We start from the raw sequence: 57,671 nt of genomic DNA on the forward strand, positions 1-57,671 counted from the left end.
TCTACTAGCGACTTCACTTGCTTTTCATTAGGGATACCTGCCCACATAGGCAAGAAGCTGGACCAAGATTGAACTTTTATCGGAACGGTCCTCCAGAATACGCCAAGTCCCATATGATAACCTGAGACCCTGGGGTTTGCTCGATGAGTTTTACAATTCACATCCACGGAATAATAAATCTCTTCTCTTGTATCCCAACATTCCTCTTGAATCAGGTCGGATAGCGCAGCAGCTTCTGCTTCGTAGTACGCAGCATCCTCATTATAACCAAATTCAGTCGAAAGAATAGCCAATGACCTTAATTCTCTCACCATAAATGAATTTAGATAGAGATTCGCTGAGCTGTAGGGCGGTCTGCCGAAGGTAGAAGGATCATTATCAACACCAATCATAACATCATCTGCCCACACGAACAAACCAGATTCAGAGCGATACACCGATTTATAACACTCATAGTATCGTTTGAAATTCTCGTATTTAGACTCTAACCAGTTAAAATCCTGCATAAATCTGCTGATCATCACCGCATTGAGCGCCAAGCAGGGTTTATGCATATTGACGGGACAGCCATTTCGATATAAAACTCTGCTATCAGCATCCGAATCTGCGAACAACATAATTGGAATATAGCCATCCTCCAATTGTGCATCTATAAAATTAAGAACATTTCCTTGAGCATGCTTCAGGTACAATTCCCGTTCGCCCATTTCCAGTGTACCTTCACGTTGCTTCACCTCAATCACTTGAAGCAGTGCCATTACAGCAAAGAAACAGTCCCAATCCCACAAATGGTGAGCATAAACCGATCCCGGTACAATAAATGGATGCTTTATATAGGCGGTTGGCTCATGAAGCATGTCTTTTCCTGCTTTTAATACAAAATCCTTAACTCGCTTTTTTTGTTCAAACAAATCTTCCATGACTATGCACTCCTTATTAGCCTTTTACGCTACCTAGTACAATCCCTTTAACAAAGTATCGCTGTAAGAATGGATATACGATCAGAATGGGTAAAGACCCCAAAAAGATTTGTGCCGATTTAACAGTTCTATTCGATATTTCTTGCATTCCTGTCAGAGCAGATTGTGCCATTACACTAAAGTCCTGTTGCATCACTACAGTTTGCAAATAGGTTTGCAAAGGATAATTCTCAGTCCTATTCATCAGTATGAGCCCATCAAACCATGAATTCCAATGATTAACCATTGTAAATAAACAGACAGTAGCGATAGCTGGCATTGAGATGGGGATGAAGATACGGATCATAATAACCAGGTGTCCGGCGCCGTCAAGAAATGCCGACTCCTCCAGCTCCTTAGGTAAATTCCGAAAGAAATTCAAAAGCAGGATGACATTGAATACAGTGACGGCTCCCGGAAGCACTAATGCCCAAATCGTATCCAGCATTCCGTAGAAGCGAATGGTCATATACCAAGGTATTAATCCCCCACTAATAAAGATAGTTAATACAAAGAACCAGGCATATAGACTTCTGCTTTTAAACCGATTTGATTCTTTAGATAGCGGATAAGCCGTCAAAATCGTTAAAGCCATGGATAGTACAGTTCCCAATATCAAACGTTTTACGGATATACCAAATGCATTTATAAACTCTGCTTTATTCAGGATATAGCTATAGGCTTTGAAATTGAAATCTACCGGCACTAAACTAACGCTGCCAGCTGCCGCTACTGATGGAGAACTAAGTGATAATGCCAAAATATGAATGATGGGCAATATACATATAATCGCAAGGGCGATTAGAAAAGTATAATTACAAGCGATAAACAGTTTCCTAGAAAACGAAGGATATTCCATACCTTGTTTGCCTCCTCAGTTTAGAATATACGATAATTTGCAAATCGATAGGCTGACCAATAGGATATTCCCACCAAGATCAGGCTTACGAATGATTTAAACAAGCCAACGGCTGTAGCAAGGCCATATTGCACATCGACCAAGCCAATTCGATATACTCGTGTATCAATGATATCTCCCGATTCATAAACTTGAGGACTATATAAATTGAACACCTGTTCAAAACCGGCATTTAGAACATTTCCAAGCGATAATGTCGCAACCAGGATAATAATTGGAGCCATGCCGGTGAGTGTCACATGAATCGCTTGCTTAAACTTCCCTGCACCATCGACATATGCCGCTTCATACAAAGCGGGATCGATAGACGTTATGGCTGCCAAATAGATAATGGTAGAGAATCCGAATTCCTTCCACACGTCAGAAAAAACCAGGACAAAAGGAAACCAATCGTTGCTTCCCAAAAAAAAGATTGGATCAATGCCAAATATTCCGAGGAATTGATTAACCAAACCACCGTCTGTTGACAATATATCAATCAGAATTCCGCCAAGCAGTACCCAGGACAAAAAGTGAGGCAAATAAATCAGTGTCTGCACACCCTTCTTCACAAGGGCGTTTTTAATCTCATTTAATAAAATGGCAATAACGATCGGAATAATTTGTCCGATTACGATTTTCATGCTTGAAATATAGAGCGTGTTACGCACGATTCTACCTATGTCCGGCAACTCCAACATATATCTAAAATTCTGCCATCCGATCCATTCCGAACCGAACCAGCCTTTATTGGGCATGAATTTCTGAAACGCCATTACGACTCCCGCAAGCGGAACATAACTAAAGAAAAACACCAAAATAATTCCCGGAATCAGCATCAAGTGTAGCGGCCAATTTCTTAAAAGCTTATGAAATTCCATCCTTGCTCCCTCATCTCTAATTATCTTTCTCTAATCATAGAACAGAGCAATTATCAGTACTACGGTACTTTGTTGCAGTCATTATACTCTCTTGTTCAATATTCGCTCTCTTAAAAGAAGCCCACGGATTGGCGTCAAAATCGGGCGAATCGGGGGCGACTTCTCTGTTCCGCGGCGGTTTTTATACAATAAAAAGCCGCATGAACAGTATGCCTGTTGATGCGGCTCATTTCTAGCACTATTACATGTGATTACCTGACTCCTATTGCTGGTTCAGCTTTACAATCTGGCAGCCTGTAACATGGAATAAAATTGATGATGAAAATCCACTTCATTCCTATATATTTTTGTTATTAAACGAATGCACTTGTCTATGATTTCCCCAGTGAACGTGTTGGACATGATGGCTTTATTCGAATAGATTCTTACGGTCTTCCAGTCATTAATAATTTGATCCAATAACGAGTCCATCGTATGTTTTGCATGGATATGATCAATGTTGTACTGATAGAGAATAGTTAACCTGTATTTCTCAGAGCATTTTCTATAAATCGTACTGCTTAGTGTTTCTATAATCGTTTCATTTGTTATAAGGAGCTCGAAATGTTCTGCCAGCAACAATATATTATTCAAGCTTTCCGTTATTTCATTTTGATACCTGAACATATTCTCTACAAATTTATTGATGTTTGTTTGTGCTAGCTCCTCATGGTTCAAGATATCCTGATCAGAGGGAGACACGAGCGCATATTCCCAAAAGTAGTCTGGCATTTTCACGTGCTCCGAGCTCAAGCATGACAATTTAAATTCTGAAAATGGTACAGAATATTGTCGATATTCTTTAATATCATCCACCGTATATATTTCCTCGGTAGTCAGATTAAAGCCATAGACAAAAACAGGATGCAGTCCATGTTTTTTGTTATAGTAAAAGTCTCTCCCCCGTTGATAAAATAAATCAATAAAAATCGAGATCGGATGACCACTCGAAATAGAGTTGAGTATCTCGTCTTGTAACGTATCTAATGCAGGAGCTTTTCTACGAATCGAGATCCCCATTTCCTCCAGTATCTTATCTCCATCCTCAAGATCCAACACCTCTAACTTGAAATAGCCTCTTGTATTTATTTTTTGTTTATCAAATCTATATATACTTATGACATTATTCAAAATCGGCAGCTCATCTTTTTTGAAATAATTTGCAAGTGTTAATAGCAAATTGTAGTCGCAATTGAAATAAGGAAAGTTATGATGAGGAAACATTTTTATCATTCCGTCGAATGGTTGAAAGGTATCCAGAGAAACAATTTTCTCCATAAAATAGTTCTCCTAAACTAAATTTATTGTCGATATCCGAGCTATGTTACCTCTTAACAAGGTTCATCATACGGTATTGCCGCGTTCCCGCCTTCATCTCTTCATATTTCTTCGAGCCGGGCAATGCAATGAAATCATTGATATCTCCAATATTCGTGCTCGCGTTGGCGTTGTTCGCAATCCCCTGTGTTCCAGTACGTTGCTTTGCATTCTCATCGCACGATAGAAGGACATTCAAGGTCACATCCTGATTGCGGGTTACAGAGAGGCCTGCTTCCTCTAATAGCCTCACGTTCTGCGTTACCTGATCTGCCAGCATCAGCTCCGTATACAGAAATACGCCGCCAACTCTCATGATCCGGTACACCTCTTCATAGAAGCGTGATCGATTCGGATAGGCATGCGCGGATTCCATATTCAATACCACATCGAAGCTCTCGTCTGCAAACGGTATATTCTCCGCATCGCCGACGAGATAGAAGGCTTCAACCATTCGGGATTTGGCACTGCAATACGCAATATTCGCCGGGCAGATATCGAGACCGACAATCGACAGAGGCTTGAAATATTTATACAATGCTGCTATATTCCCTCCCCTGCCGCATCCGATGTCGATAACCTGCCGCTCCCGAATCGCCGTCCTGCCCACGGCCTCGAGCAGCAGCTTGACTGAATTTCTATTCCATACATCGTCGGGCTCAATCACCGCATGTTGCTCATTCCCCTGCGAGACGTAGCCATAGTTTAAGAAGGTTGCGAATCGGCCTATGCCGGTAAGCGCAAGGGAGTTCGAAATCTCGCTATAATCTCGAATTTCGTCCTCTTTACGTTTCCAATCGGAAGGGTGGACAAGCTGCTCACGCCGGTCGAGCATCGATACATAACGATGATCGATCGTATATGCCGCATCGCAGCCGCGACATTGCAGCAGTGCTCCCGACCGGGTCAGCTCGCCCTTGCAGGTGGAGCATACCAACCTTGCATGCAGATGCTGTAACATAGCGATCACCCAGCCGACGTATCCATTTTATTGAACGCGTACACATTATAGTAATTGGGGATATTCAAATCTTCGTAGTAATCGATCATGGCATCGAAGCCGTTGGTTTGGAAGATGTTCTCAAGCCTGCTGATCTGCTCCCCGTCCAGTCCGTGAACCTCCATTACAATTTGCCTGATTTTGCCCCAATCCTTCCGGTCGATGCCTTCCAGCACCTCGAACTCGCTTTTTTCCACGTCGATTTTGAGCAGGTCAATCTGGTCCAGATCGTAATAGCGGATCATGTCGGAGATCGTCGTTAGCTTGCATGGATAGATCTGTTCATTCAGCAGCTTCGGCGACATCAGATGATCGACAAATCGGTTCAGCATTCGCGGATCGGCGAAATCATCCTCGTAATGATTGATTAACCCGTATCGGAGATCTTGATCGTGGTTCTCCCGGTATTTGATCTGAACAGAATCCGTGGACATCGTAGGAAAATAGGCAAACTCCGCTTCCTTGATCTCATTGGACAGCCCGACGTTAACCGTCGTTACGCGAGGCAGTGAGCTCGTATTCATCTTCAAAAGTTTATACGTCGGAGGCAATGGCTCAAAGGCATATACCCTGCAATTGCTCTTGCTGCTGACATATAGGGTGAACATGCCGATATTCGCCCCGACATCCATGACCGTGCCATTATCCGGGAGTGTAATCCCATGCTTGAAGTACATCTCCTTGTGGAAAATCTCGTTGTAGAGGAACTCGGTCTCGCCTTCGTTGTTTTGATAGATTTCGATCCCGTTGGGCAGCCGTTTCTTTGCGACGGCCTCTGTCTGCGACGGATGGGGCTCATGCTCTGTCCTGCTCATTCGATTCACCTTCTCCACAATTTGTATTGGGCATTGCTCTAACTGCTGGCGCTCTCATAGCGCCTGATGGCCAGCTTCCAGAACAGCCTGACCACTAGAAGCGATAGAACAGGGGCCACAAAAATCCATATCCCAAGGAACAAGTCCAATCGCTCGATTAGATAAACCGACGGCATGTTGGTGATAAACAGGATCGGCACGACATACAGCCCTATTCTCTGTAGCCATTTAGGGTATATGTACATCGGCATATTGTTTAAATCCCAGCATTTGTCGAGAATGTCGAAGATCGAACCAGACTTGATCGTCCAGAAGGCAAGTATCTGCGGAAGCAGCAGCACCGAATAGGTCACGATCGTGCTACTCAAGATCACACCGATATATCCGGCCACGTTGAGCAAGCTTGGATCGATGTCAAGACGCCGCCAGGCCAGTACGATCATCGTGATTCCGGCGATCAGGTTCGGGATCGGAAACGCGAAGTTAACGTGCCGGAATGAAATCATGAACTGTAGCGATAGCGGCTTCGTCATATACAAGTCCAGCGTCCCGTTGCGGATATGGCCGGCGAATCTATAGAAGTTATCCATAAACAGTCCTGTATAGATTGCGATCATAATTGTATAGGTCCCGGTGAAGATCATCATCTGGTCAGGAGAAATTCCATTGATCTCGATCCCGAGCTGGTACACGAAGATGATATAGATCAGCTTGGAAAACAGAAATACGGTCTCCATGATCAAACCGGAGTAGAAATTCGCTTTGTATTCCATGTAACCGACCAGGCTGTTCTTTGCAAAAATGAAGAACATACGTACATGCTTCCGAATCTCCGTCAAGCTGATACTCACAGATTTAACCTCCAACGGCTACATATTTCCTCATCCCGGAATCCCAAGACAGCTTGGAAATGATCATAAGCACAATGACCCAAACCGCCTGTAAGAGGAGCCCGCGCACGATTTCGTGCATCGTCATGCTCCCATTGATGATGTTAACCGGGAAGAATACGACATATTGAAACGGTAAATAGCTGGAGATTCTAGCAAACGTATCTCCGAAAATATTAAGCGGAAAGATGGCGCCACTGAGCAGATAGACGCCTTGGTTGAATGCGATATAAACGCCCCAAACCTCAGTAATGATGAACGCCAGAGCACTAATCGAATAAAAAAGCAGGAAGTTGATGAGCAGTCCGAACAGAATGCTGACCAAGAACATAACGATCTGCATCCCTGTAAGCTGAAACTCCCAAATCCGAGTAAAAATGATCATCAGGATGACGAATAGGATAAGGACAACCCCGGTCTGAACCGTTTTTCCACCGAAAAAATTGCATAACCGATAGCTGAAATAATGAATGGGCTGAGCGATAAATTTGCTCAGTCCACCCGTCTTGATATCATTCGCGATTTCCCCTTCGAAGCCGGCAGAAACCAGCTTGGAGACGACGCCGGACAACACGGAATAAATGATGATCTGCGAATAAGTATAGCCGTTAATGATCTCATGCGGCGAACTGCGAAACACAGCCGTCCAGAGGAAGCATTGGACGAGAATGATGAAGCCGCCGCTGATGATACTCATCAGGAAATCGGTCCGATACTCCATCGCACTCTGAAGCGCAAGGATGTACGTCCTTTTATACTTCTGCAAGGCTTTCATGTGTGACACCATCTTTCTGATACAAGCTTTCGATGCCTCGCTCGACAGGTATATCTTCAACTGTGAAATCGAGGATCGGGAATCGGTCCAGCATCATCTTGGAAAGCCGCTGTAGATCATGCTTATCGATCTCCATGACGGCATTCATGCCGTCATGGTGAGTAATATCGCCATAGTCGCTTAACGCTTGCCTCGGCACCTCGTCCGTAAATTGCAGCTTGATGATCTTTTTTGCATGAAACAGCTCGTTCACACGCCGAAGATCGCCGTCGTATACGATCTTCCCTTGATTGATGATGATGGTTCGTTTGCATAGATCCTCAATATCCGCCATGTAGTGGCTTGTCAGAATGACCGTTGCTTTCGTCTGCTGGTTATAAACCTTCAGGAACTCCCGAATGCGCTTCTGCGAAACCAGATCGAGTCCGATTGTAGGCTCATCCAGGAAAATCACCTTGGGCCTGTGGATGAGCGACGCAATGAGCTCCATCTTCATCCGTTCCCCGAGCGAAAGCCTCCGCACCTGAATGTTGAGCAGGTCTTTTACGTCAAGCATCTCCGTAAGCTCACCCAGGACAAGGTTGTAGGGCTTATCCTCGATCTCATAGATGCATTTGTTCAGGTACAACGATTCGTTCGCCGGTAAATCCCACCACATCTGCGATTTCTGCCCCATCACGATCGAGAACTGCATCTTGAATTCTTTCTTTCGTTCCCAAGGAACATAGCCTAATACATTCGCATGCCCGCTTGTCGGATACAAGATGCCGGACAGCATCTTGAGCGTAGTCGTTTTGCCGGAACCGTTCGGGCCTAGGAATCCGACCATCTCGCCTTGCTCGATTACAAGTGATATTTCGCTAACCGCCTCTTTGATCAGTGATTTGCGCCTCACTAAATTTTTCAGCGATTTTTTGAACCCCAATTCTTTTTCGTAGTAATTGAAGCTTTTGGATAAGCGTTCCACTTGGATAATGCTCACTGATGCACCCCATTTATGTTCATTTAGAATAGTTAGACACCGTGCAAATGCAGGACACTGCACTTGGAGCATGCCGGTGTCAGTCGTTCGTCCATCATTTCCCTTATTCGTCTGTAGGTCATGTTATGCCATAACTCCTGTACGGACGCTTCATTTAATTTGCCGATCTCGAACTCCTTGAAAAATTTGCACGCGATAATCGTTCCATCGGGCGTAATGTCCATCCGGTTCGAGAGAGCCAGGCACTTCTTGTTCATCGTGCCTTTGCCCTCCACCTCTTTGCCGAGCACGAAATCCTCGATCTGGTCATGATCCAGATTCGGCTGGTAGCGCAGACGCATCTTCCAGACCCGATGATTAACCCGGTCCAACTCGCTCATCAAAGCGGGAATACGCTCTGGATCGAGCTTGTAGTTAAAGGCGTGCCAGCTTCGTTCGCCCTTGTGCTCGCTCGCCGGGAGGAAGTCGAACTTCTGGTCGAAGTAATCGTCCATACCCTGCGAGCATTCGTCCGAGATGTACCACGGAAAGCAGACGATGACCAGATCTACGCCGACGCCCTCCAGAAAGTCCAGCAGCTCGTAAAGCTTGTCGCTCATCGCATCGTTAACGACGGTGTGGATCGAAATTTTGCCCCTGAATCGGTTTTCCTTGCGCAGCTCGACTAGCATTCGGATCGCATCTATCGCCTTGTTGAATACCCCTTTGCCCCGAAGCGCATCATTCTCTTGCTCGAATCCATCAAGCGCAATGAGCAGCTCCAGGTTGTCGGAGATTCTCTGCAAGGCGTCCAGCTTTCGCTCGATCAGCATCGCATTCGTGCAGATCGTCGTCTCGCGAGGATGAGCTTCAAGCAGATCGGCCAGACGGTCGAAATGGCTGTATACGAGCGGCTCGCCGCCCCAGATATAGAGTCTCGACTTGGCTGGCTCCGTCTCGAGGATCAGCTTCTCCAGCAGCCCGTAGTCGAGCTGTTCCCGCTGCTGCTCCGGTGTCATGAAGTGGTGGTAGCCAGTGTCGTTCCATTGATAGCAATGCTTGCAGCGCAAGTTGCATTGGTTCGTCAGTTTAATTCCGACCGACTCTGGCAACGGTGTTGCGTATCCCGCTATTTTCGCCATGTTCCGCTTTGTTTCCACCGTATTCTTGATGGTACGCTTCAATATTTGCAAATCCTTTGGGGAATGCTTAATCTCTGATTTCGGATTCATATAACACACCCTTCTTAAACGTAGTAGGTCATTCACATGGATCAGTAGATATAATACCTTGAACAAGCCGTACAAATCGGAAGCATATTTTTTTTCATATACGCGCGATAATCTTTGTACTTGTCACTACTCCAGATATCCAGCAAATTCTCTTCGTTCACGTTGCCGAAGGTCAAATCATAGAAGGCATGGCAGGGCGAAACGTCGCCCCTTGCTGTAATCTCCGCATAAACCCATGGAAGGGAGCAGCGATTTCGTTTATCAGCCATCTGATGGAATTGCCCCGAGAAATAGTTGTGCAAATTTTGTTCATCTATCGTCTTCGGATAGGTGATCACATGAATGCTGTTTTTCAAGCAATACTCTTTCACATTATTGAGCTGTCTCGTCAATTCCGGAATATCGATCTGGCTGAACGAACTGATGTCCCCCCACACCATCCCCTTGGCATAAGGAGCCTGATGCACGTCGAATCTTTCACTAAGAACCTCCACATATTGGGCATACTGCTCTTCCGTTGCATAGAGCTGCACTTCCATGCTGATATGGTCCAGCATCGACAGATCGATATGCTTAAAGAAAAATTCCTCGACATACATATAATTCAAGGGCGTAATAATAAAGGATACACCCATCTTCGGAAATTGCTTGCCTTTGCTCTCCCGAAGCTCATAGAGCTTCTCAATCCCCTTGATTACTTTCTTGAATACGCCCTTGCCCCGCTGCCTGTCGTTGATCTCCTCAGGCCCGTCGAGCGACATCCAGATCTTATTGGGAGGCGTCTCGACAAGCATCTCGGCATGCTTCTCGAGCAATGTTCCGTTCGTGGGGAAGTCTGCTATGCTTCCATAATGATTGATCATGGCGAGAATGTCGCTCAACCAAGGGTACATCAGCGGCTCGCCACCGAAGAAATCGTAATACGGCTTGCCGGGGCTGCACTGGACGATGATCTTTTTGATCAGCTCCGGGTCCAACTGCGCTAACGTTTTTTTGCTTTTATAGGGTCCTTCGAGTCCCCACTCGTAGCACATCTTGCATCGTAGATTGCACTGCTCCAACAGTTGCAAGACGATCCATCTCGGGTAGCTTGTCGTATCTTGGGCGACACTCAATTTGTTTACACTCATCGCATAACCCCCTTATGCCATTGATAGCTTACCCCTTCGTTAACGCGACTCTCGCACAATAATGATCCACGTAATTTGTCCGTTCTCCGGGTCTGTTCATGATCGCTTGATGCATCTCCTGAAGGACCTTGACAGAAAAGTCCATCTCCCGCCACTTCTCGTAGCGTATTCCGAACCCAAGCGATTCCCATAATTTCAAATTGCTAAGCTCATGACTTCCGAATGGCTCCAGCAGAATAAGAGGGGTTTCGGATGCAAGCGAGTCGATCAATGTGCCCGCTCCCGGCTTGGCCACGATAGCCATCGCCTCCGAAGCAACGTCGAACAACCAATGATGATCAACCTGAGCGGCGTATGAATTCGTAGCTTCTCCCGTTATTTCAATGTATGGCGGAAACTCGTGCAGGCCGTTCGCGCTCTTCACCCATGCGCACCACGACGGATCGTTCATCCAATATCGGTGATCGGGATCAGGCTTCGCTTCCTTCCAATCGTAAGCTACGATATCAAGCCCATAGTTATGACCGACAAGCTCTGGAACTTTACTCTGATACGTGCCCATCCCCCAGCCGCCGCCATGAACAACGAGCCGCCGCTTCCTGGAGTCGAAGGGCAGTGGCGTACCAGGAAGAACCGGGATTTCGCATCGAATCTCCATCTTGTCGGTGTCATAGAGACAAGCATTGTAATAATGCTCGTCATAGCGAGGATGAAACTTCTTCAGGCTCTTCCAAGACGGGGCCAGATCTGAATCGACGTAGAGCAGGTCTACATGAATTGGACTGGGCAGCATCTTCTCCCTATACAAATCCAGAATATAGACCCAGTGTCCAGATAGCGATATGAATTCGTGCCGCTCTTCCGCTTTCCACGCCTCCAGCAATCGCTCAACCTGGGCATAGTCTATGCTGCTGCGGATATCCATCGGCATTCGAGCCGATAAGTTGGCAAGTGCGAAGTTATTGTGGTAAGCCTTCCTGCTGTCTGCAATATGATCCATCTTGTCTTGCTCCAGATAGCTTTCGAACACGAGCACTTCCGTTGCGATATCCCTTTTCCTGAAATCGCTTGCAATTAACAGACCAGGAATATAGAAGCCCAGACCGAAACCCGAGCATAGAATCGTTACTTTCCGCTTACCCATAAACCTTCTTCCTCCATTCATGGTCTCAAGCGCTTCGGACTGCATCAGCGGGCGATCTTGAAGGATAACGACGACAGTACCTCCCTTACCTTGGCCGACACTCGTTCGTTACCCCATTCCCCCTCGATCAACGAATAATACAATCTGCCCTTCACCCGCTTATTCTGGCTCCCCTTGCACTCGCTGATGACTTTGTTAATGAGGAGCGTATTCGCGCTTAACGGTAAAATGCCGAACCCTCGATCAGGCTTATATAGAACACCCTCGCGGTCCAGCGATTCCAGCAATTGATCGAATCGTACATCGCATGCAAACTGTAAGGTCGCATGCGTCATGCTCCCGGCTGTATCGTGCTTCTCCAGGTATCGGTCAACATAATGCTTGATCAGACTCATCGATCTTCTTGCATTCACCTCAACGATCGGAACGATGCGGCCGTCGGTCAACAGCATAGAGTCGACGCATACGTCGCCGTGATAACCCGACTGATAAAGCTCGCGAGCCGCCCGTTTCATGACATCAAAATACTCCGCTTGCTGCAGCAGATGAAGCAGCCTATCGTCGGCTGTATAGGAGCCTTGGTAAGCGAAATCGCGATTGACCAATTGCTGCACTGAGATATGTCGGTAAGTACCGTCCGAATCGATGTGGAATTGGCAAGAAAAGTCCAGCTCCTTGCGGAGGAACGGCTCAATAATAAACCGAACGGCTCTTCCCTTGCGGCACTGATCGGCGAGATAGGATGTGACTCGCTGCAATATCGCTTCCGACTCGATCAGCAAATTCCCCTTCCCGGATACCCCGAACTCATCCTTGATCAGGAAGGGGCCTTGATTCAGCAATGTCAACCCGCTTGCCAGCAGCTCTTCATGAGAATAGACCGTCTGGCTGTCACACGGAAGACCAAGGCGACGGTTCAATTCGGTTGAATACAGCTTCGAATTGACAGCCTGAACCGTTTCGACAGTTGGAAAATCCTGCTCCAGCCCGTAACGCGCTGCAATACGATCCACCCCCGGAATGACGGCAAAGGGCGACAGCCGGGCGCCGTCCAGCCCGTGCAGATCGATGTCACTCATTCGATCGGCTGATGTGAGCAGGTCGAATATATTGGCGGTTCTGCCTGCGCTTCCTCCATCAGGACTCTCGAGATCAGTTGAATTGGACAGAAATCTAAATCCGATCTCATGCAAATACTCTTTATGGCAAACGTTCATTCGATAGCGAGTAATGAGCCTATCCTGCGCCTCGCAAAATGGGAAGAGCAGCTCATCCATAGCCATCACGACATTCTCCATCTCAGGATCGGGAAATGACGGCAATTTGGCTAGACTAGGGTCGCGCCAGAAGCGTTCCGCGTCAAACGTCCCCATAATGAGCGCGAACTGGCGTCTAGCGTTCATACAGGTGCCGTCTTCTGCAGCTCCGAGATATAATCGCAGAAGGTCGTGACCGACTCCATAAGATTGAAGTCGAATTCTTCAAAATCGATTTCAATACCGAAGCGCTCTTCCACCTTCAATACGAAAGTAATGAGCTGTAAAGAGTCCAAGCCCCCGTCTTCCATAATGTTGGAATGCTCGTTCAAGCTGGTTGCCAGTTGGGCGTCGTCCTTGATTTCGCTTATCATCGCTATGATCTGTTCTTTCATAGGTACCTCCCGTTTAATGGATATAGTGACCCTGGTAATAATGGATCGTTCTAGCGAGTGCATCATGCAAACTGATCGCCGGTTCCCAGTCCATAATCGTCTTTGATATGGTAATATCGGGATTCCTTCTCCTAGGATCGTCTTCCGGCAGCGGGAGAAACTCGATCTGCGCGTCGGACTTCATGAGCTCCTTCACGATTTGAGCCACCTCAAGTATGGTGACCTCCTCCGGGTTCCCCAAATTGACTGGCTGTTCATACGTGGTGCTCATCAGTCTCACAATCCCTTCCAGCAAATCGTCGATATACTGAAAGCTTCTCGTCTGTCTGCCGTCGCCATAAATCGTAAGGTTTTGCTTGGACATAATTTGATTAATGAAATTGGTAATGACGCGTCCATCATTTAAATCCATCTTCGGGCCAAATGTATTGAAGATCCGAATGACTCTTACCGGTATGCCGTATTTCCTGTTCATCCAGTAGGTGATCGCCTCTGCATACCGCTTCGCTTCGTTGTAGCAGCTTCTTGCTCCAACCGAATTCACGTTGCCATAGTAGCTCTCCGGCTGAGGGTGAACGGCTGGATTACCGTAGATCTCGCTTGTTGAAGCCAAGAAGAAAGCCGCCTGCTTTTCTTTGGCCAGATGCAGCAGATGCATCGTTCCTTCGCTGTTGACCCTCATCGTTTCGATCGGATAGGACAAATATTTGGGCGGGCTGGCAGGACTTGCGAAATGCATCACCCAATCGACAGGGCCTTCAATTGCGAGCGGATCAATGACGTCATGCTCGATAAACTTGAAATTGGGCGACCGTAAGAGATTGTCTATGTTGATGGTGGACCCGGTCAGAAAATTATCGACACCGATAACGGTATGGCCTTCCCGCAGCAGCCTCTCGGCAAGGTTGGAACCGATGAAGCCTGCGACTCCTGTTAGGACAATGAATATGATGATCATCCCCATTGCATAAGGTTTGTGAAACCACTATTCATTTCTTTAAATTCTTAACCATATATTACAGTAAAAGACTTTCGTTCAGCACCCAATAAATTCATATATATTACCATAAAAATTATAGTATCAGGCTGACATCATCTATTCCCTCGACTTACTGAATGCCTACCTGCTTCAGCCATCGTTCAAGGAATATGGATTCTTCATTTTCTATATTCGTTATCTGTGTATGTAAGCTATCTAAAATACTCCTATCCCTTGTCAAATTATATTTAAACGCTGCATTCACAAGGATTCTCGCCTTAACTTCAATTGATATGAATTCGTCGATATGCTCTTGATTTAAATGAAGCAGATGCCGATTATCGTACAAATACTTGAGTCTTAACGTCATGATCTTCTTATGATCATACAGTAAATGAAAGGGCCTTATATCAAGCTGGGACTTGTTGTCCGATATCTCCTTCACATAATTGAATAGAGTCGTGTATATTCCCATGCCGAAATCAAGCCGATCCCTGTCGCCCTCATAGTTGAACATCTCCCAATATTCCGGCGGTTTCTTAGTGAAATAGTTTCTTATAGAATGTACTTGGCTATCTGCACTGAAACTGAATTGATCCTGATATTGATCATTGAATGTATACAGATAAACCATTCCTCTTAGATAATCATGATTTGTTGTTAAATGATTCGTGTTGAAAGCAAGATCGAAATCTGCAAATGATATTTCAGCTTGACTATACACTCCGTTCTTGAAAAAATCGGAAACATACAATATCTCTCTATTTAGATCATAACCATAAACAAATATGTCATGATGCAACTGGAGTTTGTTATAGCGGTCGCTTAGTGGCACGTAGAAATAATTCACCATTGTGTGGACATACTGATTTGAATTAATGTTTTCTATAATAAAATGAATAACAGAGTCCCATTTAGCTGTGACCGTATCTCTATGTATCTTTTGAGTCGTAATCCATTTGCATGCATCTGAAGGCCGCAGCTCATAGGCCAGAGGGAAATAAAAATCTCCCCAATTATGTTTATAATCTTTGTTAATAAATAATTGAATATAATTACTAAATATCCATGGGTGTGCGCACTCGTAATGGGTAAGTATGGACAAGAGATGAGCATGCTGCGTATAGGTTGTAATCATCGGATAGCTTATTGGCAATACTTCCTTACCCAAGGCTTGAGTTGTATTCTTCAATTTTTTCATTCACCCCTAGCAATAAGCGCTTCGTACTTGCCCTGTCCAGTTTTCCTGTTGTTGTTTTTGGAATTTCATCGATAATCCTCCATTGCCTAGGCACTTTATACGACGACAGATGCAAGCGGCAATGTTTTGTCAGCGCATTCATATCAACCAGACCGTCTTCAAAAACCTTCAGAAATGCGATGGGTACTTCGCCTAATAGATCATCGTGCACACCAACAACTAGGACTTCCTCAACTTCCTTCAAGCCATATAAAAACTCTTCGATTTCTTCCGGATAGATATTGATCCCGCCGGATATAATGATATTCTTCTTTCTGCCTGTAATGATGAGACACCTTGATTCATTCCAATATCCCAAATCTCCTGTCTTTAACCAGCCATCAACAATGGTATCGTTCGTTAACTCCGGGTTTTTGTAATAACCGAGCATCACATTTGGGCCCTTGACCCAAATTTCTCCGATAGCTGCTCCTTCAACCTCCTTCCCTTCTTCGTCAACTAGTCGAATAGAAACGTCACTGATGGGTGACCCACAGGATAAGCAGCTATCTCCCCGTTCCATCATGCTCACCCGCGGAGAAGCTTCTGTTAATCCATAGGTTTGAATAATGTCTGCTTTGGGAAATACAGTCCGAAGCTTGTCTACTAATTTCGCGGGAATCGCCGCACCGCTAATAACAATATATTCAATGGAATCAAAGGCACTCCAGCTTGTTGTCTGATGAAAATCAGAAACAAAGTGCATCAATTGCGTAGGCACCGCTGAGAATGCCGTGACCGCCTTATTCTGAAACAGTCTGAACGCTGTGCGTGACAGCAAGGGCAAGCTGATAAGCTGAATTCGGGTTCCATAGAGCATGCAAGAAATCAATTGCGTGACAATCGTAGAACTGAAATGAACGGGCATCGTTACAAGAAACGAATCTTGATCCGTATAACCCACCTTTGCGCCATGTGCCAACGCATTCGTCAATACATTCCAATGGGATAACATCACGATCTTAGACTTTCCGGTTGTGCCGGATGTAGGAAGGAGAATCGCACATTGATTGGGATCGGGCTGATTCGTTAACGAGATCGATTCAAACGAAGGCATCGGTTCTTGTGATACATCCTGAGCGGTCACCCAAGGAATGTCGCAATTTAAATGCGCAGGCTGTGCATATTTGCTGATAACCAGCTTGGCGTCGCTGGCATGTAAGATATTTTCAATTTCAGTTTTGGATGCCGAGTAAGGAACCGGTACGAGTACATAGCCGCAGAACTGAATGGCAAGCGCCGCGATAATGAACATGGGCTCATTATTTGTGTATAATGCAACATGACTTCCAGGCTCAAGATCGAAATTTTTCTTTATATATAAAGCAATCGAATATGCTTCTGTCATCACCTCTGCGTAAGTCCAGTGCTGCTTCAAATCTTGAAGGATAATATGCTCTTTGCGATCACATGCTTCCATAAATAAGCGCTGAATGATAGTCATAATCTCCTCCAATTCTCGCTCTGTCGCACTCTATGTTACCGCTTTCTCGGTCAGATAATGAAGGATTAATCTAGTCGTGGAGAAATTTTCAAACAATAGCTCCTCATCAGGAATCGCGATGTTAAACTTCGCTTCCATGGCAACAATAAGCTTGATAAAGCTAACCGAATCGATCCCTTGATCCAACAAATTGGTATCGTAATCATCTGGATACTCGATTTCAAGCTCAGCAAAAATTTCATCTCTCAGGATAGATTCAATGGATCTAGACATTATGTTTCCCCCGTTAGATAAGCTTTGGAAAGGCTGGTTAGAGAGGATGGCATACATGGTAATATTCAGTAACATGAAAAGCATGACGCGAAGAGTACAACGACGGCAATGCTCGAGAGTTGCCATCGTCCACATTGCACAGGAATTAAAGAAAAGAGCATTTTCCAAGCGATGAAGCGCTGCTGAAAATGCTCTACATAACTAAACCATATTACGTTAACGTTTTGCTTCAAGAGAAGTGTACACTAGTCGATTTACAACACCTAGCGTCTACTATATTTAGTATAAATTACAAATCTTCCAACTGTCAATAAATTTGATGCAGCTTCGCCTTTTGCCGGGCTGGCTATTAATTAATTAACGATCCTGGATTTTAATTGGCATCCACTCCGTGCATGTATCTGCAAGTCGTTGCAATTCATTAAACAGCACGCCCGCATGGTAGCCGTCGCAAACAGCATGGTGGAATTGTCCTGACAAGGGCAACAGAATCTTGCCATCGTTCTGAATGTACTTTCCCATTGTGAAGATCGGCAGTAAATAGGTTCCTTCGTTATATACGTTCAGGTTAAAGCCCGTGAAGCTGACCCATGGAATGCTGGAAATCGGGAAAGTGTTAGCGGGTTCGTTGGCTTTAGCGGCAAATTGTTTAACACTTCCGTACATCCTCATATCATCAAGATAACGGCAGTAGAAGTCATGAAGATCATCTCCATACAACGTCCAAAGGCTTGAGAACGTCTTATCATCCTCATGGAAGATGGTATAGCTGGGGGACATACTGTCCCAGTAACCTAATCGGCCATCTGCATCATAACAGGTGCGAAATTCAACATGCCGGTTTACCACTGTTGTAATCATATGAATGAGTACCGGGTACAGCTTCATCCCCTTATGCTTCACTTCTGACAGCAGATGGGTAATATCAATATTCGCCGTCATGCTATAAGTGCACCTGACATTGTTTAAGTAATGTTCGAAATAGGGCTTTCTGCTCCAGTTATCCAAGTCAATCGGATTGAAAACCATTGAATATGACCTCCTATACTGTATATCCCCGGCAACATACATGCTGTGATGCGGAATGTGGAGTTTAACATTAATTTTAACATCAATTCCACATCAATTAGAAGGCCGCACAAATGACATTCTCAAGGACACACTCGAATCAGGGCGCCGCGGATTGACCTTGCCAAAGATAGGGTACGGTGTTATCCCGTTTGCAAATAGGCTATCGATCAATCTGACCAATTCTTCCGACGATAGATCTTTGCCGTTGCGTATCCATAGGCGAAACACTGAGATTAAGGTTGATAGGTAAAACTCAATGATATATGGCGCTAAGACATCATCTGTGGGAAAGTCCACAATCAATCTTTCAAAGGGAATTTCTCTTTTCAGACGTTCAACAAAATGAACAGAGCCATAGTCGCCCAAGAGGGCTTTGAGAACTGAAATATCCTCTGCATTTTCCAAGCATTGTAGTGCATCTTGGAAAGCATGCGTAGAGAACTCCCTGCTTGCCATTTCCTCGTTAATGGATTTCAAAACACGTTCTTCAACGCAGTCCAACAACTCATAGATATCCGAAAAATACTGATAAAATGTACTGCGATTATATCCTGATTGCTTAGCAATTTCTTGAACGGATATTTTTTCAATTGGTTTTCGGCTATATAAATCACAGAATACATTGATAAAGGTTTGCCTTGTTTTGTCCGTCATTTCAGGCTGCTTCTTCATGATTGGCCTCCATGTTCTGTTCCAGCGATTACACGACAGATCTTAAAAATCTGATGGTTGATGACCATCTGGTAAATATATACAATGACATTATACAACACGTTGTCGGATGGTCAGCAAGGAATAATATGGAATACAGGAGGCGAAGATGAGAATTTTATTTTTCGGTCGAGGTGTCATATCCACCCAATATGCTTGGGCTTTTGAACAGGCAGGGCATACCGTTGAGTTTTACGTTAGAAAAGGGAGAAAAGAAACCTACGGAAGCCATATAGAGCTTGAAATGTGGGACGCACGAAAAGGGAAGCAGCTCATAAAAGAAAGCTGGAACGTCAAGCTGCATGAGGAGTTAAGCTCAAATTATGATCTCATTATTGTGAGTGTCAACACGGAACAGCTTCCAGAAGCTGTACAACTCCTATCAACTGCTGCAGGAAATACCCCTATCCTCCTATTCAATAACATTTGGCAAGATTTGAAATCATCGATCGCACCATTGTGTATGAACCATGTTGTCTTTGGCTTCCCCGGAGCAGGAGGCGGCATCGCGGACAACAGGCTTAGAGGCGGCTTCTTAAAAATGATATTTCTGGAAAAACCACGGGCAGGCACCGAATATATTAACAACCAGGTCAAAAAGCTATTTGAGAGTGCCCATTTTAAAATTAGTTGGATAAGGGATATGCAAAGCTGGTTATGGAATCATTTTGCCATGAATGCGGCTATAGAGACCGAGGTGTTAAGACGGGGAAGCTTTCCAGCACTCATGAATCATCGCGACTCATTCGCAAATGTTGGTAAGCATATGAGGGAAATGACCCCTGTACTGAAAGCACGAGGCGCAAAGAGAGATATGATTTTGCTACTGCTGACTAAGATTCCCCCGGTACTTCTCGGCACGCTTTTTAACAAGGTTATCTTTGCTAAGGGCAGCTTACCACGACTTTTCATCGAATACAACAATAGCAAAGCAGGTTTTGCGATATCTGAAGTTGTGCGAGAAGCAAAAAAGTTAGGCATACCATTACCACATCTTACGATGGCATTTGACAACCCCTAACAGCACAAAGCTATTGAAAATCTCAATTTATAGGCATCTACACTTTCTACATTCAGTCCCGATAGAAAACATTCTCTGGATCAGGCCAACGCGATGCCCTGCATCACTAGGAATTGTCGTGCGCCAGCGAACCAGAACGTCGGGGGGCGAAGCCGGGTTAGGGGGCGATGTGACAGGAAACCCATTATAAGCGAATACTTCTTCATATTCTACAATAGAATAGGTAGATTCCTTTTATTCGAAGCATAAGGAGGGAATTTGAGATGAAATATCTGATTGCCATAGTCGGTTTGCTGGTCGTATTCGGACTGACCTACTTGGCCAGCAATGACCGCGGCCGTATTCGCTATCGGCCGCTGGCGCAAATGATTGTTCTGCAGATCGTGCTGGCGTTTGTATTATTGAATACGACGATAGGCGAGACGCTGATCCGGGGATTTACCACGGTGTTTGAGGCGCTGCTGGACTACGCGGCGGTAGGAGTTAATTTTGTTTTCGGCGGGATCGTGAATGAGGGCGCGACTACACAATTTTTTCTGATGGTTCTGTTGCCGATTGTGTTTATTTCTGCGCTGATAGGCATTTTGCAATATACGAAGATATTACCCTTTATTATCAAATCTATCGGTCTTGCGCTCAGCAAGGTGAATGGCATGGGAAAGCTGGAATCGTATAATGCGGTTGCTTCCGCGGTGTTGGGGCAATCCGAGGTATTTATTTCTGTGAAGAAGCAGTTAGGGAGGTTGCCGGAGCATCGTCTATATACACTGTGCGCTTCTGCCATGTCGACGGTCTCCATGTCTATCGTCGGGGCGTACATGACGATGATCGAGCCGAAATATGTCGTCACGGCGCTTGTTCTGAATCTGTTCGGCGGTTTTATTATCGCATCGATTCTGCATCCGTATACGGTGTCCAAGGAACAGGACATTCTTGAGGTTCACGACGAGCATAAACAATCTTTCTTCGAGATGCTGGGCGAATATATTATGGACGGGTTCAAGGTGGCGATGACAGTTGCCGCGATGCTAATTGGCTTTGTCGCTTTGATTGCGTTAATTAATGGCCTATTCGGAAGCTTGTTCGGAATTACGTTCCAGCAAATTTTGGGCTATATTTTTGCGCCGCTCGCCTTTCTTATGGGTGTACCATGGAATGAAACCGTTGAAGCCGGCAACATCATGGCAACAAAAATGGTGGCGAATGAATTTGTAGCGATGCTTGATCTGTCGACGATGGTAAAGGAGGGCGCAATGTCTGCTCGAACGATTGGCATCGTATCCGTCTTCTTGGTCTCGTTTGCAAACTTTTCGTCGATAGGCATTATTTCAGGAGCTGTAAAGGGGCTGCACGAGAAGCAAGGGAATACGGTTGCCCGCTTCGGCCTCCGCCTGCTGTACGGAGCTACATTGGTCAGCGTGCTCTCGGCGACGCTTGCTGGTTTGTTCCTGTAAGGATTAGAAATTCACAATCGGACTGTACACCATGACTTGGGTGGGGTAGTATCGCCTCCAGAGCGAGGTGAACCTCATGCTAGAAAATAACCTGCCCAAGTTTCGCCACTGGGAGCAGGTTATTTTCTCTAGTTTTACTGGAGGTTAAGCCCGCAGGTTCATCGTCACGGCCGGAGCAACCCAGGCTTTTTCCATATTGAATGACGGCTTAGTGTGTTGGCGCTGCGAGGATCCAATCGATCAACCGACCCGGGCATTGGAAGAGGCATTTCCCAGCTTCTTGGCAAAAAAGAGCTTAACGGGAGCGTCAAACAACCCTCATTCTTCCCCTTTTGCGCTATTGTCGTTATGTTGAATCATCAATTGAAAGAACTTCAGGACGGCCTGAAGCTCCGATTCCGAAAAGACGTTCATTGAATCGATAAACCGGTTCTCGAGGATGACATGCATCATGGCATGAACCTCGAAGATCTGTCGGCCTTTGGGCGTCAGGCTGAAATAGACTTCTTTCTTGTTGTCGTTCATCTGGCTGCGTTTGATGAAGCCTTCCTCCTGCAGCTTGTTGCTGATCTTGGTAATGCTCGCCTTGGATAAATTCATTTTCTCCGCAATGGAAGTATTATTGATAGGCTCATTATGGCCGATGCAGTCGATGGTATGGACGTTGGTTAGATTGGTCGGGAACGAACTCAGCCCTTCCAGCCGGGCAAAATCCGCAAATTTTTCGCTCTCCGTCGCGAAGATTTGCTCGGTCAAATGCGCAAAATGAAGAACTTGGCTGTAAAGCAACCTTTTAAGTCCCTCCGACGAGTTCATACATTCGGTCTCCCCTTTTTGTTTATATGTAAATCAACATAACATACTCCTCCAAAACAATCAAACCGTATCATTCACCCAAACTTCCGATTGACAGCACCCCACATGCAAGTATATAGTTTACTCATTAACAAAATAATTGTTTACTGGTTAACAATATGAGCCGAGGAGGGAATTCTTGTGAATGCTTCCGCAACGATAAGAGAACGCAGAACGATTCGCAAATTCAAGTCCACGCCGGTCGCGCAAGAGCAGATTATTGCCTTGTTGAATAAAGCCGCTAGTTTGTATGAAACCGATGGCACTCCAAGCTGGCGCTGCATCTATTACGATTCCCTGGAATCGCGTCAAAGGCTAGCCGGAAGCATGCTCGCCAAGCTCAAGGAAAGTCGTTTCGGCAAGTTCATCCCCGACAAAATGACCGACTTTTATAGCAAACAAGCCATAGAGATTCCCGCTCACTTGGCTTTCATTACGGAATCCGCCAACACGCGGCGGCAAAGCGACGAGAATTATGCTGCGGTCTGCAGCATCATGCAGAATTTCCAGTTGCTAGGTTGGGAGCAAGGACTGGGCATGCTGTGGTATACGGACCCGCTAATCATGAGCGAGACCTTCTTTAAGGAAATCGGGTTGCAGAACGGGGAGCGTTTTGCCGGGCTTCTGAGTATAGGATACTATGAGAAAGTGCCCAGAGCCCGGAAGAGAACGCCGGCGGAACAGAAATGGACGATGATCGGCGGGGATGACCACCCGCATCCTCACACGAATGCGGACATTTTGCCGTATTCACCGCAATCCATTCTGGGAATGCTGAATGAAGCTGTCTATGCGCCAAATGACGGGATGCGGGAACCGTGGCGTTTTGTCTATGCATCAGGAGGAGACGCGGCTGCCAAGCTTCGCAGTTTACAGGGGAGCTCGTCCACTTCATTCCTGCTTATCGTGGCCAAGGAAGAAAGCGATCTCCACAAGCAGGAAGAGGATTACGCAGCCGTATGCAGTCTGATTCAGAACTTTCAATTGTTGGCCAAGGCCAACCTCTGGCACGTTTACCGAACCATCCCGGAATGGACTTACAGTCGCGAAAAATGTACGCCATTTGGAATTCGGCCTCAGGAACGGATCGTCGCAGTGCTGGAATTCGATGAAGACATTCGTCGCTCGAGCCCCGCATCCACGCCTCCGACGGTGAACGTCACGCAACGTTAGCTGTTTCGAAAGAATCTATAGTCGTAAGCGTCAGATTACGCAAAAAAATCGCCCTTTCTGTAGTGGATATGTGGCAACTTCCATTCTACAAGAGTTGGCTAACTGGACCTACGAATCCTTAGATGACCGTTTCATTTGCCCGAATGGTCGAGTGGTACGCGATGTAAGAAGTACCAGACGAAATAGAGTCGCTCCGGTTTGGAGCAAAGCTTTAAGATCTATGAATGCGAAGATTGCAGCGCAAACGTAAAGTGGAGGTAGAAAGCGTGTTTGGTCACATCAAGGGCAACAGGTCGTTCCGCCAGTTTTCCCTAAGGGGCTTGGAGAAGGTTCACGTCGAGTTCGGGATGGTGGCTTTAGCCCACAACCTCCTGAAAGTAGCAGGCATCCGCTTCGCTGCATGTTTGCAAAACAGACACACAAAAAGGCTGGACGGAAAACTTTACGTTTTCTCGTTCGGCCTTTTTTATTTTGGGGACTTATTGGACAGGCTCGTCAATTACACCATAAAAAAATTCACAGGTGAAAAGTGTCTTTAGGCTTACTGTCTCAATCCCTTAATTTCTTCAACAGATAAGCCCGTTGCCTCCGAAATGGTTTGCAGATCCACACCTCTGTCCAAAAGTCGAATCGCAATTTCTTTACTGGTTTCAGTCTTGACCCCCTCGATCCGGGAATGCTCATCGCTCAGTGCCTTCATTCGAGCATCATAAGCCAAACGCGCCGCCGTATCCTGACTCAAAAACTCTAGCGTATCCATCGCTTTTTTCAGCATTGGCTCCTTCATCGTTAGCACCTCCCAAATTTGATTTATCTACTCCTTTAAGAACAACAGCCAGTTCACCAGTCCGCCTTCTTCAAGCTCTGCCGAATGCTCGCTCAGCTTGGTCAACTCCATAATGTGAATTTCAATGTCATCCACCAGCGTAATTCCGGTACGATCCTCTCGCAAATGAGCTGAAGCCTAAATAATCGCCAATATCCTGCGGATCTGGCGATGTCATCTTCTCGCATACCTCCAGCAATGCCGCATTTGCTGCTGCTCTTAGGTATTTCCCTTAATAATCATACCAAGGAAGGATGATTTATCCCCATATTTCTGAGTAGCTTCCTTGAACAAGGCTACGTCCTTCTCCAAGCCAGCTATTTTATCTTCCGTAGACTTGATTTGCAGCGGCAGTATCTTGAGCAGTCATTAATACAACCTCGCATCTTCTAAGCTCCAGTCACGCACTTCGCCAGATCAGCGACGGGGCATCAAGCTAAAAAATATGTTACTACTTTGCCCGGTCGAGAGGGAGCTGTACTGATTTTGTTGAGATGCTTCCTCTGCAAACGGCGCTAACAGGACATTGAAGAGCTATCCACAGACTCATCATCTTCGTCCGTCTGAGCACCCGAACGAAGCATCCCAGCCGCCAATTCCATGCCGTCTTGGAGTCCCTTCAGGTAGAGCAGCTCCTGAGCAGCCGCCTCATAGCGGTAGTGTCTCTCCTCCCAGACAGCATATTCAGTGCCAGCCCCCATGTCCGATAGTGTGGAATATAGTGACTCGAACGCCTCCTCTTCCTCTCCCCGCAGCTCGCTCAGCACGGGGTCTACCTCCGCTTGGGCAACTATGTCCACCAGCCGCCGCTGGATCGCCTGTCGGAACCACACAGTAATCTTTATAATATTCTCCCCCTTATCGATCACGTCCCGATATGCATGATACCGCTTCAAACGGCCATACAGCGTCGTCCACGCGTCCACCTGGCAACTCTGCGCCTGCACTTCTGAATTTTGAGATAACGGCACACCCCGCGTGAGCGAATGCATCCCCAGCTCATTCAGCTTACTTCTCTCCCACTCCACTATTCTTCGTATTCGATGCATGAATCCACTCCTTTGGTTAGGGTGTAGTCGCCGATGATCTTGACCAGAATGAATGATACCGGACGTTTAATGCGAGAATCGGTTTATTTAATTTTAATGCGATTATCGCATTAAAACAACCCCTACATTTCGTACAATTTGGATGAAATGAGAGGTGTGCAGTAATGAAGCATCGCACAGAACCACCTGGAGACAAAAACATCATTGGTAACCGAGTGACCACCATCCGCAAAGCCAAGGGCATGAAGCAAAAAGAATTCCTCGCCCGGCTTCAGACACTGGGACTGGATATCAGTCCCACCAGTCTGTCCCGTCTCGAGGGCCAGCATCGGCTCGTGCAGGATTATGAAGTGCTCGTCATCGCGCGAGCATTGGAGATTTCTGTGGGAGAGTTGTTGGGGGAGCGAAGCTAGAATAGATTATACGAAAATAATCCGCCCAGCTTAGCGCCAAGGTGCGCATTATTTTCTTCAAAAGCGCGATAGCAGTTCCTGTCCAGATGACGCTGCGTATCACAACGCAAACCTCTTTTTTACATACGCGATGGTTTGCTTGTTGGTAATCAAATAGCTGATTTCTTCTCTCAAGAGCCTGCCTGGATTAGATAGCCAGTTGTGCGAACCAATGAATAGAAGGCTATCGTCCACCAAGAGCACTTTGGTATGAAGAGGCGGCATGTAGACCAGGTTGGTGTCTAACTCATCATACAACCTTTGCAGAGCGACTTTAATGGCTTCCTTATTCTTAAAGCTGTAATTATCTCTATCGACGATCTTGTCGATCTCTTGAAGAGTCAGCTTGGAATTCGTGTAACCGAAACGTACTTTGACATCGACTTCCCGTTCCATCGCTATACGTAGCAATGAGAAGAACGTCTCGTCCATGACATTGCTGTTCACCCATGGCGAGACAATGCCGAGCGAGCTTCGGCACCATTCCATCGCTTTCAGCATCAACGCATGGTGTTTTCTAGGATTCAGGAGCACATTCGCATGGAGAAGCTCGTTCATTGACTCGATGAATCTGTCGTCCACCCCGCTCAGCTCGTGCTTATCCTCGTACACCGTATACGCCTCTTGACGATGATCTGCATACTTGGGGTTCTCATAGTCCTCATTATACAGACTATATATGGCTCCATGGGTTTGAATCATATGGATGGCTTTTTCTACATAATTCCCACTCTCGAGACCCGCCTCGATGTTGCCTACCCAGATGAATTGTTCCTTTGCTCTGGAGAAGGCGACATTGAGTAAATTCGGTTTACTGCCAATGACGTAGGAAAGACCTTTGCTCTTCAGGTGCACTCCATCAATGACCGAGCTAAAGAGAATAAACCGCTTCTCTTTCCCCTGAAACGTATGAACCGTTCCTACATCAACACCTGCAATGCTTCTCTTGAGTTGCTCCGCCTGGGATGAAAACGGAGTAATAATTCCGATATCCTGAACCGCGTTATTTCCATATCTCCCAACGAGTAGATCCACCACCTTTTTGCAGGCAGCAATCTCCGAATTATTGTGATGAGAGCTCATCTCCTTTACACCGCGAATGTCCAACGCCACCATATTAGCCCCGAAAAGCTTGTTCGAATTGTCCTCTTGCTTCAGTACCAGCATGTTATGATAGACGTGAAAATTGGAAAAACGCATGATGCTAGCCTCGCAACGACGATGCTCGGTAAGAATGATCCCCTTCTTCTTTGTGCCCATGAACTCATAGAATTCACTGCCGCGATCCGCATACTCCTGAACGCTATTCTTGAGCACACAAATGCGATCATGAAGCTCTTTCTGAACATCGCTCTCTTCAATCAAGTTTTGAGTAAACGGACGCACCGGTTCAAGCTGCTCGGGGTCGCCGACGATAACCGCCTTGCGTGATCGGTACAAGGGAGCACAGAGGTAATGAGGCATGATTTGCCCTGCTTCATCCACGAACAATGTGTCAATCAAGCCACGGAGGGGCTGCAATAGCTTCTCCGAGAACGAGTGCAGCGTTGTTGTCGCAACAGGAAAGCAAAGGAAGAAAGATTCCCAGATCGCGCGTATGCCGCTCTCATACTGATCTAACCTTTTGCCATTCTCGCTGTAAAAAGATTTGAACCACCGCTGCGACTCCCCCACTTTATTCAGATTGTGCACGATCTCCGCCCGATACTTGATGACATACTGTTCGTTCACAGCGAGCGCCTGCTCGAATAGTTTTCTTCTCAACCGAACAATAACAGGCGCGTTCGCCAAATCATAATAAGAGCTTGACGTCAACGGCTCTTCCCTGCACAACGTACTCTTCAGGTCTGACTCTCGTTCTTGCAGAAGCATTAAGTTGTGCAACCGTTGCTCAAGCCCGGTCCGGATCGCTATCAGATTCTGCAGCTCATGATCGATCGTATAAAGATGGCTAATAATGGTGGATAACTCGGCATCGCAATCGAGCAGCATATCTTCCGACTGTTGTAATCGACCTTGTAAGCTCTGTAGCTCCTGGTTAAGCGCCTCTATGCGAGCTTCTTGAATGTAAGCCAATGTCGGATTATCCTTGAAGAAACGTCTGCGTGCAGGAAGAAAAAATAATAGTCTGTAAGGGAATGCAGTCCATCTCGTAAACAGCTCCTTATCTCCATATGCCTGCCGCCGCTTTTCTTCCCCTCGCTCCAGCTCCAGCTTTAGCTGACGGATGAGTTCCTGAAGCTTGGTGATTTCCACCTCTTTTTCTTGCTTATTTAGAGCATACTTTTCCTGGTTAATTACTAGATGGTTCAAGTTGTCACCCGTTCGTTCCATCTCATTCTTGCATTCCGCTAGGGCAGCAAGAATCTCTGTCTGATCCCCCAGGTCTCCTCTCTCCAAGCACATTTGAAGCTGCTCCTGGAACACGTTAATCCTTTGATGAATCTCCTCCAGAAGGGACAACGAAGCAACAAACTCATTGCGAAGATCCAAATTTTGCAGAGCCGCAACCTCAGCATGCTGTAAACCTTTTATAGTTCCCTCTAACTTCTGCGCTATAAACGCCGTCATATTCGCCATATTTCCCAATCGTGCGCAAAAGGCGCCTTCCTTCTTTGAATCCATCGCCGATGCTGGATGGCCTCTATCCTCATGCTCTGTTGTCATCGAACTGTCTTCTTCAAGAGCATTCGCAAATGCGTATCCTTCACCCTCGTCTTCCTCAGTCTCAACCTTATTACCATGAATGTCAGCGAGAGCCAAGACCTTATTTAAGAAGGGGACCTCTTGCATTAATTCAATCCCAATATTGTCCACTGCTTTATTGTTGGTGCTCGTAATCACCATGGAGTAGGGATTTTCCCCCGCGAGCGGAGATTGATAGTAGGCCCGGATCTGACCCTTCTCCTTAAGCTGCCAAGGCTCATCCCACACCTGTGTCAACAAACGAGCTTTCTTGACCATGGAATCCGCGATGATTTCCTTAATCAACGTCGTCTTGCCGGTACCAGGGGGGCCATTCACTGCAAGTATAGCTGCATGAGGGGCAGACTGCATAATTCTCCACTGTTTGAAATTTATCGGGTAGTCGGCAGTATAGCTTCCAAGATGATACTCTGTCTTTGTTGGTTCTGACGAATAGTCAACCGCGTTTTTATTGCCGAATACATACTGATTCAGGAGCGTAGACGGAGAAGCCGAATGTCTTGCCATGAGACGCTCAATTTCCATGCGGAATATAGACTCCTTCACTTCATCCCACATTTCTTTGGTTACGAATAACCACCTCGCCATTAACCAACCACGATATTCTTTCACATCCAGCAGACTTGCATGCTTCCAGTCCTGCACTCCCTCGCGTAGGCATTGGTCGATTAGTTCGATAATGTGTGGTAGTTGGGGAGACGTAATACTATCGATTTTAGTGCATAACTGCTGGTAAGTTTCCGAAGCAATCATTCGCACATCCTCAACCGGACATTGGTATGCTTGTGCGAGCAGAATCTCCAGGCTTGCCCGGTTCATAACAAAAGAAACGACTTGCAACGCATCGTCGGTTAAAGTGCAGGTAAATGTAATCACCGGCCTGACGATACGTTGCTTCTTGGCATTATGTAGATCCTTTATAAGCAATGGATAGCAAATCGTAAATTCTTCTTGGGAAAGCAGTTGTTCGATATATTCCTTTCCATTGTCACGATTGTCCGGATACCGGAACGGCAACTGAGCAATAAATTCCTCAACGCCCATATCCCGAGACAGCAGCCTGTCAATCCACGGTTCCCATTTGCCGCGCAGCTCATGGGAAGCTTTCTTGATATCAGGATAGCACTCTAACTTCTGAACAAGAGCACGCTTTTGTTTTTTGTTCAACATGTTTGTGATAGCTTTTAGATTGCCCAGAGCTGACTCTGGCAGATGGTCTCCATCTACGGAGCTCAGAGACGCATTCAGGAACCTGGAGTAGTCTTCATACCTGATAAAATATTGCAACACACTCTTCAATTCAGCGGACATAACAGAGCCCCTTCAGTTTTATTTTCAAGGACAGTCCGACCAACAATATGTAACCCTTGTTGTCGTGTAGTCAAAGATCGCCCCACTTTGTCGAATATTGTAAATTATATCAAACTAGTATTAGATTGAGTAGCTTAAGATAAAAAAGGATAGATCGTACAATTGGATCATACCTTTTACAGGTGGCTCTCCTTTTTGGGGCTACACGGGGAATGTACGGGGCGAACTTATATTCAATTTTCAATGTAAGGCGAGGAGCTTTGTCCCTCTAAGCCGTTTCATTTGGGATTCATTTTTTCATGAGCAAGTTCGCCAAATATAAAGTTGTCACCATTTTGGAGCTTATTATGAAACAGCCTACAAATAAGGAACAAGACATTCTTCTGTAAACTCATTAATAGTCGGATTCTTACTTAACTTTTTGAATAGTCGAACAAGAGCGACTTGGAACTAAAATAGAGACATCCTAACCTCGTGCTACACAATCGTCCCAAGTAATTGCTGTAGAATCCAAAAATTAAAGCTCAAGCGCCAACAGTGCCTGAGCTTCGTATGATAGACACACAGCACTCCACATGACTTGACTGTCGGAATGAGTGATCACTAAAGAAAGAATGGGGTTGCAATTAATACTATATATGGCAACCAAAACATCCATCTTCTTAATTTTAGTAGGCTGATAAAGTCCTTTAAAGATGGGTTAGAAAAATTTGTGGATATACCGTCGCCAGGAATTTTCACTAAATCACCGGTTAGGAAATCATTAATGGATTTCTCTATTTCAATAGATTTTTGGATGTATTTTTGTTGAAGAATTCTGGTGCCTGCTTCCAACATAAAGAACAATACAGCAACTAATGCGGCCAGATAGTACATTGTTACTTCATTTTGTTTATAGCCATAGGCTACGATTGCGGCCCAAAAACCAATTCCCATCGTTCTTATTTTCCAAGCATTTTCCCCGAAGCCCTTCGATAAATTTTGATATGTCTCCCATGCTTTAATAAGCACACCAATCACTTTTTCATCCATCACCAAAGTCTCCTCAATCGTTCCACGTTAGTATCAGATATATAACGGGAATGATTAAATATTGCTGTACAGAAATGCCTTACTTGATTATCTACAAATTCCGAAAGATCTGCGCTATGATCAGTGTAATTTGATCATGATTAACTTGATTCATGAATGAACACTCCCTATTTTAAGATGGTGTAGAAGCTTTTTTACGACAAACTGCGCGTCCGTCCCCACCCCCCTTAATGTGGCAGAAGCAAAGGACCGCTGTCCTTCCAGCCCAACATAATATAGTCCCGGAACAAGGCTTATACCTGCTTGATGTACCGGCCTTCCTTCCGTGTTCAGAGCGCCAATCGCTTGAAGATAGGGAAGGCAAGGCCGGTACCCTGTTGCAAAGATTACCGTATCCACCGCTTCCTTTGTCCCGTTCGCCCAAAAGACCCCCTCATCATAAAAGGATGTAAACATCGGTTGTTGATCCGGTTTCCCTGCCAATACCTTCTCTTTGTACCCGCCCGAATCAATTACTGAACCTGAACTTGGTGCAGTTTTCCCGAATCGCCAAAATGGAAACGAGTCAAATCCAATCGTTTTCACCCAAAAATGCAAGTCCTGCCCTAACAGCATCGATTTCATAAATTGAACTGGTCGCAATACGGCTAAAGATGTATGGCTGACTTCGGCCAGTTCGACGCCAATCTGAACGGCAGAATTCCCACGACCTACAACCAGCACACGCTGATTGATAAATGGCTCTGAATTTCGATATTCAGCGGAATGAAGGATACGGCCTTGAAACGACTCCTGCCCGGGTATCGCTGGCGTATAGGGAGTGTGAAATGAGCCAGTCGCATTAATAATGGTCTTTGACCGAAACGTATCCCCTGCCATCGTTCGGACCATAAACCCGTCTCCATCCTTTTCGACCAATGTCACGCGTTGATTGATTCTAACCGGCAATTGGAATTTTTCCTGGTAATATTTTAAGTACTGAATAACTTCATCTCGCCTTGGATAACCGTTCGGATCACCCGGAAATTTCAAATGCGGCAAGGATGAGAAGCGTGCTGGTGAGAATAGTTTGAGGCTATCATAATAAAGCGGCCACGAACCGCCGACCTCATCACTCGCCTCCATAATCAGGAATCGAAGTCCTTTCTTCTGTAGATGATAACCGGAAGCAAGCCCCGCTTGCCCCCCTCCAATGACAATCGTATCAAGTTCTGCATTCACATTAAGCGCCTCCATATTAATTGCATTTTGCAAGTATTATTCAAAAAAAATCACCCTATGGGTGTGGAACAGCATGAGCTTGATTTCGACATGGCTTCATTTAAAAGCTTAATGGAACGAATAACGGTTTCTTTTTCAAAATCGTTCAAGTTGGAGAACACTTCATTTAAATAAGCATTCATTTGTTGGTCAATAATAGTAGCCACGAACTTACCTTCCATGGTAAGCGAAAGCAAATAAACCCTACGGTCATTTGGATCGGGCGATTTCTTTACCAAATTCATTTTAATTAACGATTGGATTTGTCGGCTAAAGGTTGTAATATCCGTTCCCAACGCCTCAGCAACCTGTTGAATCGACGGTTGATGTTGACGATCGATCTCGTAAAGTATATGGCTTTGCACTAATGAAATATCATGCCCGCCAGCGGAGCAACAGTTTTTATTCAGAAATCCAAAACGGCGTGTCATGATTTGAAAAAGTTCACGAGTATTTTCCACTCTGGCCTCACCTCATAGTTAATTTATACATCAATTAATTGCAAAATGCAAGCATTATGAATAAAAACCACTCCAATGAGTGGTCGTCTTTCTTGCTTATTTATCAGGATATAATGTTTGCAGAGATTCTCTTTGCGATGGCTTAATATCTATAACTTGGCGAATGCTCTTTGCTTCGGCCACCGCTTCGTCAATCGTTCTACTCAAGCCTAGCGTAAGTAAAGTGCCTACAGCTACTGTACCCGTTCTCCCTTTCCCTCCGCCACAATGAAAAGCCACTTTCTTATTTTGGCGGAAAGCTTCGGTGACGGCCTGGATTGCTTGCTCAAAGGCTTCTTCTTGTGGTCCGCTAGCATTATCTGCTAACGGAATTTGAATCCATTTCGAATTAGCCGCTGGATACGCACACTCCGTCGCTTCGCCTCTCAAATCCACAATCACTTCAATACCTTCATTTTTCACCATGGATTCTACATCAGTTGCTGCACCCATAAAAATTTTATCAGGAATCAATGCATGGTAGTTTTTTTCTGAAGACATGGTTGTACTCGAATTCAGAATCTTAGTTTATTCAAAACACTATCCTCTAATGCGATATGCATTCATTTGAGCCTGTTATCCCCTTATTTTCCTTCTTTAACAAACTGTTCAACACGTCTTCTAATGGCGTCACGGACACTGCGGAACTGATTCAAAATTTCTTCATCCGTTCCCGTTGCTTTGGCAGGGTCATCGAAGCCCCAGTGCCATTTGATGACGTTTTTGTTGGAAATCACAGGACAATGCTCGTCAGCATGACCACACAGGGTGATTACGTAATGAGCACGATTCAGCACCTCCGGGTCAATGACATCGGAGGAATGGCCGCTAATGTCCACGCCTGCTTCCTCCATGACCTGAACAGCTCTTGGATTCAAGCCGTGAGCCTCCAGCCCAGCGCTTTTCACTTCATACTTCTCCCCGCCTAACGACCGCAAAAAGCCGTCCGCGATTTGACTTCTGCACGAATTTCCGGTACACAAAAAATAAATGAGTGGTTTGTTCATAAAGGCTCCTCTTTTAGTTATGGATTAGGATATTAACCAGAGCCATACAGATAGCCCGGTTAATGTAATAATCAAAGTCGGAATTGTCAACGCGATTCCAATCTTAAAATAATAGCCCCACGAAATTTTCACGCCTTTGCGCGCCAGCACATGCAGCCAGAGCAGCGTGGCAAGTGAACCGATGGGTGTAATTTTGGGCCCCAGGTCCGATCCAATCACGTTCGCATAAATGAGCGCCTCACGCAAAATCCCCTCGGTTTGCGTTTCCTGGATAGCCAATGCATTAATCATCACCGTCGGCATATTGTTCATCACCGATGACAATAATGCGGCGATCAACCCCATGCCGAGCGTTGCCACATACAGTCCTTGATCGGCCACCGACTGGATGACCTCACTTAAGCGATCCGTTAGCCCTAAATTACGCAAGCCGTATACTACGACATACATGCCGATGGAAAAGACAACAACTGCCCAAGGGGCTTCTTTAATTAATCGCTTTGTTTCAACTGCTGGGCTTTGTCGGGCAATGCCAATGAAAGCAATAGCTGCTATACCTGCGATGACGGAAACCGGCAGATGAATAAACTCACTGAGCATATAGGCAGCCAGTAGAATCGCTAAAATGATCCATGAAGCGCGGAACATTCGTTGATCTTTAATGGCTTCCTTTGGCTGCTTCAAGCTGGCCGTATCATAATGCCTAGGGATGCTCTTTCGGAAAAAGAGGTACAGAACGGCAATGCTCGCACAGAGCGCAAAAACGTTAGGCACGATCATCCGGCTCGCATATTCTACAAATCCAATTCCGAAAAAATCAGCAGATACAATATTGACCAAATTGCTAACGACGAGCGGCAACGAAGTCGTGTCTGCAATAAAGCCACTGGCCATAATAAAAGGAAGGATCATACGATCATCGAACTTCAAAGCTCTAACCATGGCTAAGACAATTGGAGTTAGAATCAGAGCTGCACCATCATTTGCAAAAAAAGCCGCAACCGCCGCGCCAAGCAGAATCACGAGAATAAACATCATTGTTCCATTCCCGCGGGCAATCCGTGCCATATGCAGTGCAGCCCATTCAAAAAATCCGATCTCATCAAGAATAAGGGAGATTAGAATGATCGCCACGAATGCCAGTGTCGCATTCCAAACAATAAGGGTTACATCTCTTACATCTCCAAAGCTTACAACGCCTAGCAGCAGGGCAAGAACAGCTCCGCCTGAAGCGCTCCAGCCGATGTTTAATCCCTTCGGCTGCCAAATAACAAAAAGTAAGGTCAATAGAAAAATGAGTATCGCCAAATAAAACATATGCATCCTCCCAAATTACGTACAGCAATCATTGGCTTCACAAACGGTTGAATCAATCAGCGACGCTTGCGAGGGAATTTCCTTTAGAAGCTCCAAAATATAAGGCTTGTCTTCCAGACAGAGCGAGTAATAAACCCATTGTCCCCTGCGAGACTCTTTGACAAGTCCTCCGTCCCTTAGCTTGCGCATATGTTGACTGATATTCGGCTGGCTTGTTTTCAAAATGTCTACGATTTCACACACGCAGAGCTCCTTTACTTGCAGCAAGGCGACGATGGTTAGTCTGTTTCGGTCCCCCAACAGCTTCAAGATATCCGCTACTTCTTCCAGCTTGCTCATATGCCTCACTCCTTTAAGTCACGGGAATGTCCATCCCTTTCCCCGCGCTTTCGACCACAACATGCTTCCACCATAGATCTTGGCAAAAGCCTCTGCCATTTGACTTCGGCAACGATTTTGCCCACAAAGGAAATAAATCCGTTTGACTTCACGTTTCATTTTCCCACACTCCTTCGGCGCTTGTAAATAGTCATATAATTATTTACTTATTTCTTTCTTGATCATATACGCAAAATGTTATCGCAGTGTCAACACTTTAAAAAAATTCCCTTTCGAGCAATGTACGGGATGAAATGTATCGTTGCCTCTCACATGTTGCAGTGAGAAGTCATTTCCTCTGCCTTTCATCTCAATGCACAAAAAGTAGTGGAGCACGATTCTTGCTGAATCATATTCCACCACTTAAACTTCTTCTATTGGATAGGTCTACTACCATGTAATCATTCTGTGCAGATTTGAATGGTTCTCTTTAACGTGATTCATGAGATGTCATAGCGTCAGCTTTCGTTGCATGAACGGTGCCGAACGGATGCTCCGGCGGAGCGTAAATGACATATACTCTAAGGGGGCTATTTCCGGTATGGGTTAGATTGTGCCACCTTCCGGCAGGAACCATAATGGAATAATGATATTGGACTTCTTTTCGACATCACAAAAACTCCCATCATGGTTAAAGTAGAATTTTTGTTTTTTCTACTGTCTACTATGATGGGAGCATATCACCGGTTCCAGCATCTTCTTCCTTTTATTTGCGTCGAATAAATTAACATCAACAGCCCCCAAACCCTGCTGTATCACTCCGATTTCACAGGCTGTCATATAGCCCATAAAACCTTATATATCAAGACATCTCAGCCATCTGTTCCATTACGAACAAGCAAAGCGACATTTTCCACATGACTCGTCCACGGAAACATATCCACCGGCTGTACCTCCACAGTCCGGTACCCCCCATCCTCCAGCGCCCGCAGGTCGCGGGCCAGGGTTGATGGGTTGCAGCTCACATAGACGACCCGCTCTGGGCGCATGGTCAGGATCGTATCCAGCAGCTCCTGGTCGCAGCCCTTGCGCGGCGGGTCGACGACGATGACGTCGGCGGCGATCCCTTCCTCCCGCCAGCGCGGGATGACCACCTCTGCCGCCCCCGCCTCGAATTCCGCATTGGCTATGCCATTCAGCGCAGCGTTGCGCTTGGCATCCTCGATCGCCTCCGGCACAATCTCCACTCCGTATACCCTGCCCGCCTGCCGTGCGAGGAACAGCGAGATCGTTCCGATGCCGCAATACGCATCAATAACCGTCTCCGAGCCGCTCAAGCCCGCATACTCCACCGCCTTGCGATACAGGGCCACCGTCTGCAACGGGTTAACCTGATAGAAGGAGCGTGCCGAGATCGCGAAGCGAATGCCATCCAACTCGTCATAGATGACCTCGCTGCCCCATAGCACCCTCGTCTCATCGCCGAAGATGACATTCGTTTTGCGCGTGTTGATATTTTGCACGATGCTCGTCACCTCAGGCAGCGCCGACCGAATGCCCTGTATCCATTCCTCCAGCCGTGGAATGCGAGGGCTGTTCGTGACCAGCACAATCATCGTCTCGCCACTTACGAATCCGCTGCGCACCATCACATGGCGCAACAGTCCGCGGCCGCTCTCCTCATCATACGCACTAATGCCAAGACGGCGCCCGAGCTCCTTCACCTGACGAACCGCCTCATCATTGCGCTCATGCTGGATCAGACATTCATCCATATCGATGATGCGATGACTGCCGCGCGCATAGAATCCGCCGATGAGCCGCACTTCCTGCTGCTCTTCGCCCGCGCCTATCCCTTGGCCGCCCCCCATTCGCTCATACGGACGCGGCTTAGCTGCCGCACGGCCACGTCTTCCTCGCGCCTCACCCGCCTCGCGCCTCCGCCCGTCCTGCTGACCGCCATCGACACCGCCCATCGACACAGCACTAGCGCCTGTCCCTGTCATACCGATCGGCACCTGCGCCTTGTTGCGGTAACGCCATGGCTCCTCCATGCCGATCGTGTCATGGATCGTCATCGTCTCTACCGGCAGCTTGCCGATCCGCTGCAGGCTGTCGATGACATGCTGCCGCTTCCAGCGCAACTGCGCCTCATAGCTCATATGCTGTAGCTGGCAGCCGCCACATTGCGCATAGATCGCACATGGAGCAGCTACGCGGTCCGGGCTCTCCTGCAGCGTCGTGAGCAGCTTGGCGTAGCCGTACTGCTTTTTGACCTTCAGCACCTTCGCCTGCACCTGCTCGCCCGGCAACGCCCCTTGTATAAAAAGGGTAAAGCCGTCCACACGGCCTACCCCTTCGCCCTCATGCGTCAAGCCGATAATATCGGTGATGACGACATCATTTTTTTGTACAGGTATGCTCATCCTACTGCTCCGTTCTATTGCCAAGTTAAACCGCACGATATTGCTCTATAGTGTATCATCCCCAGCCTCTTGCCGAATATGACGGCCCCTTCGCCCCCTGCAAGGAAGCAAGCTCCCATCAGCGGTAAGAGGAATCGCCCGATTCATCGACAATGATCGGCAGATGCGATGGAAGCACCTTGAATACCCCTGGCAGATTGCCTCCGTACTCCCCATCCAGGTTAATCTGAACATAATCCGGTGTTGTTACCGTCATCTCATCCGTGCGGAAATGAATGACATGCGGATCGTTCAGATGCTCGCCGCGCAGCGCTAACGTGGCAATTCGAATAAATTCAGCCAGATTGCACTTGCGCAGCACGATGACATCGAACAGCCCGTCATCCAGCTTCGCCTCTGGCGCCAGCTTCTCGAAGCCGCCCACAGAGTTGCTGTTGCAGATCAGGAACAGCATAATCTCCTCATGGATCGTCTCAAAGCCATTGCCTTGAATGATCAGCTCCGTCGGACGCAGGCGGGTCATCTTCTCCAGACCCTTCATGTAGTACGCGAGCTGTCCAATCATCGTCTTCAGCTTGCTTGGCACCTCATAGGTCAATTCCGTCAGCGACCCGCCACCCGCAATATTAATGAAGTAACCGTTATTCACCTTACCCACATCCAATAGCCGGGTATACTGCTGAATGATGAGATCGCAGGCATATTCCCAATGCTTCGGAATCCCTAGCGCCCTGGCGAAGTCATTGGTCGTGCCCAATGGCAAAATACCGAGCGGCGGACGCCTCTCCTGCTCCGCCATTCCGTTAATGACCTCATATAATGTGCCGTCGCCGCCCGCGGCAATGATCATATCGAACCCGCGTTCGATCGCCTCCGTGGCCGCCCGCGTAGCATCCCCCTCGCCAGTTGTCGCGTGGCAGCTCGTCTCGATGCCGCCCATCTCCAGACGCTGCAGGATGTCCGGCAGCCGCCGCTTCATCTCCTCGCGCCCTGAGGTCGGATTATATATTAATCGCGCCCGCTTATATTCCATGATCGCACACTCCTCATTGCCCATCCCTATATTCCGATGCGTTACACCTACCGCTGATCTCTACCTTCAAGCTAAATGCTCATCCTGGGCATATACACGCTGAAGCCAGCTCTCGATCTGCTGCTCCATCCAACGGGTAACATACGGGTGCGGCAGCAGCGATTCGCCATTATAGCGATAATCCAGACCGCCCAGCCGCTTGGGAATGACATGATTGGTAAAATAACCGCTGCTGAGAAACAGCGGCGCTACCAGCACCGCTTGCCCTGGATGCTTGCGCTGCATCGCCCTCAGCACACAGGCTGCCTGATCAGGCAGCAGCATCGCCGTCTGCGCCGCGGCAAAGCCGCCCAGCTCACGCACCTGCTCCGCCAATTGGCTAAGCCCATGCCGCCATCGCTTATGGAACACCGGCTCCTTGCTGCCGTGACCGATCAGCAGCAGTTGCTCCTGCTGGGGCTCCACAGACAGCTCACGGATGTTCTCATACAGGATTTGCGCAATGTAGGGGTCATTGTCGATGGGCATCCCATACTCTACCTTGGCGCGGCGGACAGTGAAGGTACCCAGCTCTCCTTCTCTAATCTCAGACACCCTTGGTTCTCCGAATCCTTGGCCGATGTCATCGACATGCGTGCTGCCCGAAGAGACGAAGAGCGGCAGTACATACAAGTCGGTCACGCCCGCAGCCTCTAGCTCATCTACGCCATCCTGAATAAGCCGCCCCTCCACAATCTCCAGAAATGCCGATACGACGGGCAGCGGCTGCGTCAATTGCAGGCTGGCTACCGCCTCATCAATTCGCCTCACCCATTCGTTCTCCCTGGAGCCATGGCTTATGACCAGCACACCCGCCTTCACCACGTCAGGACTCCAGTCGTTCCAGAGCCAGCTTGTAACCGTCGTTGCCGTAGTTCAGGCAGCGCTTGACCCGAGAGATCGTTGCCGTGCTCGCGCCCGTCTCTGCCTCAATCTGGCTGTAGGTGGAGCCCTTGCCTAACATACGCGCTACCTCCAGACGCTGGGACAGCGACTGAATCTCATTGACCGTACACAAATCATCAAAAAATATATAACACTCCTCCACTGTCTTCAGCGTTAGCACCGCCTCAAACAACTGGTCGATCGCCTTATCGTTCAGCTTCTTCAATTGCATCCGCTAATTCACCCCTATATAAGCGTGAACACAGCTTACGCGACTTGTTGCTGCCGCCTGCTGCGCTCCGCATCCAGCCCAGGGTCCCCCGTATCCGGCTTCGTTAGCCAACGGTTCCTCTCCCAAGGCTCACCTTCAGATTTCCTTCTTTACATTGTATAAGCAATACCTATATTTTTCAACCATTACCGTATTCACGCTTTACAGAGAAAAAGGAAATCAAAACCGCAAACCGGGCATCCGTCCAAACCTTATGTTAGCCTACCACATAGATTAGTATCAGGGTGGCTATGCCACTGCCATGCAGCAGGGCATAACCGGATTTTTTCACAGCACTCGGATACGGATGGATCGTCGCCGCGTCACACCTGTCTGTCACTACGACTTCATTCCGTATTTAAAATTTTGCACAAAGGTCGTGATCTGAAGTGAAGTATCGTTACCCGCACGCTCACCGTACTTATAATGGCCGGGATCAGATGGGGCAGACATCCGCCTTTCCCGGTCTCTCCGGCCCCTCTGGCGGCCCTCTGTCCCCTGAAGGCGGAGACGTTGGCTTTGGGGCAGCATCTGGCAGCACCTCGCTCATTCCCAGCGAGAGCAAGGGTCCCTTCTCCCTCGACAAGCTAAATGACATCAAGGGCTTTATCGATCGCATGGGCGGTATTGACGGCATCGTCAGCACGATGGGCAAGGTGCAAAAGATGGTCTCCAGCTTTCAGCAGATGGCTCCGATGTTCAAGCTCATTATGGGCACCTTCGGCAAAGGAGCTACAACGACCGCATCAGACGATGAAGAATGGGTCGAGCCGATACGGAGAACACGCCGCAGACGTCGTCCCAGAGGCACCGGCACAGCTCGCCGTCCATCCGGCACAAGACGACGCAATGCAGGCCGCAGCGGCAACAGGAGACGTCGAACCTCCAGCCGCTAGCAACAGAGTCCCCTCTACATTTGCATCATGATGGCGCGTTTCCTTGTGCCACATCATACACCCAAAAGAAGCTCTCCCGAACACCCACAAGGCGTTCGGGAGAGCTTCTGATCTGAGGCTAACGTATCGCACCTGCCAGCCGAACTATGATACAGCCAACTGCGAACTCATCCACATGATGCGCTAGCACTAGCGCCATCTAGCACAACACAGCATTACACGTACACAGCTCATACACGACAATTCACAAGCCATGCTGCCTAGAGATCGCCCGACCTTACAGCCAGATCCACTCAATCAGCTTGAACAGCACCCCGCCCAGCACCATCGAGATCGGGATCGTAATGACCCACGCAATGACGATGCGACCAGCGACCGACCATTTCACACTGGAGAAGCGCTTGGCGCTGCCTACCCCGAGAATCGAGGACGTAATGGTGTGCGTCGTACTGACAGGGAAGTGCGTTAACGTCGCTGTCAAAATAACCGCCGCAGACGCAGCATCCGCCGCGAAGCCGTTAATCGGCTCAATCTTGAAGATTTTCGTTCCCATCGTCTTGATGATCTTCCAGCCGCCCACCGAGGTACCTAGCGCCATCGCCGTAGCCGCAGACAGCTTGACCCATAGCGGAACATCCAGATTATCCTGCACCTTGGCCGCGACGAGGGCAAAGGTGATAATCCCCATTGCCTTTTGCGCGTCATTGGTGCCGTGCGTGAACGATTGGAAGGCCGCCGTGAAAATCTGGCCTGTACGGAAGCCCTTGTTGACCAGATGTGGGCTGCTGTTGGCGAAGATTTTCTTCAGTAACCACATCACTGTAAAGCCGAGCGAGAAGGCAATCAGCGGTGACAGAATCAAGCCTTGAATAATGCTGGTGAACCCTCCGCCATTAATGCCCGCGATTCCCGCAGCTCCGATAACTGCACCAGCGAGCGCGCCAATCAGCGCATGAGATGACGACGACGGGATACCGAACCACCATGTCAGCAGGTTCCATATAATCGCTGCCACCAGCGCCGCAATAACGATCTGCTCGCCGTGCACTAGTGTAGTCGGATCAGCTACACTGCCTCCGATCGTCTTCGCAACGCCAGTGAAGGTCAGCGCTCCGACGAAGTTCATGCTGGATGCCAGCAGAATCGCAACCCTTGGAGATAGCGCTCTGGTGGATACAGACGTAGCAATCGCATTGGCCGTGTCATGAAATCCGTTAATAAAATCAAACGCCAGAGCCAGGAATACAACAATACACATAATGATAAAAACTGAATCCATAAATGGTTGCCCCTCGCTTTTAGCTGTTTCTCATAACAATTGATTCCAGCATATTAGCGACATCTTCACAACAGTCCGTTGTCTGCTCCAGCCGCTCGTAGATTTCCTTACGCTTGATCAGCTCAATCGGGTCCTTCTCCGTAGCGAACAGGCTTTTCACACAGACGCGCAGCAGATCATCCGCCTGATTCTCCAGCTCGTTGATCGCAATCGCCGGTTCACGGATCGCCAGCAGCTTCTTCTCGCTCAGCAGATAGATCGCCTTCTTGATCTGATGAGCGCTGCGCACCAGATTATCTGCGAATAGAATGACATACTCATCCGGCTCCTGAATCTGATACATCTCGAATCGGGACGCGCACGCCTCGATGCCATCCAGCACATCATCCAGCAGTGTCGTCAGCGCCATAATGTCCTCACGCTCGATCGGGGTGATGAACGTTTTGTTCAGCTCGATCAGTACCGTATGTACATACCGGTCACACTTGGATTCGAACTCCTTCATTTCCTTGGCGAATACCGTCACATCTTTCAGATTCGCTACATTTGCCGAAAAATGTTCGACAGCTTCGACAATCGTATCCGCCATGTCCTCAAGCGTCTTGAAAAATATATTTTTTTTCTTCTTCACCTTCAGAAATCCCCTTTGCAGTGAGCATAGAATAAATTTTCAGCATAAAATATCGGCAGATCTTTCCTGTTGCCAAGCTAACCAGCCGAAACTTATCTTAACATACTTTAAACTATATTTGTTAAGCCAGTGTCAACGCCAGCTAAAAATTTTCTGTGAATTTCGAGTTTTCCCGACAAGTGTCAACGCAGTGTAAACTTTTTATTAACACCTAAAACAGAGATTTACAATATTATTTCCTTGTTTTTACACCAAACGAACAAATCAATGCCCTGTCCATCAGCAGAAGGCAGCGCTACAAGCTGCTCCAGAATAACAAAAAGGCGCAGCATGCTGCACCTTCATTGTGTGCCAATCTCTCTGTCCCTATCCATAAGTAACATGATCCTCAAACGATGGGGTGAGAGGAACGATATGGTAATACGTCTTCCCAGGTATAAATGGCAGCTCCTGACCATCCTTATACAGCCGAATAATATCATCACTTGCCCTTGCCCATTCGCACTCCACCATCCGCCCTTGCTGGAACAGCATCGCAGGCCCGCCGCTATCCAGATCTACCGACAGTCGCCCCACATCATCGAGTGTCCGATGCTTCGTACCGAGCACAACCAGATTCGTAGCGCTTAGCTGCTCCTCGTTGTTGAGATCGATATGCTCTTCCTTGTTGACGAACCGGTAATACAACTGCTTTTGGTCGTCATAGGTATAGGATACCCGGTAATTTTTCAGAGAAAAATAAATCTCAAGCTGCTTGGCCGTCTCGCCCCCCGGAAGCACTACGCTGGCGGTTGGCGCCACATCTGTGCTTTTTGTGGAGCCTTCTTCACCCGTATCGCCAGAGCTGGCTGCTCGGCTGGCCCCTTGGTCGCCTGCTCCGGCATGACCCTCGGCAGTCGGGCTTCCAGTAGACGGTGTACCTTCGCCAGATTGCGCCACAGTGCCACGATCCGCACCATCGCCTGCAATATCTTGCTGAGCAGCGCTCCCGGATGCCGACGGAAGAGCCTCACCTGAACCTGAGCCTGTACCTGATACCGAGCCTGTATTTGTACCTGAGCCCGAGCCTGTACCTGATACCGGGCCTGTATTTGTACCTGAATCTGATACCGCCACCGCTGCACCTGGAAGCGATATAAATTTCATCGCGGGTATCGCAACGTCCTGCGGATAGTTCTTCTGCTCGGCTCCAGCGCGCATCTTCTCCAGATTGGAATACAGATTATGCGGCGCCTTGCGGAAGCTTTCCCGCCAGAAGAACGGGCCAGCATTGGAGATCTCATCCAGATGCTGCTTACGCTGCTGCTGCAGGATGGCATAGCCGTCATTGCTTGCCCCGGCATGAACCAATACGGCATTGTACATCTCGCCCATCTCGATCAAGTAGGGACGAATACTGCGGATCGGGCCGATCGTCTCTGATGTATTGTCGCTTTGGAAGATCGCAACAAGCCGCGTAATCCCGCCCTCAGCGAGCACCTCCCATACAATATCCGCATGCGTCAGCCCAGATTGCGGGCGCGCCGCCTTATAATTATTGATCATGACAGCGATCGGGCGCTGCTTCGACAGTTGCTCCGGCATCATCGCCTCACTGTCTGCGCCTTGTGCTGTAGCTGGCAGCGCTATACCAGTCAGCGGTGCTGTAATGGCAGGCGGCTCCGGTACTGGAGCTGGTTCGACAGGCTGAGTGATTACTCCCTTGTCCCCATTATCCACAGGAGCCATCTGTGGCTTGCCTACCCCTGCACACGCTGAGAGCAGCAGCAATCCTGTCAGGAGCAACAGCATCCGCACACTCCGGTAACCCTGAATCTTCCCCATAGTTGGCACCCCGTCCTTATCTTTTAGAATATGTACGCTATGTATGATGCAAAGCATGCTATTTCCTTATTAAACCATAGGAACCACCTGTTTGTCTTGGGACATGTTCCATCGCTGCATAAGCCATACTATCTAAAGTACGGGTAACGGCTGCCTTGCTCTGCCTGCTCCCTTTCCTTACTAATAGCTTCGATGAACCATTATCTTACAACCTGGCACGATTCATTTAAGGAGGTGACGGCAGATGACAGCATGGCTCGATTGGGTCGCGGCTCATTGGCTGGCCGTTCTGCTTATCGCGGGCATACTGATCGCCTCGATCTTCGTATACCGCAAGCGCGAACAGCTTTTCTACAGAAATTGACGTTCCCCGCCCCTTCCAGATACGAATGCAAAAAAGGTGAACCATCAAGCTTCCGCCGACATGTTCACCTCTTTCGTTCTATCATCCTTTACCTGGCTTCGCGTGACAGACTAGGACTGCGCCAGACCTTGCAGTGCCTTCAGCGCAATATCCGAGCGGTAGTGTACGCCGTCAAAATGGATCTTCTTCGCCGCTTCATAAGCGCGCTCGCGCGAGGCCTCCGTATCCTTGCCTACGCCCACCACGCCGAGAACGCGACCGCCATTAGTCACGATCTGACCGTTAGCCTCCGCAGTGCCTGCATGGAAGATCAGCACGCCCTCCAGCGCCGCTGCCTCCTCCAAGCCGCTGATGGCGCGACCCTTCGGATAACTGGCAGGGTAGCCCTCAGAGGCAAGAATAACACAGGTTGCTGCCTCATCGCTCCACTCAATGTCAAGCTGATCCAGACGACCATTGAGCGCAGCGAGGATGATGTCCACCAGATCCGTCTTCAAGCGCGGCAGCACAACCTGCGTCTCTGGATCGCCCATGCGCGCATTGAATTCAATCGTCTTGGCCCCATCCTTCGTAATCATCAGACCAGCGAACAGCACACCGCGGAACGGACGTCCCTCGCTCACCATCGCCTTAGCCGTCGGTTTAATGATATTCTCGATGGCATCGTCAATAATCGCCTGCGGGATATGCGGCAGCGGCGTATAGGTGCCCATACCACCCGTGTTTGGCCCTTTGTCGCCGTCGAATACCGGCTTGTGATCCTGTGCAGGCACCATCGGACGTACCGTCTCACCATCGACGAAGGCCAGGATGGACATCTCCTGCCCCTCCAGAAACTCCTCGATCACGACCTGGTCACCAGACTGGCCGAACACCTTGCTCACCATCATATCGGCAAGAGCCTGCTGCGCCTCCTCCATCGAATACGCGACGGTAACCCCTTTGCCTGCAGCAAGCCCGTCCGCCTTGATGACGATCGGCGTCTGCTGTGCGGATAGATACGACTTGGCCGCTTCGTAATCGGTGAATGTCTCGTATGTGGCAGTTGGAATCGCGTATTTCTTGAGCAGATCCTTCATGAAGATTTTGCTGCCCTCGATCTCTGCTGCATTTTTGCGCGGCCCGAAGATCGGAATCTGCTTCGCCTCGAACGCGTCAACGATACCATCAGCAAGTGGATCATCCGGCCCCACGACGACCAGATCAATTGCATGATCGACGGAGAACTGAATCAGCTCCTCGAATTGTCCAACCTGAATGGGCACGCATTCTGCCAACTGCGCGATGCCCGCATTGCCCGGCGCGCAATATAATTCCGATACCTTCTCACTCTTCTTCAATGCCCAGACAATCGCATGCTCGCGGCCGCCGCCGCCAATGACTAATATCCGCACGTATAATGCCCCCCTAATCGTATAAATGACGCACCCGCGCTAGCCAGCGCCGCGCAGCCGTTTTAATATGCAAGCATCCGGCTCCGACCCTCAAGCCTTGGCAAGCTCAAGAGACAGACGCCGGATCAATTGTTGCCAGACGGTAGTTAACCGTCGTGTTCATGTATGCCGTACATTATTCATTCTAACATGACTGACGTCATCATGGTTCGTTCATGCTTCGTTCCATCATGCTTCGTTCCATGATCGTTCGTTCCATGATCGTTCGTTCCATGATGCTTCATTCCATGATGGTTCGTTCCATCAATGGTTCAGGCCATTTATTATTTATGACCTATATCGTTCATGACATATATGCAAACTGCCCTGTACCCGAATGGCCCTGATCAATGCTTGAAATGACGCACGCCAGTAACGACCATCGCAATATTATGTGCATTCGCCACAGCGATCGATTCCTCATCGCGAATCGACCCGCCTGGCTGGATGACAGCCGTAATACCAGCCTTCGCCGCCAGCTCCAGCGTATCCCCCATCGGGAAGAAAGCATCGGAAGCCAGGATGGCGCCCTGCGCCTTCTCTGCTGCCTGCTCGATCGCGATACGTGCTGCGCCAACACGGTTCATCTGCCCTGCGCCGACACCGACGGTCATATTGTCTGCAGCGAGCAGGATCGCATTAGACTTCACATGCTTGACGATCTTCCAGCCGAACAGAAGCTGCTTCATTTCCTCTTCGGTCGGCTGACGATTCGTTACCACCTTCAGATCCGCCTCGCTAATGCTGTGAACGTCACTCTCCTGTACGAGCATGCCGCCATCGACGCTTGTCACGAGCCATTCCGGCTTGCGATCGGCGGAGCTGGTCAGCTCGCCGAGCTTGAGCAAGCGAATATTTTTCTTCGCGCTCAGAATCTCCAGCGCTTGCGGCGTGAAATCAGGCGCAATGATAATTTCCAGAAAAATCTCCTTCAACAGCAGCGCTGTCGGCTCGTCAATGGTGCGGTTCGCAGCCACGATACCGCCAAAGATCGAGGTCGGGTCAGCCGCATACGCCTTTTGGTACGCTTCGTGAATATCCTTGCCGATACCGACGCCGCAAGGGTTCATATGCTTGACCGCTACCACCGCAGGCTCCGTGAACTCCTTCACGATCGCCAGCGCCGCATTGGCGTCATTGATATTGTTATAGGACAGCTCCTTGCCGTGTAGCTGCTCCGCTGTCGTAATGTTGCCAGGCGCCGCGAGCGGCTTGCGATAGAAGGCCGCCTTCTGATGCGGGTTCTCTCCATAGCGCAGATCCTGTACCTTCTCATACGTGACTGTGTAGCGCTCTGGGAGCGGCTCTCCGGTCTGCTTGGACAGATAGTCGGAGATCAGTGCATCATAGGCTCCGGTGTGGCGGAATACTTTGGCCGCCAGACGCTTGCGCGTATCGAGCGTTGTGTCGCCCTCTGCGCGTACCTCATCCAGCACGCCAGCATAATCAGCCGCATCGACGACAACGGTGACGAACGCATGGTTCTTCGCCGCCGAGCGCAGCATGGTTGGCCCGCCGATGTCGATATTTTCGATCGCGTCTTCATAGGTGACATCCGGCTTCGCGATCGTCTCTTGGAACGGGTACAGATTGACGATGACCAGATCGATATATTGCAGCCCCAGCTCCTGCATCGCCTTTTGGTGCTCCTCATTGTCCCGTACAGCCAGCAAGCCGCCATGCACTGCCGGGTGCAGCGTCTTCACCCGTCCATCCATAATTTCCGGGAAGCCTGTCACATCCGAGATGCCGATGACCGGGATGCCTTCCTTCTCCAGCAACGTTGCCGTGCCGCCTGTCGATACGATTTCCACTCCAAGCTTCGACAGCTCGCGGGAAAATTCCACGATGCCCGTCTTATCCGATACGCTGATTAATGCTCTTTTGATCGCCAACGCTTGTCGCCCTCCTTAATATAAATGCTAGCCTGTAATGATTACTTTGCGTCCGTCCAGCTTCACCTTGCCCTGTGCAATCTGTTGCACCACTCCAGGAAGGAGCGCTTGCTCCGCCGCGTGAATTCGCGGGGCAAGCGTTTCTTCTGTATCGCTATCCGCAACCTCCACCACACGCTGCGCGATGATGGGGCCGCTATCCATGCCGCCATCGACGTAATGCACCGTAACGCCCGTCACCTTCACCCCATAATCAAGCGCCTGACCGATGCCATTCACGCCAGGGAAGGAAGGCAGCAGTGCCGGATGAATATTGATCATGCGCCCATAATACGGCTCCACCAGCACCGACGTTATAATTCGCATGTAGCCTGCCAGCACGATCAGCTCGATGCCCCGGCGCTCCAGCTCCGCCAGAATCTCCGACTCATACGCCTCGCGCGATGGGTAATCCTTGGGCTTGAATACCCAGGTATCGATCCCTGCACGCTCCGCACGACCGACAACAGGCGCCTGCGGCTTATCACAAACAAGAAGCTCGATGGTGACATCGAGCCGTCCTGCCTGCACGGCATCCGCCAGGGCCTGGAAGTTGCTTCCTTGCCCTGATGCGAAGACCGCTATTTTCAACCCGGCCATTATACATCCGCTCCTGTGAACGTCACGATACGGCTGCCCTCGGTAATCGTACCGATCCGATACGCCTGCTCGCCCAGCTCGCCTGCGATGCGCAGCGCTTCCTCTGCTTGCTCGGCAGGAACGACGACGACCATGCCCACGCCCATATTGAAGGTGGTGAACATATCACGGTTGGAGATACCGCCCTTTTCCTGCATCAGCTTGAAGATCGGCTGAATCGGCCAGGAGCCGTATTCGATGCTCGCATTCACGCCCTCAGGCAGTACACGCGGAATATTCTCGATGAAGCCGCCGCCAGTAATATGAGCCATCCCTTTGACCTTCACTTGCTCGATCAGCGCCAGCACTGACTTGACATACAGCTTGGTCGGCTCGATCAGCACATCCCCCAGACGCTTGCCATCCAGCTCCGCCAGCTCATCTGTTAATGCATAGCCGCTCTGCTCCAGCAGCAGCTTGCGTACCAGCGAATAGCCATTGCTATGGATGCCGCTCGATGCCAGGCCGATGATCGCATCGCCAGGAGCAATCGATTTGCCGTCGATGATCTTCTTCTTGTCGACAACGCCGACCGTAAAGCCAGCAATATCGTACTCTTCCTCGCTATACATGCCTGGCATCTCCGCTGTCTCGCCACCGATCAGCGCACAGCCGGATTGCACGCAGCCGTCCGCGATGCCCTTGACGATCGCTTCGATCTTCTCCGGCACAACCTTGCCGCAAGCAAGATAATCGAGGAAGAACAGCGGCTCAGCGCCCTGCACCACAATATCGTTCACGCACATCGCGACCGCATCGATACCGATGGTATCATGCTTGTCCAGGGCGAACGCCAGCTTCAGCTTCGTGCCTACCCCGTCCGTTCCCGAGACCAGCACCGGCTCCTCATACTTGTCCTTGTTCAATCCGAACAGGCCGCCGAAGCCGCCCAGATCGGTCAGCACCTCTGGACGGAACGTCGTCTTCACGTGTTTCTTCATCCGTTCGACCGCTTCATTGCCAGCGGCAATATCGACCCCGGCCTGCTTGTAAGCTTCAGCCACACGATTCACTCCTTATCGATTCAATCATTCACATCATTAATCCACAGTACACATCAGGAGCACATCAGGCAACATGGCTTACGACCGTCCGAGCCATGTTGCCTCTTGCTTCCACTCCCCTAACAGCTACAGCTCTTCTCCGATTCCGCATTGATGATCGTAGGATAATCATTGTCGAAGCAAGCCAGGCACATGCCGCGGTTATACTCTCCGTCATTGCCGCCCACAGCCTCAATAAAACCACTGTGCGTAATAAAGGCAAGCGAATCGGCATTGATCAGCTCGCAGATCTCCTCTACCGTCTTCTCGGAAGCGATCAGCTCCTTGCGGTCAGGCGTATCGATGCCATAGTAGCACGGGTTAGCAAACGGCGGCGATGTGATGCGCACATGCACCTCGGTCGCTCCTGCTTCCCGCAGCAGATTGACGATACGACGCGAGGTTGTGCCACGCACGATCGAGTCGTCGATCATGACGACACGCTTGCCCTCGACAACCTTGCGCACCGCACTCAGCTTCATCTTGACGCCCTTCTCCCGCAGCTCCTGCGAGGGCTGGATGAACGTGCGTCCGGTATATTTATTTTTGATCAGACCCAGCTCGTATGGAATGCCTGTCTGCTCCGCATAGCCGATAGCTGCCGAGATGCTGGAGTCCGGCACGCCGGTGACCACATCAGCGTCAACGAACGATTCCTTCGCCATCTGGTAGCCCATCCGCTTGCGCGCAGAATGCAGGTTCATGCCGTTAATATCCGAGTCTGGTCGAGCAAAATAAATATATTCCATCGAGCAGATCGCCCGCCGCTCCAGCGCCGCATAGCGATCCACAGTCAGTCCATAGCGATCCAGCACCAGCATCTCGCCCGGCTGCACATCGCGCTCATAGACCGCGCCAACCGTCTCCAGCGCGCATGTCTCCGAAGCGAATACATAGCCTTCTCCGAGCCGTCCCATAGTGAGCGGACGCAGCCCGTTCGGGTCGGAGGCAACGATCAGCTTGTCATTGGTCATGAGCAAGAACGCAAAGCCTCCGATGAGGCGTTGGAGCGCCTCCTTGGCAGCCGTGACGAAATCCTTCGACGAGCGGGCGATCAAATGCGCGATAACCTCTGTGTCGCTCGTCGTCTGGAAGATCGAGCCCTGCAGCTCCAGCTCGCGGCGAATCTCAGGCGCATTGACGATATTGCCATTGGTCGCTACGGCCAGATCGCCGTCCCGATACTTAAATATTAGCGGCTGGGCGTTAGCCAGTTGGCTCGATCCCGAGGTCGAGTACCGAACATGACCGATCGCGCGGTCTCCGCGCAGCTCGTCCAGTTGCGTCTGAGTGAATACTTCCTTAACCAGCCCCATGCCGCGGTGGTAATGGAAGCCCTTGTTCTTGGAATCGACGGTTGCAATACCGCAGCTCTCCTCGCCGCGGTGCTGCAATGCGTGCAGTCCGTAATAGGCCAAGGCGGAGGCGTCGGGGTATCCATATACCCCGAACACACCGCATTCCTCGCGAAGCTTGTCAAATATATCATCCCGGCCGATGCCTTGATTGTAATGGTCGCCTGTCCACAGCTTTGGAAGCTGTATTACTTCATCAGACATGGAATCGCATCCTTCCAGACCTTCTCCAGTTGTTCAACCGGCGCTTGGATAGCCGGTTGGCCGTTCACTTGAATGTTCAGCTCGCTTCCTTCGACAACGCCGATCTCGGCATGAACCACGCCTTGCTCATTCAACCAGTTGTTCAGCACCTCTGCCTGCTCGGGCTTCACCGTCAGCAGAATACGCGACTGGCTCTCACTGAACAGCGCCAGATCAGGGCGCAGCTCGCTTACGATATTAACTTGCGCTCCCAGCTTGCCGCTGATGCAGGATTCGGCCAATGCAGCCGCCAGACCGCCCTCGGACAGGTCATGCGCCGAGGCGACATAGCCCTTTTGAATCGCGCCCAGTACAGCGCTAAGCAGCTTCTTCTCCTCAGCCAGGTCCAGCACAGGCGGACGTCCCTCAGTTACGCCATGTACGACATATTGCAGCTCGCTTCCGCCCAGCTCAGCCTTGGTCGTACCCAGCAGTACGATGCGGTCGCCCTCAGACTTGAAGCTTTGCGTCATAATATGATCGACATCATGCACCAGACCGACCATACCGACGACCGGCGTCGGGTAGATCGCGCCTTTGGCATTCTCATTGTACAAGCTGACATTTCCGCCGATAACCGGCGTGTTCAGCTCGCGGCAAGCCTCAGCCATACCGTCAACCGCCTTCTCGATCTGCCAGAACACCTCTGGCTTCTCCGGGTTGCCGAAGTTCAGGTTGTCCGTAATTGCGAGTGGCTCTGCACCGGAGCAGACGATATTGCGCGCTGCCTCAGCAACCGCGATCCGTCCGCCCACCTCAGGATCAAGGTATACATAGCGGCCGTTGCAATCCGTCGTCATCGCCAGCGCCTTGCGAGTGCCTGGCACCGTAACTACTGCTGCATCCGAGCCCGGCTGTACCGCCGTGCTGGTGCGGACCATATAGTCATATTGATTATAGACCCATTCCTTGCTTGCTACCGTTGGCGACGCCAGTACCTGCTTCAGCGCATCGGTCAGATCCGCAACCTCTGCATAAGCCGTCGTGTCGATCGTGGCGTTCTCACCATAATAAGCAGGCTCCTGGCTCGGCTTGTTGTATACCGGACACTCGTCAACGAGCGCAGTTACCGGCATATCTGCCACTTGCTCGCCCTTGTGGAACAGACGCAGACGGCCATCGTCCGTTACCTTGCCGACCTTGGCGCAGATGATACCCCAACGCTCGAAGATTTCGCATGCTTGCGCCTCATCCTTAGGCTCAACCACGAACAGCATCCGCTCCTGTGACTCGGACAGCATCATCTCATAAGGGGTCATGCCCGGCTCGCGCTGCGGCACCTCATCGAGATACAGCTCCAGGCCGTTGCCTGCCTTCGACGCCATCTCAGCGCTCGAGCAAGTCAGACCCGCTGCGCCCATATCCTGAATACCAAGCACGATGCCGGTATCGATCAGCTCCAGACAAGCCTCCATAACGAGCTTCTCCATGAACGGATCGCCTACCTGAACCGCCGGACGCTTCGCTTCAGATTCCTCTGTCAGCTCCTCTGACGCGAAGGTCGCGCCATGGATGCCATCGCGGCCCGTAGCCGGCCCGACATAGAAGACCGGGTTGCCTACGCCCTTGGCGACACCGCGTTGAATCTTGTCATGGTCGATCAGACCGACACACATCGCATTGACGAGCGGGTTGCCCTCATAGCTCTCGTCGAACATCACCTCGCCCGCGACCGTCGGAATACCAATACAGTTGCCATAGCCAGCGATGCCGCTGACGACATGCTCGAACAGATAGCGCACGCGCTCATTTTGCAGACGACCAAAGCGCAAGCTGTTCAACAGTGCTACAGGACGCGCGCCCATCGAGAAAATATCGCGAATAATGCCGCCCACACCCGTCGCAGCGCCTTGGTAAGGCTCGATTGCGGACGGGTGGTTATGGGATTCGATCTTGAATACAACCGCCTGATTGTCGCCGATGTCGACGATGCCCGCGCCTTCGCCCGGCCCCATCAGCACCTTCTCGCCAGTCGTCGGGAACCGTCTCAGCACGTTCTTGGAGTTTTTGTAGGAGCAGTGCTCCGACCACATGACGCTGAATACGCCAATCTCCGTATAGTTTGGCTGACGGCCAAGGAAGCCGCAGATCAGTTCATATTCTTTGTCCGTAACGCCCATTTGCTTGTAGATTTGCTGCTCGGCAATCTGCTGCGGCGTCGGTTCCTTAGCTGTTAATTGCTGCGCCATGCTGTTCCCTCCATGCATTCAAAATCGATGTAAACATCCGTTTGCCGTCCTCGGAGCCCAGCAGCTTGTTCACTGCGCGCTCTGGATGCGGCATCATGCCCACTACATTACCCTGCTTGTTGCTAACGCCTGCTATATCTTCTACAGAACCATTCGGATTGGCGCCCGCCTTGTAACGGAATACGATCTGGTTGTTCGCCTTCAGCTCCGCCAGTGTCGCCTCGTCACAGTAATAGTTCCCTTCACCGTGTGCAATTGGAATATCGATGATCTCTCCCGCTTCATACTGGTTCGTGAACGCCGTATCGCTGTTCACTACCTCCAGCAGTGCGGAGTGGCAACGGAACTTCATGCCGTTGTTGCGCAGCAGCGCACCTGGCAGCAAGCCCGCCTCGGTCAGAATCTGGAAGCCATTGCAGATGCCCAGCACATATTTGCCCGCCTCTGCCGCCTTCTTCACCTCATTCATTACCGGAGCAAAACGCGCGATCGCTCCGCAGCGCAGATAGTCTCCATAGGAGAAACCGCCTGGCACGAGAATGCAATCATAGCCGGACAGATCCGTAGCTGTATGCCATACGTAATCCACCTTCTGGCCGATTGTTTCCTCTACCGCCTTGTAGCAGTCGATGTCACAGTTCGAGCCCGGAAATACGATTACCGCAAACTTCATTGCTTAACCCTCCAATTCAAAGCGGTAATCTTCAATTACCGTATTTGCAAGCAGCTTTTCGCACATCGAGGTAATCCGCGCTTCCGCTTCGGAACGGTCTGTCGTGTCCAGCTCCAGTTCCAAATACTTGCCGATTCTCACCTTGCCTACCTCGGCAAAGCCCATCGTATGCAATGCTCCCTGAACAGCGCTGCCTTGTGGGTCCAATACGTTTTGCTTGATTGTGACATATACGGTTGCTTTCATCGCTTGTTACTCCTCCTAGAAATGAGAGATGAACGTTCATCTTCGATATGATGTGCTTGCTCATGCCTTGCCAGCTCTGCTACCATCCCCGCCCTGCGGCCGGACAGCCGCTAATTGCGTGTCTGCCCCGCCGCGTGAGAGATTATAGGATCGTGCTATATACAATACGGATGAGGCTCTCGCCTGTCTGCTCACAGCAGCGCCCTGCCTGCTGAAGCAGGCATGCTGATCGGATGACTACTTCCCGGTCAGCCTGCTGTAGATGTCCAGATAACGGCTGCTGGTCTCTGCCACGACATGCTCCGGCAGCGGGGCCGGCTTGCTGTCGCGATCCCAGTCAGATTGCAGCAGGTAGGTGCGCACAGGCTCCTTGTCCATGCTGTCAATCTCCGTATCCAGCTCATACTTGTCCTGCGCCCAGAAGCGCGAGGAATCCGGTGTGAAGATTTCGTCAATCAAGATGACCTTGCCGTCGATCAGGCCGAATTCAAACTTGCAGTCCGCCAGAATAATGCCCTGCTGCGCGCAGCGCTCATGCGCGAACGTGTACAGCTTGATGCTCCGATCACGCAGCTCCTCTGCCAGCTCCGCTCCCACCAGCTCCTGCATGCGGGAGAAGGAGATGTCCTCGTCATGACCGACATCATTCTTCGCAGCAGGCGTGAAGATCGGCTCAGGGAACCGCTCGTTCTTGCGCAGACCCTGTGGCAGCTCAATGCCGTTGATCGCAGATGTCTGCACATATTGTCTCCAGCCACCGCCTGTGATATAGCCGCGCACGACGCATTCGATGTCGATCCGCTCCGCCTTGCGCGTCACCATGATCCGGTCACGCAGCAGGTCAGGCTGCGTAATCAGCTCACCCAGCTTGTCCACATCCGTATGAACGACATGGTTCGGCTGGATGGCTGCCGTCTGCTCGAACCAGTAAGCGCTCAGCCGATTCAGCACATTGCCCTTATTCGGCACAGCCGGGTCGAGCACATAGTCAAACGCCGAGATGCGGTCGGTGACCACAATCAGATAATGCTCTCCCAGATCGTACAGCTCGCGCACCTTGCCCTTGTACAGGAGCGGGGCCTTGACATAAGGCTCCGCCGTGGAGATCGCTTCGCTATTCATCGCACTAGTTGCCATAGTTGGATGACGCTCCTCTCTTGGTTCTCTTAGTTCAGGCCAAGCCGGGCAAAGATCGTATCGACATGCTTCAGATGCCAGGCCGGGTTGAAGCAATCATCGATCTCCTCCGCCGACAGCACACCGGTAATGTCCGGCGTCGATTCGATAATGTCGCGGAATTGGCGCTGCTCCTCCCACGCCTGCATAGCACGCGGCTGCACGGTGTCATAGGCCTGCTCGCGGCTGAAGCCCTTGTCGATCAGCTTCGTCATGACACGGCCGGAGAACGGCACCCCATAGGTGCGCTGCATGTTCCGTTTCATATTCTCAGGGAAGACCGTCAGATTCTTGATAATGTTGCCCAGACGGTTCAGCATATAGTTGAGCAGCATCGTCGCATCTGGCAAAATAACACGCTCTACCGAGGAATGGCTGATGTCGCGCTCATGCCACAGCGGCACATTCTCGTAGGCGGAGATCATATGCCCGCGAATGACGCGCGCCAGGCCGGAGATGTTCTCGCAGCCGATCGGGTTGCGCTTGTGCGGCATCGCCGACGAGCCCTTCTGTCCCTTGGCGAACGGCTCCTCCACCTCGCGGAACTCGCTCTTTTGCAGCGCGCGAATCTCGGTCGCGAACTTGTCCAGGGAGGTCGCGATCAGCGCCAGTGTCGCCATATATTCGGCATGGCGGTCACGCTGCAGCGTCTGTGTCGAGATCGGCGCCGGCTTAGTGCCCAGCTTGCGGCATACGAACTCCTCCACGAATGGATCAATATTCGCATAGGTGCCAACCGCTCCGGAGATTTTGCCATACTGCACGCCGTCGGCTGCATGCTGGAAGCGCTCCAGGTTGCGCTTCATTTCCTCATACCACAGCGCGACCTTCAGGCCGAACGTCGTCGGCTCGGCATGAACGCCATGCGTGCGTCCCATCATCGGCGTATCCTTGTAGGCAATCGCCTGCACACGCAGGATTTCGATGAACTGCTCGATGTCGCGCAGCAGTATCTCATTTGCCTGCCGCAGCAGGTAGCCTGTCGCCGTGTCGACGACGTCGGTGGAGGTCAGGCCGTAATGCACCCATTTGCGCTCTGCGCCGACCGTCTCGGACACCGCCCGCGTGAAGGCAATCACATCATGGCGCGTCTCCTGCTCGATCTCATAGATCCGGTCGATGTCGAAGCTTGCTTTGGCGCGCAGCGCCTCCACATCCTCCTTCGGAATGACGCCCAGCTCCACCCAAGCCTCACAAGCGCACAGCTCCACCTCAAGCCATGCCTTGAATTTGTTCTCCTCTGTCCAGATTGCTCTCATCTCTGGTCTGCTGTACCGTTCCAACATCCTATATCAAGCCCCCCATATATTCGTTTCATCGATCCAGGCCAGCGCAGCGTCCACATCATCTGCCAGCACATTGATATGTCCCATCTTGCGCTTGACCTTCGCCTCGCTCTTG

55 protein-coding genes and 2 pseudogenes (2 of these 57 cut by a window edge) are annotated in these 57,671 nt (G+C 49.3%); 6 read left to right on the forward strand and 51 right to left on the reverse strand.

Annotation, left to right across the window (positions count from 1 at the left end; translation table 11 throughout):
- The 20 genes from ACY1JZ_RS02030 to ACY1JZ_RS02125 all read right to left on the reverse strand — a co-directional run.
- Positions 1 to 920: the 5' portion of an MGH1-like glycoside hydrolase domain-containing protein gene (locus ACY1JZ_RS02030; RefSeq protein WP_270168455.1), read on the reverse strand. The gene continues 376 nt to the left of window position 1, outside the view; 920 of the gene's 1,296 nt are visible here — the first part of the coding sequence; the start codon lies at positions 918 to 920; the stop codon falls past the left edge of the window.
- A gap of 16 nt (positions 921 to 936) precedes the next feature.
- Complete coding sequence (locus ACY1JZ_RS02035; protein ID WP_270168452.1) at positions 937 to 1,818, reverse strand: carbohydrate ABC transporter permease; 882 nt, start codon at positions 1,816 to 1,818, stop codon at positions 937 to 939.
- A 20-nt stretch (positions 1,819 to 1,838) separates the two neighbouring features.
- Positions 1,839 to 2,738: an ABC transporter permease gene (locus tag ACY1JZ_RS02040; RefSeq protein ID WP_270168450.1), complete on the reverse strand. Its 900-nt coding sequence runs from the start codon at positions 2,736 to 2,738 to the stop codon at positions 1,839 to 1,841.
- 279 nt (positions 2,739 to 3,017) lie between these two features.
- Entirely contained in the window at positions 3,018 to 4,055 is a 1,038-nt protein-coding gene (locus tag ACY1JZ_RS02045) for a hypothetical protein (RefSeq protein WP_462627848.1), read from the reverse strand.
- A 46-nt stretch (positions 4,056 to 4,101) separates the two neighbouring features.
- A complete protein-coding gene (locus tag ACY1JZ_RS02050; protein WP_462627849.1) occupies positions 4,102 to 5,055 on the reverse strand; it encodes a methyltransferase domain-containing protein in 954 nt (317 codons plus the stop codon).
- Positions 5,056 to 5,060: 5 nt separating this feature from the next.
- On the reverse strand, positions 5,061 to 5,909 hold the full coding sequence (locus ACY1JZ_RS02055; protein WP_462627850.1) for an FkbM family methyltransferase: 849 nt from the start codon (positions 5,907 to 5,909) through the stop codon (positions 5,061 to 5,063).
- A 38-nt stretch (positions 5,910 to 5,947) separates the two neighbouring features.
- The gene (locus ACY1JZ_RS02060; RefSeq protein WP_462627851.1) at positions 5,948 to 6,760 is read right to left on the reverse strand and encodes an ABC transporter permease; all 813 of its coding nucleotides are present in this window, start codon (positions 6,758 to 6,760) and stop codon (positions 5,948 to 5,950) included.
- A gap of 4 nt (positions 6,761 to 6,764) precedes the next feature.
- Positions 6,765 to 7,574: an ABC transporter permease gene (locus tag ACY1JZ_RS02065; protein ID WP_462627852.1), complete on the reverse strand. Its 810-nt coding sequence runs from the start codon at positions 7,572 to 7,574 to the stop codon at positions 6,765 to 6,767.
- The gene (locus ACY1JZ_RS02070) at positions 7,552 to 8,556 is read right to left on the reverse strand and encodes an ABC transporter ATP-binding protein (protein WP_270168438.1); all 1,005 of its coding nucleotides are present in this window, start codon (positions 8,554 to 8,556) and stop codon (positions 7,552 to 7,554) included. The genes ACY1JZ_RS02065 and ACY1JZ_RS02070 overlap by 23 nt, the downstream gene beginning before the upstream one ends.
- A 32-nt stretch (positions 8,557 to 8,588) precedes the next feature.
- Positions 8,589 to 9,767 carry a radical SAM protein gene (locus ACY1JZ_RS02075; protein ID WP_462627853.1) on the reverse strand — a complete coding sequence of 393 codons (1,179 nt, stop codon included), beginning with the start codon at positions 9,765 to 9,767 and terminating at the stop codon, positions 8,589 to 8,591.
- A 41-nt stretch (positions 9,768 to 9,808) separates the two neighbouring features.
- A complete protein-coding gene (locus ACY1JZ_RS02080; protein ID WP_462627854.1) occupies positions 9,809 to 10,897 on the reverse strand; it encodes a radical SAM/SPASM domain-containing protein in 1,089 nt (362 codons plus the stop codon).
- 28 nt (positions 10,898 to 10,925) lie between these two features.
- Positions 10,926 to 12,041, reverse strand: a complete 1,116-nt coding sequence (locus ACY1JZ_RS02085) for a UDP-glucuronosyltransferase (protein WP_462627855.1) — start codon at positions 12,039 to 12,041, stop codon at positions 10,926 to 10,928.
- A 44-nt stretch (positions 12,042 to 12,085) separates the two neighbouring features.
- Complete coding sequence (locus tag ACY1JZ_RS02090) at positions 12,086 to 13,444, reverse strand: ATP-grasp domain-containing protein (RefSeq protein WP_462627856.1); 1,359 nt, start codon at positions 13,442 to 13,444, stop codon at positions 12,086 to 12,088.
- The gene (locus ACY1JZ_RS02095; protein WP_462627857.1) at positions 13,441 to 13,692 is read right to left on the reverse strand and encodes an acyl carrier protein; all 252 of its coding nucleotides are present in this window, start codon (positions 13,690 to 13,692) and stop codon (positions 13,441 to 13,443) included. The genes ACY1JZ_RS02090 and ACY1JZ_RS02095 overlap by 4 nt, the downstream gene beginning before the upstream one ends.
- A gap of 13 nt (positions 13,693 to 13,705) precedes the next feature.
- On the reverse strand, positions 13,706 to 14,650 hold the full coding sequence (locus tag ACY1JZ_RS02100; protein WP_270168427.1) for a UDP-glucuronic acid decarboxylase family protein: 945 nt from the start codon (positions 14,648 to 14,650) through the stop codon (positions 13,706 to 13,708).
- Between the two features lie 151 nt (positions 14,651 to 14,801).
- Positions 14,802 to 15,872: a hypothetical protein gene (locus ACY1JZ_RS02105; RefSeq protein WP_462627858.1), complete on the reverse strand. Its 1,071-nt coding sequence runs from the start codon at positions 15,870 to 15,872 to the stop codon at positions 14,802 to 14,804.
- Positions 15,835 to 17,355, reverse strand: coding sequence for a class I adenylate-forming enzyme family protein (locus ACY1JZ_RS02110; protein WP_462627859.1), 1,521 nt, complete (start codon positions 17,353 to 17,355; stop codon positions 15,835 to 15,837). Before ACY1JZ_RS02110 ends, ACY1JZ_RS02105 begins: the two co-directional genes overlap by 38 nt.
- A gap of 30 nt (positions 17,356 to 17,385) precedes the next feature.
- Positions 17,386 to 17,628 carry a phosphopantetheine-binding protein gene (locus ACY1JZ_RS02115; protein ID WP_270168421.1) on the reverse strand — a complete coding sequence of 81 codons (243 nt, stop codon included), beginning with the start codon at positions 17,626 to 17,628 and terminating at the stop codon, positions 17,386 to 17,388.
- 357 nt (positions 17,629 to 17,985) lie between these two features.
- Positions 17,986 to 18,657, reverse strand: a complete 672-nt coding sequence (gene catA / locus ACY1JZ_RS02120) for a type A chloramphenicol O-acetyltransferase (protein WP_462627860.1) — start codon at positions 18,655 to 18,657, stop codon at positions 17,986 to 17,988.
- A 93-nt stretch (positions 18,658 to 18,750) separates the two neighbouring features.
- Positions 18,751 to 19,371 (reverse strand): TetR/AcrR family transcriptional regulator, encoded by a 621-nt coding sequence (locus tag ACY1JZ_RS02125; protein WP_462627861.1) that lies wholly within the window; start codon positions 19,369 to 19,371, stop codon positions 18,751 to 18,753.
- A gap of 148 nt (positions 19,372 to 19,519) precedes the next feature.
- Here ACY1JZ_RS02125 and ACY1JZ_RS02130 point away from each other — a divergent pair, with 148 nt between their 5' ends.
- Both ACY1JZ_RS02130 and ACY1JZ_RS02135 read left to right on the forward strand, forming a co-directional pair.
- Positions 19,520 to 20,431 carry a ketopantoate reductase family protein gene (locus ACY1JZ_RS02130; RefSeq protein ID WP_462627862.1) on the forward strand — a complete coding sequence of 304 codons (912 nt, stop codon included), beginning with the start codon at positions 19,520 to 19,522 and terminating at the stop codon, positions 20,429 to 20,431.
- A 263-nt stretch (positions 20,432 to 20,694) separates the two neighbouring features.
- Positions 20,695 to 21,885, forward strand: coding sequence for a NupC/NupG family nucleoside CNT transporter (locus tag ACY1JZ_RS02135; protein ID WP_462627863.1), 1,191 nt, complete (start codon positions 20,695 to 20,697; stop codon positions 21,883 to 21,885).
- 318 nt (positions 21,886 to 22,203) lie between these two features.
- Here ACY1JZ_RS02135 and ACY1JZ_RS02140 read toward each other — a convergent pair whose 3' ends face one another.
- Entirely contained in the window at positions 22,204 to 22,701 is a 498-nt protein-coding gene (locus ACY1JZ_RS02140; RefSeq protein ID WP_462627864.1) for a MarR family transcriptional regulator, read from the reverse strand.
- Between the two features lie 180 nt (positions 22,702 to 22,881).
- On the opposite strand from ACY1JZ_RS02140, the gene ACY1JZ_RS02145 reads away from it, so the two are divergent.
- Both ACY1JZ_RS02145 and ACY1JZ_RS02150 read left to right on the forward strand, forming a co-directional pair.
- Complete coding sequence (locus ACY1JZ_RS02145) at positions 22,882 to 23,913, forward strand: nitroreductase family protein (protein ID WP_462627865.1); 1,032 nt, start codon at positions 22,882 to 22,884, stop codon at positions 23,911 to 23,913.
- Between the two features lie 227 nt (positions 23,914 to 24,140).
- Positions 24,141 to 24,452: pseudogene (locus tag ACY1JZ_RS02150) on the forward strand (transposase); the annotation flags it as partial.
- A gap of 2 nt (positions 24,453 to 24,454) precedes the next feature.
- On the opposite strand, the gene ACY1JZ_RS02155 reads toward ACY1JZ_RS02150, so the two are convergent.
- The 3 genes from ACY1JZ_RS02155 to ACY1JZ_RS02165 form a co-directional block, all read right to left on the reverse strand.
- Positions 24,455 to 24,700, reverse strand: a complete 246-nt coding sequence (locus tag ACY1JZ_RS02155) for an Rpn/YhgA-type helix-turn-helix domain-containing protein (RefSeq protein ID WP_462627866.1) — start codon at positions 24,698 to 24,700, stop codon at positions 24,455 to 24,457.
- Between the two features lie 27 nt (positions 24,701 to 24,727).
- Positions 24,728 to 24,865 (reverse strand): PD-(D/E)XK nuclease family transposase, encoded by a 138-nt coding sequence (locus tag ACY1JZ_RS02160; RefSeq protein WP_462627867.1) that lies wholly within the window; start codon positions 24,863 to 24,865, stop codon positions 24,728 to 24,730.
- Positions 24,866 to 25,254: 389 nt separating this feature from the next.
- A complete protein-coding gene (locus tag ACY1JZ_RS02165) occupies positions 25,255 to 25,788 on the reverse strand; it encodes a hypothetical protein (protein ID WP_462627868.1) in 534 nt (177 codons plus the stop codon).
- 164 nt (positions 25,789 to 25,952) lie between these two features.
- Here ACY1JZ_RS02165 and ACY1JZ_RS02170 point away from each other — a divergent pair, with 164 nt between their 5' ends.
- Positions 25,953 to 26,201 (forward strand): helix-turn-helix domain-containing protein, encoded by a 249-nt coding sequence (locus tag ACY1JZ_RS02170; RefSeq protein WP_270168405.1) that lies wholly within the window; start codon positions 25,953 to 25,955, stop codon positions 26,199 to 26,201.
- A 99-nt stretch (positions 26,202 to 26,300) separates the two neighbouring features.
- Here ACY1JZ_RS02170 and ACY1JZ_RS02175 read toward each other — a convergent pair whose 3' ends face one another.
- From ACY1JZ_RS02175 to ACY1JZ_RS02235, 13 genes and pseudogenes are all read right to left on the reverse strand, one after another.
- Positions 26,301 to 30,257, reverse strand: coding sequence for an AAA domain-containing protein (locus tag ACY1JZ_RS02175; RefSeq protein WP_462627869.1), 3,957 nt, complete (start codon positions 30,255 to 30,257; stop codon positions 26,301 to 26,303).
- A 603-nt stretch (positions 30,258 to 30,860) separates the two neighbouring features.
- Entirely contained in the window at positions 30,861 to 31,289 is a 429-nt protein-coding gene (locus ACY1JZ_RS02180) for a hypothetical protein (protein ID WP_462627870.1), read from the reverse strand.
- 150 nt (positions 31,290 to 31,439) lie between these two features.
- Positions 31,440 to 32,510: a flavin-containing monooxygenase gene (locus ACY1JZ_RS02185; protein WP_462627871.1), complete on the reverse strand. Its 1,071-nt coding sequence runs from the start codon at positions 32,508 to 32,510 to the stop codon at positions 31,440 to 31,442.
- A 50-nt stretch (positions 32,511 to 32,560) separates the two neighbouring features.
- On the reverse strand, positions 32,561 to 33,010 hold the full coding sequence (locus ACY1JZ_RS02190; RefSeq protein WP_462627872.1) for a MarR family winged helix-turn-helix transcriptional regulator: 450 nt from the start codon (positions 33,008 to 33,010) through the stop codon (positions 32,561 to 32,563).
- A gap of 96 nt (positions 33,011 to 33,106) precedes the next feature.
- Positions 33,107 to 33,550, reverse strand: coding sequence for a protein-tyrosine phosphatase family protein (locus tag ACY1JZ_RS02195; protein WP_462627873.1), 444 nt, complete (start codon positions 33,548 to 33,550; stop codon positions 33,107 to 33,109).
- A gap of 83 nt (positions 33,551 to 33,633) precedes the next feature.
- Positions 33,634 to 34,056, reverse strand: a complete 423-nt coding sequence (gene arsC, locus ACY1JZ_RS02200; RefSeq protein WP_462627874.1) for an arsenate reductase (thioredoxin) — start codon at positions 34,054 to 34,056, stop codon at positions 33,634 to 33,636.
- 24 nt (positions 34,057 to 34,080) lie between these two features.
- Entirely contained in the window at positions 34,081 to 35,373 is a 1,293-nt protein-coding gene (locus tag ACY1JZ_RS02205; protein WP_462627875.1) for an arsenic transporter, read from the reverse strand.
- A 15-nt stretch (positions 35,374 to 35,388) separates the two neighbouring features.
- Entirely contained in the window at positions 35,389 to 35,712 is a 324-nt protein-coding gene (locus ACY1JZ_RS02210; protein WP_459395516.1) for an ArsR/SmtB family transcription factor, read from the reverse strand.
- A 469-nt stretch (positions 35,713 to 36,181) separates the two neighbouring features.
- Positions 36,182 to 36,337: pseudogene (locus ACY1JZ_RS02215) on the reverse strand (cupin domain-containing protein); the annotation flags it as partial.
- A 226-nt stretch (positions 36,338 to 36,563) separates the two neighbouring features.
- Positions 36,564 to 38,117 carry a 23S rRNA (uracil(1939)-C(5))-methyltransferase RlmD gene (gene rlmD, locus ACY1JZ_RS02220; protein WP_462627876.1) on the reverse strand — a complete coding sequence of 518 codons (1,554 nt, stop codon included), beginning with the start codon at positions 38,115 to 38,117 and terminating at the stop codon, positions 36,564 to 36,566.
- Between the two features lie 118 nt (positions 38,118 to 38,235).
- Positions 38,236 to 39,150 carry a diacylglycerol kinase gene (locus ACY1JZ_RS02225; protein WP_270168390.1) on the reverse strand — a complete coding sequence of 305 codons (915 nt, stop codon included), beginning with the start codon at positions 39,148 to 39,150 and terminating at the stop codon, positions 38,236 to 38,238.
- Between the two features lie 66 nt (positions 39,151 to 39,216).
- Positions 39,217 to 40,014, reverse strand: coding sequence for a sirohydrochlorin chelatase (locus ACY1JZ_RS02230; RefSeq protein WP_462627877.1), 798 nt, complete (start codon positions 40,012 to 40,014; stop codon positions 39,217 to 39,219).
- Between the two features lies 1 nt (position 40,015).
- Positions 40,016 to 40,306: a YerC/YecD family TrpR-related protein gene (locus ACY1JZ_RS02235; protein ID WP_270168387.1), complete on the reverse strand. Its 291-nt coding sequence runs from the start codon at positions 40,304 to 40,306 to the stop codon at positions 40,016 to 40,018.
- Between the two features lie 428 nt (positions 40,307 to 40,734).
- On the opposite strand from ACY1JZ_RS02235, the gene ACY1JZ_RS02240 reads away from it, so the two are divergent.
- Complete coding sequence (locus ACY1JZ_RS02240) at positions 40,735 to 41,241, forward strand: tyrosine protein kinase (protein ID WP_462627878.1); 507 nt, start codon at positions 40,735 to 40,737, stop codon at positions 41,239 to 41,241.
- Between the two features lie 277 nt (positions 41,242 to 41,518).
- Here ACY1JZ_RS02240 and ACY1JZ_RS02245 read toward each other — a convergent pair whose 3' ends face one another.
- The 14 genes from ACY1JZ_RS02245 to purK all read right to left on the reverse strand — a co-directional run.
- Positions 41,519 to 42,520, reverse strand: a complete 1,002-nt coding sequence (locus ACY1JZ_RS02245; RefSeq protein ID WP_462627879.1) for an inorganic phosphate transporter — start codon at positions 42,518 to 42,520, stop codon at positions 41,519 to 41,521.
- Positions 42,521 to 42,539: 19 nt separating this feature from the next.
- Entirely contained in the window at positions 42,540 to 43,151 is a 612-nt protein-coding gene (locus ACY1JZ_RS02250) for a DUF47 domain-containing protein (protein WP_462627880.1), read from the reverse strand.
- Positions 43,152 to 43,517: 366 nt separating this feature from the next.
- Positions 43,518 to 44,975: a DUF3048 domain-containing protein gene (locus tag ACY1JZ_RS02255; RefSeq protein WP_462627881.1), complete on the reverse strand. Its 1,458-nt coding sequence runs from the start codon at positions 44,973 to 44,975 to the stop codon at positions 43,518 to 43,520.
- Positions 44,976 to 45,449: 474 nt separating this feature from the next.
- Positions 45,450 to 46,733 carry a phosphoribosylamine--glycine ligase gene (purD, locus tag ACY1JZ_RS02260; RefSeq protein ID WP_462627882.1) on the reverse strand — a complete coding sequence of 428 codons (1,284 nt, stop codon included), beginning with the start codon at positions 46,731 to 46,733 and terminating at the stop codon, positions 45,450 to 45,452.
- 386 nt (positions 46,734 to 47,119) lie between these two features.
- A complete protein-coding gene (purH, locus tag ACY1JZ_RS02265; protein WP_270168378.1) occupies positions 47,120 to 48,667 on the reverse strand; it encodes a bifunctional phosphoribosylaminoimidazolecarboxamide formyltransferase/IMP cyclohydrolase in 1,548 nt (515 codons plus the stop codon).
- Positions 48,668 to 48,694: 27 nt separating this feature from the next.
- Positions 48,695 to 49,306, reverse strand: a complete 612-nt coding sequence (gene purN, locus ACY1JZ_RS02270; RefSeq protein WP_462627883.1) for a phosphoribosylglycinamide formyltransferase — start codon at positions 49,304 to 49,306, stop codon at positions 48,695 to 48,697.
- On the reverse strand, positions 49,306 to 50,349 hold the full coding sequence (gene purM, locus ACY1JZ_RS02275; RefSeq protein ID WP_270168374.1) for a phosphoribosylformylglycinamidine cyclo-ligase: 1,044 nt from the start codon (positions 50,347 to 50,349) through the stop codon (positions 49,306 to 49,308). The genes purN and purM overlap by 1 nt, the downstream gene beginning before the upstream one ends.
- 119 nt (positions 50,350 to 50,468) lie before the next feature.
- Positions 50,469 to 51,947 (reverse strand): amidophosphoribosyltransferase, encoded by a 1,479-nt coding sequence (gene purF, locus ACY1JZ_RS02280; protein ID WP_270168372.1) that lies wholly within the window; start codon positions 51,945 to 51,947, stop codon positions 50,469 to 50,471.
- On the reverse strand, positions 51,932 to 54,175 hold the full coding sequence (purL, locus tag ACY1JZ_RS02285; protein WP_270168370.1) for a phosphoribosylformylglycinamidine synthase subunit PurL: 2,244 nt from the start codon (positions 54,173 to 54,175) through the stop codon (positions 51,932 to 51,934). Before purL ends, purF begins: the two co-directional genes overlap by 16 nt.
- Entirely contained in the window at positions 54,153 to 54,848 is a 696-nt protein-coding gene (gene purQ / locus ACY1JZ_RS02290; RefSeq protein WP_270168368.1) for a phosphoribosylformylglycinamidine synthase subunit PurQ, read from the reverse strand. The genes purL and purQ overlap by 23 nt, the downstream gene beginning before the upstream one ends.
- Positions 54,849 to 54,851: 3 nt before the next feature.
- The gene (gene purS / locus ACY1JZ_RS02295) at positions 54,852 to 55,094 is read right to left on the reverse strand and encodes a phosphoribosylformylglycinamidine synthase subunit PurS (RefSeq protein WP_270168366.1); all 243 of its coding nucleotides are present in this window, start codon (positions 55,092 to 55,094) and stop codon (positions 54,852 to 54,854) included.
- Positions 55,095 to 55,331: 237 nt separating this feature from the next.
- Positions 55,332 to 56,216, reverse strand: a complete 885-nt coding sequence (locus ACY1JZ_RS02300) for a phosphoribosylaminoimidazolesuccinocarboxamide synthase (protein ID WP_462627961.1) — start codon at positions 56,214 to 56,216, stop codon at positions 55,332 to 55,334.
- A gap of 44 nt (positions 56,217 to 56,260) precedes the next feature.
- The gene (purB, locus tag ACY1JZ_RS02305; protein ID WP_462627884.1) at positions 56,261 to 57,556 is read right to left on the reverse strand and encodes an adenylosuccinate lyase; all 1,296 of its coding nucleotides are present in this window, start codon (positions 57,554 to 57,556) and stop codon (positions 56,261 to 56,263) included.
- 6 nt (positions 57,557 to 57,562) lie between these two features.
- Positions 57,563 to 57,671: the final stretch of a 5-(carboxyamino)imidazole ribonucleotide synthase gene (gene purK / locus ACY1JZ_RS02310; protein WP_462627885.1), read on the reverse strand. Its footprint extends 1,067 nt past the window's final position; 109 of the gene's 1,176 nt are visible here — the last part of the coding sequence; the start codon falls outside the window, past its right edge; it ends in the stop codon at positions 57,563 to 57,565.

It is taken from the genome of Paenibacillus sp. J5 (genome assembly GCF_054955055.1).

Excerpts from the sequence above, each read along its gene's own strand:
- ACY1JZ_RS02035 (WP_270168452.1), bottom strand. The coding sequence starts at position 1,818 with ATGGAATATCCTTCGTTTTCTAGGAAACTGTTTATCGCTTGTAATTAT.
- ACY1JZ_RS02040 (WP_270168450.1), bottom strand. The coding sequence starts at position 2,738 with ATGGAATTTCATAAGCTTTTAAGAAATTGGCCGCTACACTTGATGCTG.
- ACY1JZ_RS02045 (WP_462627848.1), bottom strand. The coding sequence starts at position 4,055 with ATGGAGAAAATTGTTTCTCTGGATACCTTTCAACCATTCGACGGAATG.
- ACY1JZ_RS02050 (WP_462627849.1), bottom strand. The coding sequence starts at position 5,055 with ATGTTACAGCATCTGCATGCAAGGTTGGTATGCTCCACCTGCAAGGGC.
- ACY1JZ_RS02055 (WP_462627850.1), bottom strand. The coding sequence starts at position 5,909 with ATGAGCAGGACAGAGCATGAGCCCCATCCGTCGCAGACAGAGGCCGTC.
- ACY1JZ_RS02065 (WP_462627852.1), bottom strand. The coding sequence starts at position 7,574 with ATGAAAGCCTTGCAGAAGTATAAAAGGACGTACATCCTTGCGCTTCAG.
- ACY1JZ_RS02075 (WP_462627853.1), bottom strand. The coding sequence starts at position 9,767 with ATGAATCCGAAATCAGAGATTAAGCATTCCCCAAAGGATTTGCAAATA.
- ACY1JZ_RS02080 (WP_462627854.1), bottom strand. The coding sequence starts at position 10,897 with ATGAGTGTAAACAAATTGAGTGTCGCCCAAGATACGACAAGCTACCCG.
- ACY1JZ_RS02085 (WP_462627855.1), bottom strand. The coding sequence starts at position 12,041 with ATGGGTAAGCGGAAAGTAACGATTCTATGCTCGGGTTTCGGTCTGGGC.
- ACY1JZ_RS02090 (WP_462627856.1), bottom strand. The coding sequence starts at position 13,444 with ATGAACGCTAGACGCCAGTTCGCGCTCATTATGGGGACGTTTGACGCG.
- ACY1JZ_RS02095 (WP_462627857.1), bottom strand. The coding sequence starts at position 13,692 with ATGAAAGAACAGATCATAGCGATGATAAGCGAAATCAAGGACGACGCC.
- ACY1JZ_RS02100 (WP_270168427.1), bottom strand. The coding sequence starts at position 14,650 with ATGATCATCATATTCATTGTCCTAACAGGAGTCGCAGGCTTCATCGGT.
- ACY1JZ_RS02105 (WP_462627858.1), bottom strand. The coding sequence starts at position 15,872 with ATGAAAAAATTGAAGAATACAACTCAAGCCTTGGGTAAGGAAGTATTG.
- ACY1JZ_RS02110 (WP_462627859.1), bottom strand. The coding sequence starts at position 17,355 with ATGACTATCATTCAGCGCTTATTTATGGAAGCATGTGATCGCAAAGAG.
- ACY1JZ_RS02115 (WP_270168421.1), bottom strand. The coding sequence starts at position 17,628 with ATGTCTAGATCCATTGAATCTATCCTGAGAGATGAAATTTTTGCTGAG.
- catA (WP_462627860.1), bottom strand. The coding sequence starts at position 18,657 with ATGGTTTTCAATCCGATTGACTTGGATAACTGGAGCAGAAAGCCCTAT.
- ACY1JZ_RS02125 (WP_462627861.1), bottom strand. The coding sequence starts at position 19,371 with ATGAAGAAGCAGCCTGAAATGACGGACAAAACAAGGCAAACCTTTATC.
- ACY1JZ_RS02130 (WP_462627862.1), top strand. The coding sequence starts at position 19,520 with ATGAGAATTTTATTTTTCGGTCGAGGTGTCATATCCACCCAATATGCT.
- ACY1JZ_RS02135 (WP_462627863.1), top strand. The coding sequence starts at position 20,695 with ATGAAATATCTGATTGCCATAGTCGGTTTGCTGGTCGTATTCGGACTG.
- ACY1JZ_RS02140 (WP_462627864.1), bottom strand. The coding sequence starts at position 22,701 with ATGAACTCGTCGGAGGGACTTAAAAGGTTGCTTTACAGCCAAGTTCTT.
- ACY1JZ_RS02155 (WP_462627866.1), bottom strand. The coding sequence starts at position 24,700 with ATGAAGGAGCCAATGCTGAAAAAAGCGATGGATACGCTAGAGTTTTTG.
- ACY1JZ_RS02165 (WP_462627868.1), bottom strand. The coding sequence starts at position 25,788 with ATGCATCGAATACGAAGAATAGTGGAGTGGGAGAGAAGTAAGCTGAAT.
- ACY1JZ_RS02170 (WP_270168405.1), top strand. The coding sequence starts at position 25,953 with ATGAAGCATCGCACAGAACCACCTGGAGACAAAAACATCATTGGTAAC.
- ACY1JZ_RS02175 (WP_462627869.1), bottom strand. The coding sequence starts at position 30,257 with ATGTCCGCTGAATTGAAGAGTGTGTTGCAATATTTTATCAGGTATGAA.
- ACY1JZ_RS02180 (WP_462627870.1), bottom strand. The coding sequence starts at position 31,289 with ATGGATGAAAAAGTGATTGGTGTGCTTATTAAAGCATGGGAGACATAT.
- ACY1JZ_RS02195 (WP_462627873.1), bottom strand. The coding sequence starts at position 33,550 with ATGTCTTCAGAAAAAAACTACCATGCATTGATTCCTGATAAAATTTTT.
- arsC (WP_462627874.1), bottom strand. The coding sequence starts at position 34,056 with ATGAACAAACCACTCATTTATTTTTTGTGTACCGGAAATTCGTGCAGA.
- ACY1JZ_RS02205 (WP_462627875.1), bottom strand. The coding sequence starts at position 35,373 with ATGTTTTATTTGGCGATACTCATTTTTCTATTGACCTTACTTTTTGTT.
- ACY1JZ_RS02210 (WP_459395516.1), bottom strand. The coding sequence starts at position 35,712 with ATGAGCAAGCTGGAAGAAGTAGCGGATATCTTGAAGCTGTTGGGGGAC.
- rlmD (WP_462627876.1), bottom strand. The coding sequence starts at position 38,117 with ATGAGCATACCTGTACAAAAAAATGATGTCGTCATCACCGATATTATC.
- ACY1JZ_RS02225 (WP_270168390.1), bottom strand. The coding sequence starts at position 39,150 with ATGGAATATAAGCGGGCGCGATTAATATATAATCCGACCTCAGGGCGC.
- ACY1JZ_RS02235 (WP_270168387.1), bottom strand. The coding sequence starts at position 40,306 with ATGCAATTGAAGAAGCTGAACGATAAGGCGATCGACCAGTTGTTTGAG.
- ACY1JZ_RS02245 (WP_462627879.1), bottom strand. The coding sequence starts at position 42,520 with ATGGATTCAGTTTTTATCATTATGTGTATTGTTGTATTCCTGGCTCTG.
- ACY1JZ_RS02255 (WP_462627881.1), bottom strand. The coding sequence starts at position 44,975 with ATGGGGAAGATTCAGGGTTACCGGAGTGTGCGGATGCTGTTGCTCCTG.
- purN (WP_462627883.1), bottom strand. The coding sequence starts at position 49,306 with ATGGCCGGGTTGAAAATAGCGGTCTTCGCATCAGGGCAAGGAAGCAAC.
- purF (WP_270168372.1), bottom strand. The coding sequence starts at position 51,947 with ATGTCTGATGAAGTAATACAGCTTCCAAAGCTGTGGACAGGCGACCAT.
- purL (WP_270168370.1), bottom strand. The coding sequence starts at position 54,175 with ATGGCGCAGCAATTAACAGCTAAGGAACCGACGCCGCAGCAGATTGCC.
- purQ (WP_270168368.1), bottom strand. The coding sequence starts at position 54,848 with ATGAAGTTTGCGGTAATCGTATTTCCGGGCTCGAACTGTGACATCGAC.
- purS (WP_270168366.1), bottom strand. The coding sequence starts at position 55,094 with ATGAAAGCAACCGTATATGTCACAATCAAGCAAAACGTATTGGACCCA.
- ACY1JZ_RS02300 (WP_462627961.1), bottom strand. The coding sequence starts at position 56,216 with ATGAATAGCGAAGCGATCTCCACGGCGGAGCCTTATGTCAAGGCCCCG.
- purB (WP_462627884.1), bottom strand. The coding sequence starts at position 57,556 with ATGTTGGAACGGTACAGCAGACCAGAGATGAGAGCAATCTGGACAGAG.